Source organism: Streptomyces sp. NBC_00223 (assembly GCF_036199905.1).
GTDB lineage: Bacteria > Actinomycetota > Actinomycetes > Streptomycetales > Streptomycetaceae > Actinacidiphila.
The window spans coordinates 5,048,874-5,105,117 of record NZ_CP108109.1 but is presented as its reverse complement, the minus strand read 5'-3'; the positions used below and the strand labels follow the sequence as shown (position 1 = coordinate 5,105,117).

The 56,244-nt window shown below is 69.6% G+C and carries 55 protein-coding genes and 1 tRNA gene (1 of these 56 cut by a window edge); 28 read left to right on the top strand and 28 right to left on the bottom strand.

Annotation, left to right across the window (positions count from 1 at the left end; translation table 11 throughout):
- From fusA to OHA30_RS21650, 5 genes are all read right to left on the bottom strand, one after another.
- On the bottom strand, window positions 1-1,494 hold the 5' portion of the coding sequence (fusA, locus tag OHA30_RS21670; protein ID WP_328915517.1) for an elongation factor G. It extends 636 nt beyond the left edge of the window; only the first 1,494 of its 2,130 coding nucleotides appear in the window; it begins with the start codon at window positions 1,492-1,494; the stop codon falls past the left edge of the window.
- 38 nt (window positions 1,495-1,532) lie between these two features.
- Window positions 1,533-2,003, bottom strand: a complete 471-nt coding sequence (gene rpsG, locus OHA30_RS21665; protein WP_033177779.1) for a 30S ribosomal protein S7 — start codon at window positions 2,001-2,003, stop codon at window positions 1,533-1,535.
- Between the two features lie 2 nt (window positions 2,004-2,005).
- Window positions 2,006-2,377 (bottom strand): 30S ribosomal protein S12, encoded by a 372-nt coding sequence (gene rpsL, locus OHA30_RS21660; protein WP_014144289.1) that lies wholly within the window; start codon window positions 2,375-2,377, stop codon window positions 2,006-2,008.
- A gap of 257 nt (window positions 2,378-2,634) precedes the next feature.
- The gene (locus OHA30_RS21655) at window positions 2,635-3,111 is read right to left on the bottom strand and encodes a DUF1707 and DUF4190 domain-containing protein (RefSeq protein ID WP_328915516.1); all 477 of its coding nucleotides are present in this window, start codon (window positions 3,109-3,111) and stop codon (window positions 2,635-2,637) included.
- 277 nt (window positions 3,112-3,388) lie between these two features.
- Window positions 3,389-3,880, bottom strand: coding sequence for a helix-turn-helix domain-containing protein (locus tag OHA30_RS21650; protein ID WP_328915515.1), 492 nt, complete (start codon window positions 3,878-3,880; stop codon window positions 3,389-3,391).
- A gap of 658 nt (window positions 3,881-4,538) precedes the next feature.
- On the opposite strand from OHA30_RS21650, the gene OHA30_RS21645 reads away from it, so the two are divergent.
- The 3 genes from OHA30_RS21645 (at window position 4,539) to OHA30_RS21635 (ending at window position 7,236) form a co-directional block, all read left to right on the top strand.
- The gene (locus OHA30_RS21645; RefSeq protein WP_328915514.1) at window positions 4,539-5,267 is read left to right on the top strand and encodes a hypothetical protein; all 729 of its coding nucleotides are present in this window, start codon (window positions 4,539-4,541) and stop codon (window positions 5,265-5,267) included.
- A gap of 91 nt (window positions 5,268-5,358) precedes the next feature.
- Window positions 5,359-5,538, top strand: coding sequence for a hypothetical protein (locus OHA30_RS21640; RefSeq protein ID WP_328915513.1), 180 nt, complete (start codon window positions 5,359-5,361; stop codon window positions 5,536-5,538).
- A gap of 1,290 nt (window positions 5,539-6,828) precedes the next feature.
- Window positions 6,829-7,236: a hypothetical protein gene (locus OHA30_RS21635; RefSeq protein ID WP_328915512.1), complete on the top strand. Its 408-nt coding sequence runs from the start codon at window positions 6,829-6,831 to the stop codon at window positions 7,234-7,236.
- Window positions 7,237-7,338: 102 nt separating this feature from the next.
- Here OHA30_RS21635 and OHA30_RS21630 read toward each other — a convergent pair whose 3' ends face one another.
- Window positions 7,339-8,574 (bottom strand): IS30 family transposase, encoded by a 1,236-nt coding sequence (locus tag OHA30_RS21630; RefSeq protein ID WP_443045123.1) that lies wholly within the window; start codon window positions 8,572-8,574, stop codon window positions 7,339-7,341.
- Window positions 8,575-8,862: 288 nt separating this feature from the next.
- On the opposite strand from OHA30_RS21630, the gene OHA30_RS21625 reads away from it, so the two are divergent.
- From OHA30_RS21625 to OHA30_RS21615, 3 genes are all read left to right on the top strand, one after another.
- Window positions 8,863-9,441 carry a phage tail tube protein gene (locus OHA30_RS21625; RefSeq protein WP_328915511.1) on the top strand — a complete coding sequence of 193 codons (579 nt, stop codon included), beginning with the start codon at window positions 8,863-8,865 and terminating at the stop codon, window positions 9,439-9,441.
- A 216-nt stretch (window positions 9,442-9,657) separates the two neighbouring features.
- Window positions 9,658-9,948: a hypothetical protein gene (locus tag OHA30_RS21620; RefSeq protein ID WP_328915510.1), complete on the top strand. Its 291-nt coding sequence runs from the start codon at window positions 9,658-9,660 to the stop codon at window positions 9,946-9,948.
- 65 nt (window positions 9,949-10,013) lie between these two features.
- Window positions 10,014-10,382: a hypothetical protein gene (locus OHA30_RS21615; protein ID WP_328915509.1), complete on the top strand. Its 369-nt coding sequence runs from the start codon at window positions 10,014-10,016 to the stop codon at window positions 10,380-10,382.
- Window positions 10,383-10,447: 65 nt separating this feature from the next.
- Here the strand turns inward: OHA30_RS21615 and OHA30_RS21610 are convergent, their stop codons facing one another.
- The gene (locus OHA30_RS21610; RefSeq protein ID WP_328915508.1) at window positions 10,448-11,077 is read right to left on the bottom strand and encodes a hypothetical protein; all 630 of its coding nucleotides are present in this window, start codon (window positions 11,075-11,077) and stop codon (window positions 10,448-10,450) included.
- 1,190 nt (window positions 11,078-12,267) lie between these two features.
- Between OHA30_RS21610 and OHA30_RS21605 the strand changes: the two genes are divergently transcribed.
- The 10 genes from OHA30_RS21605 (at window position 12,268) to OHA30_RS21560 (ending at window position 21,055) form a co-directional block, all read left to right on the top strand.
- Entirely contained in the window at window positions 12,268-13,455 is a 1,188-nt protein-coding gene (locus OHA30_RS21605) for a phage tail protein (RefSeq protein WP_328917940.1), read from the top strand.
- Window positions 13,452-14,717 carry a phage tail protein gene (locus OHA30_RS21600; RefSeq protein WP_328915507.1) on the top strand — a complete coding sequence of 422 codons (1,266 nt, stop codon included), beginning with the start codon at window positions 13,452-13,454 and terminating at the stop codon, window positions 14,715-14,717. Before OHA30_RS21605 ends, OHA30_RS21600 begins: the two co-directional genes overlap by 4 nt.
- A 94-nt stretch (window positions 14,718-14,811) precedes the next feature.
- Window positions 14,812-15,747 carry a phage distal tail protein gene (locus tag OHA30_RS21595; RefSeq protein ID WP_328915506.1) on the top strand — a complete coding sequence of 312 codons (936 nt, stop codon included), beginning with the start codon at window positions 14,812-14,814 and terminating at the stop codon, window positions 15,745-15,747.
- Window positions 15,748-15,883: 136 nt separating this feature from the next.
- Window positions 15,884-16,975 (top strand): hypothetical protein, encoded by a 1,092-nt coding sequence (locus OHA30_RS21590; RefSeq protein WP_328915505.1) that lies wholly within the window; start codon window positions 15,884-15,886, stop codon window positions 16,973-16,975.
- Window positions 16,972-18,078: a hypothetical protein gene (locus OHA30_RS21585; protein ID WP_328915504.1), complete on the top strand. Its 1,107-nt coding sequence runs from the start codon at window positions 16,972-16,974 to the stop codon at window positions 18,076-18,078. The genes OHA30_RS21590 and OHA30_RS21585 overlap by 4 nt, the downstream gene beginning before the upstream one ends.
- Window positions 18,078-18,797, top strand: a complete 720-nt coding sequence (locus OHA30_RS21580) for a hypothetical protein (RefSeq protein WP_328915503.1) — start codon at window positions 18,078-18,080, stop codon at window positions 18,795-18,797. Before OHA30_RS21585 ends, OHA30_RS21580 begins: the two co-directional genes overlap by 1 nt.
- A 31-nt stretch (window positions 18,798-18,828) precedes the next feature.
- On the top strand, window positions 18,829-19,440 hold the full coding sequence (locus tag OHA30_RS21575; protein ID WP_328915502.1) for a hypothetical protein: 612 nt from the start codon (window positions 18,829-18,831) through the stop codon (window positions 19,438-19,440).
- A gap of 17 nt (window positions 19,441-19,457) precedes the next feature.
- Window positions 19,458-20,363, top strand: a complete 906-nt coding sequence (locus OHA30_RS21570) for a peptidoglycan-binding protein (protein ID WP_328915501.1) — start codon at window positions 19,458-19,460, stop codon at window positions 20,361-20,363.
- A gap of 33 nt (window positions 20,364-20,396) precedes the next feature.
- Window positions 20,397-20,795 carry a hypothetical protein gene (locus tag OHA30_RS21565; RefSeq protein WP_328915500.1) on the top strand — a complete coding sequence of 133 codons (399 nt, stop codon included), beginning with the start codon at window positions 20,397-20,399 and terminating at the stop codon, window positions 20,793-20,795.
- Window positions 20,792-21,055 carry a hypothetical protein gene (locus tag OHA30_RS21560; protein ID WP_328915499.1) on the top strand — a complete coding sequence of 88 codons (264 nt, stop codon included), beginning with the start codon at window positions 20,792-20,794 and terminating at the stop codon, window positions 21,053-21,055. Before OHA30_RS21565 ends, OHA30_RS21560 begins: the two co-directional genes overlap by 4 nt.
- 131 nt (window positions 21,056-21,186) lie before the next feature.
- Here OHA30_RS21560 and OHA30_RS21555 read toward each other — a convergent pair whose 3' ends face one another.
- From OHA30_RS21555 to OHA30_RS21525, 7 genes are all read right to left on the bottom strand, one after another.
- Window positions 21,187-25,086, bottom strand: coding sequence for a DNA-directed RNA polymerase subunit beta' (locus tag OHA30_RS21555; RefSeq protein ID WP_328915498.1), 3,900 nt, complete (start codon window positions 25,084-25,086; stop codon window positions 21,187-21,189).
- A gap of 124 nt (window positions 25,087-25,210) precedes the next feature.
- Window positions 25,211-28,696 (bottom strand): DNA-directed RNA polymerase subunit beta, encoded by a 3,486-nt coding sequence (rpoB, locus tag OHA30_RS21550; protein ID WP_328915497.1) that lies wholly within the window; start codon window positions 28,694-28,696, stop codon window positions 25,211-25,213.
- Between the two features lie 512 nt (window positions 28,697-29,208).
- Window positions 29,209-29,592, bottom strand: coding sequence for a 50S ribosomal protein L7/L12 (rplL, locus tag OHA30_RS21545; protein WP_328915496.1), 384 nt, complete (start codon window positions 29,590-29,592; stop codon window positions 29,209-29,211).
- A 93-nt stretch (window positions 29,593-29,685) separates the two neighbouring features.
- Window positions 29,686-30,252: a 50S ribosomal protein L10 gene (gene rplJ, locus OHA30_RS21540; RefSeq protein ID WP_328915495.1), complete on the bottom strand. Its 567-nt coding sequence runs from the start codon at window positions 30,250-30,252 to the stop codon at window positions 29,686-29,688.
- A gap of 456 nt (window positions 30,253-30,708) precedes the next feature.
- Complete coding sequence (gene rplA, locus OHA30_RS21535) at window positions 30,709-31,434, bottom strand: 50S ribosomal protein L1 (protein WP_328915494.1); 726 nt, start codon at window positions 31,432-31,434, stop codon at window positions 30,709-30,711.
- 130 nt (window positions 31,435-31,564) lie between these two features.
- On the bottom strand, window positions 31,565-31,999 hold the full coding sequence (rplK, locus tag OHA30_RS21530; RefSeq protein ID WP_328915493.1) for a 50S ribosomal protein L11: 435 nt from the start codon (window positions 31,997-31,999) through the stop codon (window positions 31,565-31,567).
- 164 nt (window positions 32,000-32,163) lie between these two features.
- The gene (locus tag OHA30_RS21525; protein ID WP_328915492.1) at window positions 32,164-32,454 is read right to left on the bottom strand and encodes a hypothetical protein; all 291 of its coding nucleotides are present in this window, start codon (window positions 32,452-32,454) and stop codon (window positions 32,164-32,166) included.
- A 180-nt stretch (window positions 32,455-32,634) separates the two neighbouring features.
- Between OHA30_RS21525 and OHA30_RS21520 the strand changes: the two genes are divergently transcribed.
- Entirely contained in the window at window positions 32,635-33,477 is an 843-nt protein-coding gene (locus OHA30_RS21520; RefSeq protein ID WP_328915491.1) for an aldo/keto reductase, read from the top strand.
- 74 nt (window positions 33,478-33,551) lie between these two features.
- On the opposite strand, the gene OHA30_RS21515 is transcribed toward OHA30_RS21520, so the two are convergent.
- The 5 genes from OHA30_RS21515 to OHA30_RS21495 form a co-directional block, all read right to left on the bottom strand.
- Window positions 33,552-34,436: a DNA-processing protein DprA gene (locus OHA30_RS21515; protein ID WP_328915490.1), complete on the bottom strand. Its 885-nt coding sequence runs from the start codon at window positions 34,434-34,436 to the stop codon at window positions 33,552-33,554.
- A 111-nt stretch (window positions 34,437-34,547) separates the two neighbouring features.
- Window positions 34,548-34,775 (bottom strand): hypothetical protein, encoded by a 228-nt coding sequence (locus OHA30_RS21510; RefSeq protein WP_328915489.1) that lies wholly within the window; start codon window positions 34,773-34,775, stop codon window positions 34,548-34,550.
- A complete protein-coding gene (locus OHA30_RS21505; RefSeq protein WP_328915488.1) occupies window positions 34,772-35,134 on the bottom strand; it encodes a hypothetical protein in 363 nt (120 codons plus the stop codon). Before OHA30_RS21505 ends, OHA30_RS21510 begins: the two co-directional genes overlap by 4 nt.
- A 107-nt stretch (window positions 35,135-35,241) precedes the next feature.
- A complete protein-coding gene (locus OHA30_RS21500; protein WP_328915487.1) occupies window positions 35,242-35,454 on the bottom strand; it encodes a DUF397 domain-containing protein in 213 nt (70 codons plus the stop codon).
- Window positions 35,455-35,471: 17 nt separating this feature from the next.
- Complete coding sequence (locus OHA30_RS21495; protein ID WP_328915486.1) at window positions 35,472-36,305, bottom strand: helix-turn-helix domain-containing protein; 834 nt, start codon at window positions 36,303-36,305, stop codon at window positions 35,472-35,474.
- Window positions 36,306-36,583: 278 nt separating this feature from the next.
- On the opposite strand from OHA30_RS21495, the gene OHA30_RS21490 reads away from it, so the two are divergent.
- The 3 genes from OHA30_RS21490 to OHA30_RS21480 are packed head-to-tail and all read left to right on the top strand — an operon-like array spanning window position 36,584 to window position 39,911.
- Window positions 36,584-37,015: an ATP-binding protein gene (locus OHA30_RS21490; RefSeq protein WP_328915485.1), complete on the top strand. Its 432-nt coding sequence runs from the start codon at window positions 36,584-36,586 to the stop codon at window positions 37,013-37,015.
- Between the two features lie 57 nt (window positions 37,016-37,072).
- Window positions 37,073-37,741 carry a hypothetical protein gene (locus OHA30_RS21485; RefSeq protein ID WP_328915484.1) on the top strand — a complete coding sequence of 223 codons (669 nt, stop codon included), beginning with the start codon at window positions 37,073-37,075 and terminating at the stop codon, window positions 37,739-37,741.
- Window positions 37,742-37,775: 34 nt separating this feature from the next.
- Window positions 37,776-39,911: a B12-binding domain-containing radical SAM protein gene (locus OHA30_RS21480; RefSeq protein ID WP_328915483.1), complete on the top strand. Its 2,136-nt coding sequence runs from the start codon at window positions 37,776-37,778 to the stop codon at window positions 39,909-39,911.
- A gap of 62 nt (window positions 39,912-39,973) precedes the next feature.
- Here the strand turns inward: OHA30_RS21480 and OHA30_RS21475 are convergent, their stop codons facing one another.
- Window positions 39,974-40,594 (bottom strand): hypothetical protein, encoded by a 621-nt coding sequence (locus tag OHA30_RS21475; protein WP_328915482.1) that lies wholly within the window; start codon window positions 40,592-40,594, stop codon window positions 39,974-39,976.
- A 74-nt stretch (window positions 40,595-40,668) separates the two neighbouring features.
- Here OHA30_RS21475 and OHA30_RS21470 point away from each other — a divergent pair, with 74 nt between their 5' ends.
- The 5 genes from OHA30_RS21470 (at window position 40,669) to OHA30_RS21450 (ending at window position 45,750) form a co-directional block, all read left to right on the top strand.
- The gene (locus tag OHA30_RS21470; RefSeq protein ID WP_328915481.1) at window positions 40,669-41,778 is read left to right on the top strand and encodes an aldo/keto reductase; all 1,110 of its coding nucleotides are present in this window, start codon (window positions 40,669-40,671) and stop codon (window positions 41,776-41,778) included.
- Window positions 41,775-42,653, top strand: a complete 879-nt coding sequence (locus tag OHA30_RS21465) for an endonuclease/exonuclease/phosphatase family protein (protein WP_328915480.1) — start codon at window positions 41,775-41,777, stop codon at window positions 42,651-42,653. Before OHA30_RS21470 ends, OHA30_RS21465 begins: the two co-directional genes overlap by 4 nt.
- A 49-nt stretch (window positions 42,654-42,702) precedes the next feature.
- Window positions 42,703-43,512: an aminoglycoside phosphotransferase gene (locus tag OHA30_RS21460; RefSeq protein ID WP_328917939.1), complete on the top strand. Its 810-nt coding sequence runs from the start codon at window positions 42,703-42,705 to the stop codon at window positions 43,510-43,512.
- Window positions 43,513-43,657: 145 nt separating this feature from the next.
- Window positions 43,658-44,569 (top strand): helix-turn-helix domain-containing protein, encoded by a 912-nt coding sequence (locus tag OHA30_RS21455; protein WP_328915479.1) that lies wholly within the window; start codon window positions 43,658-43,660, stop codon window positions 44,567-44,569.
- Between the two features lie 215 nt (window positions 44,570-44,784).
- Window positions 44,785-45,750 (top strand): hypothetical protein, encoded by a 966-nt coding sequence (locus OHA30_RS21450; RefSeq protein WP_328915478.1) that lies wholly within the window; start codon window positions 44,785-44,787, stop codon window positions 45,748-45,750.
- Window positions 45,751-45,923: 173 nt separating this feature from the next.
- Here OHA30_RS21450 and OHA30_RS21445 read toward each other — a convergent pair whose 3' ends face one another.
- Together OHA30_RS21445 and OHA30_RS21440 are read right to left on the bottom strand one after the other, a co-directional pair.
- Window positions 45,924-46,229: a cupin domain-containing protein gene (locus OHA30_RS21445; protein WP_328915477.1), complete on the bottom strand. Its 306-nt coding sequence runs from the start codon at window positions 46,227-46,229 to the stop codon at window positions 45,924-45,926.
- Between the two features lie 177 nt (window positions 46,230-46,406).
- Window positions 46,407-46,820: a hypothetical protein gene (locus OHA30_RS21440; RefSeq protein ID WP_328915476.1), complete on the bottom strand. Its 414-nt coding sequence runs from the start codon at window positions 46,818-46,820 to the stop codon at window positions 46,407-46,409.
- Window positions 46,821-47,223: 403 nt separating this feature from the next.
- On the opposite strand from OHA30_RS21440, the gene OHA30_RS21435 reads away from it, so the two are divergent.
- Window positions 47,224-47,571: a hypothetical protein gene (locus tag OHA30_RS21435; protein WP_328915475.1), complete on the top strand. Its 348-nt coding sequence runs from the start codon at window positions 47,224-47,226 to the stop codon at window positions 47,569-47,571.
- 1,786 nt (window positions 47,572-49,357) lie between these two features.
- Here OHA30_RS21435 and nusG read toward each other — a convergent pair.
- The 3 genes from nusG to OHA30_RS21420 form a co-directional block, all read right to left on the bottom strand.
- Window positions 49,358-50,251: a transcription termination/antitermination protein NusG gene (gene nusG, locus OHA30_RS21430; protein WP_328915474.1), complete on the bottom strand. Its 894-nt coding sequence runs from the start codon at window positions 50,249-50,251 to the stop codon at window positions 49,358-49,360.
- A gap of 76 nt (window positions 50,252-50,327) precedes the next feature.
- The gene (secE, locus tag OHA30_RS21425; protein ID WP_328915473.1) at window positions 50,328-50,621 is read right to left on the bottom strand and encodes a preprotein translocase subunit SecE; all 294 of its coding nucleotides are present in this window, start codon (window positions 50,619-50,621) and stop codon (window positions 50,328-50,330) included.
- A 95-nt stretch (window positions 50,622-50,716) separates the two neighbouring features.
- A tRNA-Trp gene (locus tag OHA30_RS21420) sits at window positions 50,717-50,789 on the bottom strand.
- Window positions 50,790-51,048: 259 nt separating this feature from the next.
- Here OHA30_RS21420 and OHA30_RS21415 point away from each other — a divergent pair.
- Together OHA30_RS21415 and OHA30_RS21410 are read left to right on the top strand one after the other, a co-directional pair.
- A complete protein-coding gene (locus OHA30_RS21415; RefSeq protein WP_328915472.1) occupies window positions 51,049-52,299 on the top strand; it encodes a pyridoxal phosphate-dependent aminotransferase in 1,251 nt (416 codons plus the stop codon).
- A 236-nt stretch (window positions 52,300-52,535) separates the two neighbouring features.
- On the top strand, window positions 52,536-53,606 hold the full coding sequence (locus tag OHA30_RS21410; protein WP_328915471.1) for an adenosine deaminase: 1,071 nt from the start codon (window positions 52,536-52,538) through the stop codon (window positions 53,604-53,606).
- Here the strand turns inward: OHA30_RS21410 and OHA30_RS21405 are convergent.
- The 3 genes from OHA30_RS21405 to OHA30_RS21395 form a co-directional block, all read right to left on the bottom strand.
- The gene (locus OHA30_RS21405) at window positions 53,596-54,651 is read right to left on the bottom strand and encodes a UDP-N-acetylmuramate dehydrogenase (protein WP_328915470.1); all 1,056 of its coding nucleotides are present in this window, start codon (window positions 54,649-54,651) and stop codon (window positions 53,596-53,598) included. The two genes, OHA30_RS21410 and OHA30_RS21405, sit on opposite strands and share 11 nt — an antisense overlap.
- A gap of 358 nt (window positions 54,652-55,009) precedes the next feature.
- A complete protein-coding gene (locus tag OHA30_RS21400; protein ID WP_328915469.1) occupies window positions 55,010-55,357 on the bottom strand; it encodes a hypothetical protein in 348 nt (115 codons plus the stop codon).
- Window positions 55,357-55,989 carry a DUF433 domain-containing protein gene (locus tag OHA30_RS21395; RefSeq protein ID WP_328915468.1) on the bottom strand — a complete coding sequence of 211 codons (633 nt, stop codon included), beginning with the start codon at window positions 55,987-55,989 and terminating at the stop codon, window positions 55,357-55,359. The genes OHA30_RS21400 and OHA30_RS21395 overlap by 1 nt, the downstream gene beginning before the upstream one ends.
- Window positions 55,990-56,244 lie beyond the last annotated feature (255 nt).

Sequence of the window (56,244 nt, the reverse complement as noted above, 5' to 3'; positions counted from 1 at the left end):
TTCGCGGTACGCGACCTGAGGCTTGCCGACGTTGGCCTCGACCTTGAACTCGCGCCGCATACGGTCGACCAGCACCTCCAGGTGCAGTTCGCCCATGCCGCCGATGATGGTCTGGCCGGTCTCCTCGTCCGAGTGGACCTGGAAGGAGGGGTCCTCCTCCGAGAGACGCTGGATGGCGACACCCAGCTTCTCCTGGTCGCCCTTGGACTTGGGCTCGATCGCGACCTGGATGACCGGAGCCGGGAAGTCCATGGACTCCAGGATCACCGGGTTCTTGTCGTCGCACAGCGTCTCACCGGTGGTGGTCTGCTTCAGGCCCATGACCGCGATGATGTCGCCCGCGCCCACCGACTCGATCTCCTCACGCTTGTTCGCGTGCATGCGGTAGATCTTGCCGATGCGCTCCTTCTTGCCCTTGACCGAGTTCAGCACTGCCGAACCCGAGTCCAGGCGGCCCGAGTAGACCCGGACGAAGGTGAGCTTGCCCAGGTGCGGGTCGCTCATGATCTTGAACGCCAGGCCGGAGAACGGCTCGTCGTCCGAGGGCCGGCGCGTGATGATCTCGTCGGCGTTGCCGACCGCGTGGCCCTCGATCGCCTCGACGTCCATCGGCGACGGGAGGTAGCGCACGACCGCGTCGAGCAGGGGCTGGACGCCCTTGTTCTTGAACGCGGTGCCGCAGAACACGGGGGTGACGGTGACGGAACCCGCGCCGCCCTTGGAGGCGAGGGTGATCCGGCGGATGGCCGCCATCAGCTGCTCCTGGGTGGGCTCCTGCCCCTCCAGATACAGCTCCATCATCGCGTCGTCGTGCTCCGCGACGGCCTCGAGCAGCTTGCCACGCCACTCGTCGGCCGCCTCGACGTGGGTGTCCGGGATGTCGACGACGTCGTACATCTCGCCCTTGGTCGCCTCGGCGGACCAGACCAGCGCCTTCATACGGACGAGGTCGACCACGCCCTTGAAGTCGCCTTCGGCACCGATCGGCAGCTGCATGACCAGCGGAACCGCACCGAGACGGTCCACGATCATGTCGACGCAGCGGTGGAACTCGGCGCCGGTACGGTCGAGCTTGTTGACGAAGCAGATGCGGGGCACGCCGTAGCGGTCGGCCTGACGCCAGACCGTCTCGGACTGCGGTTCCACACCGGCGACACCGTCGAACACCGTGACGGCACCGTCGAGGACGCGGAGCGAACGCTCCACCTCGACCGTGAAGTCGACGTGGCCCGGGGTGTCGATGATGTTGATGGTGTGGTCGACATCGTCGAGCGGCCAGTGACAGGTCGTCGCGGCGGACGTGATCGTGATACCGCGCTCCTGCTCCTGCTCCATCCAGTCCATGGTGGCTGCGCCGTCGTGGACTTCACCGATCTTGTAGGAGACACCGGTGTAGAACAGAATCCGCTCGGTGGTCGTCGTCTTGCCCGCGTCGATGTGGGCCATGATCCCGATGTTGCGGACCCTGGCCAGGTCAAGCGAAGTGGTGGCCATGTGGCTCAGTCTTCTCTCGGTTTCGATGGGGGTGGTGACTACCAGCGGTAGTGCGCGAAGGCCTTGTTGGACTCGGCCATCTTGTGCGTGTCCTCGCGGCGCTTCACAGAGGCGCCGAGGCCATTGCTGGCGTCGAGGATCTCGTTCATCAGGCGCTCGGTCATGGTCTTCTCACGACGGGCGCGGGAGTAACCGACGAGCCAGCGCAGCGCCAGCGTGTTCTGACGGCCCGGACGGACCTCGACCGGCACCTGGTAGGTCGCGCCGCCGACGCGGCGGGACTTGACCTCAAGGGTCGGCTTGATGTTCTCCAGCGCGCGCTTCAGCGTGATCACCGGGTCGGCGCCGGCCTTCTCACGAAGGCCCTCGAGCGCGCCGTACACGATGCGCTCGGCGGTGGAGCGCTTGCCGTGCAGGAGGATCTTGTTGACGAGAGACGTCACCAGCGGGGAGCCGTAAACCGGGTCGATGATGACCGGGCGCTTCGGGGCGGGGCCCTTACGAGGCATTCTTACTTCTCCTTCTTGGCGCCGTAGCGGCTGCGCGCCTGCTTACGGTTCTTGACGCCCTGCGTGTCGAGGGAACCACGGATGATCTTGTACCGAACACCCGGCAGGTCCTTCACACGACCGCCGCGCACGAGCACGATCGAGTGCTCCTGCAGGTTGTGACCCTCACCCGGGATGTAAGCGGTGACCTCGATGCCGCTGGTGAGACGCACACGCGCCACCTTGCGGAGCGCCGAGTTGGGCTTCTTCGGGGTGGTCGTGTAAACACGCGTGCACACGCCACGACGCTGGGGCGAGCCCTTCAGCGCGGGCGTCTTGTTCTTCTCGACCTTGTCCTGCCGGCCCTTTCGGACCAGCTGCTGGATCGTAGGCACCGTTTCTCCGGTTTCTGTGTGCCGATCTCGATACATCTAACCTGGGGACCGACCCACGCGGTCGGGTGTGTCGCGCACCCCGCACGTATCCGCGGGAACGGAAAGGTGCGTTTGGCGGGTGTCGCGGCCTCGGTGTCCCCGCACGGTCGCATGGCACGCGCAAGAACCCGGGCACACCCCAGGCACAAGGTCAGAGCGTACCTACCGCATCGGTCGCGGTCAAAACAAATGCAGACGGGCTGGACACGCCCGGCGTCTCACCCGCCGGACGAGGCCATGACCGCCGCGATCACACCGATCACCAGCAGCAGCATGCCCGCGCCGACCAGGTACCCGAGCACCAGTCCGGCCGTCGCCAGGCCCTCCCCCTCCTGGCCCGACTCGCGGATCTGCCGCCGGGCCACGTGCCCGAGCACGATCGCCGGGACCGCCGTGACCCCGGTCATGGTGCCGAGCAGTCCGCACACCAGGGAGGCGATCGCGTTGCTGTTGGTGCCGGGCGGCAGCGGGCGGCCGTACGGCGGCGGGTACGGCCGGAAGGTCGGCGGCACCTGGGGCCGGGCAGGCACCGGGTGCGGGATGTCGGCGGTGATCCGGTCCAGCTCGCCGTACGTACGGGCCAGGTAGGCATGGCCGACCCGCTCCTCGTACTCCTCCTGCTTGAGGCGGCCGTCCATGAAGGCGTCCTTGAGGACGTTCACCGCCCGCTCCCGATCCGCGTCCCCGGCCAGCATGTTCCCCATGGTGCCGTACGGCGGGCGCCGTGGCGCGGGGACGCGGCTGCTGTGACAGGGCTGGTACGGAAGGGGGGTGGCGGGGGCGGCGTACGGGGGCACGCGGGGGCGCGGGTCGGGGTACGGGCCGGGGTGCGGGTGCGCGCGGGTCGGGTGTGACGGGTGCGAAGGCCCGGCGTCCGGGCGCGGGGCCTTCGGGGCCTTCGCAACGTACGTACGCCCAGGTGCTCACCGAGCTGCCCGGCGTCCGGGTGCGAGGGGGCTTCGCGCGGGCCGCTCAGTCCGAGACGACCGGGGACGTGCCGCCCGAGGCCGCGCCCTCCGCCCCGGCCGGCAGCCCGTCGGCCTCGCCGGGCAGGAACTGCCCGACCACCTTGACGAACATGTCCCGCCGGTCGGCCGGCACGCCCAGCACCTCGGCCAGCTCCTCCAGGGTCGGGGGACTGTCGACGTCGAGTTCCGCGGCCACGGTCGCCGCGGCGGAACCCGCGGTCGCCACCGGTAGCGGAAGCTCTTCCGCGGTGAGCCGGCCGGAGCGGATGAGCATGTCGCGGACCGGCACGCCGAGTACCCGGGCCAGCCGTCTGGTCGTCTCCAGATCCGGCATGCTCTGCCGTTGCAGCAGCCGGGTCACGGCGGCCCGGTGCACACCGGCCTCGTCCGCGATCCGCGATTTTCCGCCGCCGCGCGGGCTGTCGATGTCGTAGCCACGCCGACGCATCAGGTCCTCGACCCAGCTCGCGAAGGCGTCCAGTTCATGAGTGGTCATGCGCCTGCTCCCTCCCAGGGGCATACAGCTTAGCGCGCTTGCGCGCACGGAATTACGTGCATCCGCGCACGCAACCGGAATCCGCGGCGGGCGCTCAACCCTCCTGTATTAGTTGCGCGCTCGCACGCATCATGCGAGCGTGTGGGGGCTCTCCTCCGTGCTTCATCGATCCGCGGACCTTCCGGAGGCTCCATGCCCCTGCCTTCTCCCTCTTCATCCGCTACGGCTTCCGCTGACGCGGACACGGACGCCGCCGCCCGCGCCGCCCCCGACACCGGGGCCGACGCCCGTTCCCGGGGTCGGGGGGCCGACGACGGCGACGGGCCCCGCGGGGCTTGGCGAACGGCCGCCGCGTGCGTGGGGCTGCCCGCGCAGGCGGTCTTCGCCCGGCGCGCGGCCGACGCGGCACCCGCCCTGCGGGCCTGCGCGGTGTGCACGGTACGGCGGCAGTGCGAGGAGACGGTCGCGCCGGCCGGCTCCTGGTTCGACGGCGTCTGCGCGGGGCGCCTTTGGCGCAACGGCCGGGCCGTGGCCGGGGTTTCCGCGGCTCCCGCGGGTGCGGACGCGGCCGTGGGGCCGGCCCCGGGGTTGGCGTCGAGGCCGGGCCCGACCTCGCCCTCCGCCCGCGCCTCCGCCGTATTCACCGGAAGGAACACCCGTGTCTGACACTCTCGTACGGGACGCAGCGCTGTGGATCGCGCTGCTCGTCCGCCAATTCCCCGAGCTTGGAGAGGAGTTGGCGCCCGGTCGCGGCGCACCCGTCGAACGTCCCGCCGGTCCGCGCGTACCCCCCGACGGCCTGGCGGAACGCCTCCGGCGGGAGCGGGATGACGCGCTGCTGGTCGAACAGCGGCACGGGCTCGCCGTTCCCGGCTGGAGCGCGGCCCCGATACGGCTGCACATCTCCGACACGATCCGCGACATCACCGACGGCGTCGTGGAACTGGAGGAGGCCGTGCACGCCAAGCTCGGCCTCCCGGCGCCGCGCAGGGCAGGCGTTCCCGAACGGCTCCGGCGGCTGGCCGCCCGGCTCGACGCGGTGGCCGCCGATCCCGTACTGGCTCGGCATGTCCGTGACGAGACCCGCCGGATGGCCCGCCGCTGCGGGCGTGAACTGGGCGATACGGAGCAGGTCGTACGGGTCTCCGGGCGGTGCCCCTGGTGCGACTCCGTGTCGTTGCGGGCGTTTCCCGCGCGGCGGGCGGTGCTGTGCGTCAACCCGGCGTGCAGGTGCGGGGATTCGGAGTGCGGGTGCCGGGACGATCCGGCGTATCGGCATGTGTGGGCGGAGGGGGAGTGGGACGCGGTGGCGCTGGGCGCCGGCCGCGCGGCGGAGTTCGCGTCCGCGCTGGACGCGGCCCCGCGGTCCGGGGCGGAGCCCCGGTGAGCGCGGGGGCCGTGACCGGCCCGGCGGTCGGCCGGTGCTGTGACGTCTTGTGCCCGGTGACGGCACCGGGCCCGCAGGAAGGCGAACGCCCATGAACGCGGGGAACCTGATACCCGGCCCGCTGGCCGCGCAGGAGGCCGGGGTGGCTCCGGCGACGATCCGCAAGTGGGTTCAGCTGGGCCACTTGGTTGCCTCCGGCAGGGCGGGGAGGGCTCAGCTCTTCCGCCTGGAAGACGTCTTCGCGGCGGAACGAGCAGCCCGCGGCCGCTAACGCCCTCCCCCCACCCACCCCAGCCCCGCAGCCTCCCCTGCGGGGCTCCCCCATTTCCGCGGCGGCAAGAAGAGGCCGATACGGCCCACCCACACCCCGGACCCCTGCCGGGCCAGGCCCATGCGACGGAAAGAAGGGGCCGCGCGCGGCCCACCCACACCCCAGGCCCCCGCCGGGCCGGCCAGCGCGGTGACGCCGCACACCTCTCCCCCGCCGCGACGGCGGGAAGCCACGCGGCGCGGACCGGCGGTGCCAACACCCCCGCAACCATGACCGGCACCGCCGGATCGCGGCGTCCCGCGTCCCGCCGCTGCGGCGGAAAGGAGGGGGCCAACCGCCCCCTCCAACCCCAACCCCTGCCGACGCAGACCCATGCGCCGCCAAAAAAAGGCCCAGCGCGGCCCACCCGCACCCAAGACCCTGCCGGGCCAGGCCCGTGCGACAACGCCGCACACCTCTCCCCCGCCGCAACGGCGGGAAGCCACACGGCGCGGACCAGCGATGGCGCGGCCCACCCGCGCCCCAGGCCCCCGCCGGGCCAGGCCCATGCGGCGGAAAGAAGGGGCCGTGCGCGGCCCACCCGCACCCAAGACCCTGCCGGGCCAGGCCCGTGCGACAACGCCGCACACCTCTCCCCCGCCGCGACGGCGGGAAGCCACGCGGCGCGGACCGGCGGTGCCAACACCCCCGCAACCACGCCCGGCACCGCCGAACCCCGACATCCCGCGTCCCACCGCCGCGGCGGAAAGGATGGGGCCAACCGCCCCCTCCAACCCCAACGCCTGCCGGCGCAGACCCATGCGGCAGCAAGAAAGGGCCAGCGCGGCCCGCCCGCACCCAAGGCCCCCGCCGGGCCAGGCCCATGCGACAACGCCGCACACCTCTCCCCCGCCGCAACGGCGGGAAGCCGCGCGGCGCAGACCGGCGGTGCCAACACCCCCGCAACCATGACCGGCACTGCCGAACCGCGACGTCCCGCGTCCCGCCGCTGCGGCGGAAAGGAGGGGGCGGCCTCATCGTGGCGGGCGGGTCAAGGCCGCGTGGGTGGGCCGCACGCAGGGGCGCGCGGGCGCCGGGCCGAGGGGGGTGCCGGGCCCGGTGAGGGCCCCGCGGGAGGCGGCGAGTTGCGTGCGCGCACGAAATCGTTCACAGTTGGCGCAGCGGCAGAACTGCGTCCAGACGCGGAACGCCGCCCAACCGGGCGCCCGGCCCCCGTCCGCTCCCTCCCAGCCCGCGGCGGCCGGCCGCCCGGCACCCCACCTGTCCCTCCAGCCATGAGGTGCAACTGTCATGACCACTCCCCCGAGTGCCTTTCCTGACGTCGAGGCGTTGGTCGTCGACATCCTCGAAGCCGACGCCGCCCTGTCCACGGCCATGGTCCGCGTCGACGCGCCCGCCGGTTTCGACGGGACGCAGAGCGCCGTACTGGTCAACCGCCGCGGCGGCGCCTGGATCGGCGACCTGCACGTGGACCAGCCGATGATCGAGCTGGAGGTCTACGGGCCCGACAAGGCCACCGCCTTCACCCTGGCCAACGCCGCCCGGCGTGCCCTGCTCGCCGCGATCGGCAACACGTACGGCGGCAACACGCTCAGCGACGTCGTCGAGGAGGACGGCCCTCGCTGGCTGCCCGACTATCTCTACCGCGGGGCCAACCGCTACGTCGGCGTCATCAAGGTCTCGCTGACCGTCTTCTGACGGACAGCCACCCACCGACAGCACACACCCCCGCGCCCCACCCCCACAGACAAGGCCCCGCCACCCCTTGGGTTCATGGGGTCGTCGCAACACCGCCTGGTTTCAGGTGGTGAGTAGATCACGTAGGCGCTCGGCTGGGGTATCCCAGTCGAGTGTCTTGCGTGGGCGGCCGTTGAGTTCCTGGGCGACGTGTTCGAGGTCTTCGGGGCTGTGGATGCTGAGGTCGGTTCCCTTCGGGAAGTACTGGCGGAGCAGGCCGTTGGTGTTTTCGTTGGAGCCGCGTTGCCAGGGTGAGGCGGGGTCGCAGAAGTAGACGGGCATGCCTGTGGCCATGGTGAACTGCTGGTGGCGTGCCATCTCGCTGCCCTGGTCCCAGGTGAGGGAGCCGCGCAGGTGGGCGGGCAGGGTCTGGATCGTGGCGACGAGGCCGTCGCGGACGGTTTCGGCGTCGTGGGCTGCGCCGGGCAGGTGGACCAGCATGGTGTAGCGGGTGGTCCGCTCGACCAGGGTGGCGATCGCGGAGCGCCCGCCCGCGCCGATGATCAGATCGCCTTCCCAGTGGCCGGGCACCGCCCGGTCCTCGATATCGGCGGGGCGGTCGCTGATCATCACCATCGGGTCGGTGAACCGTGGTGTGCGCCGCTGCGGGTCGCGGCGTGGTTTGCGGCGGGTCCGGCCGGAACGGACGGCGGCCTGCACTTCCCGCCTCAGGCCGCCACGGGCCTGGAAGTACAGTGCCTGGTAGATCGTTTCCACGCTCACCCGCATGCTCCGGTCGTCGGGATGCTCCTTGAACAGAGCGTGGCAGATCTGCTCCGGTGACCACCGCCTGCGCAGTCCGTCCTGGACGAAGCGGCGCAGCCGTCCCTCGCGCAGTAGTTTGCGGTCCTTGGGCCGGGGCCTGCGCGCGGCAGCGGCGCGGTGGGCGGCGTAGGGCTGGTAGCCCCCGGTGCCGGAGTTCGTGTCGATCTCCCGCTTGACCGTGCTCGCCGGCCGCCCCAGGGCACGCCCGATCGCCCGCAGCGACCAGCCCAGCGCACGCAGATCGCGGATCTGTTCGCGCTCGGCCAGTGTCAGAAATCGCGGATGCAGTTGCTTTTCCAGGGCTGGCAGGCCCACCGGTACTGTGGTCACACCGCCCATCGTGACGGTCCCGGTGGTGTAGTCGACACGGCGGCCGTCGGCATAGGTGCGTGTGGTGCCGCTCTTCTTGACGCCCCAGTCCCAGTCCTTGGCCGTGCGCTCGTTCACACCGACCTGCCGGGCCGCCACCCGGCGTGCGACACCGGCGGCCCGAAGCCGCTCGTACTCATCCCGCCCGGGATGCCGCCGCGGCAGGCGCACCGAGCCCTGTCCGGCCTTCCGGGCCCAGCCGAAAGCAGTGTTCCGGTTCACCCCCAGCTCACGGGCCACCACCGTCACGTTCCCCACAGCATCCAGCCGCGCAAGGAAACGCTCCCGCAACCCCACACGATCCCCACGCTCAACGCCCACAGTCCCCGCAACTCCCACAGATCGCAGGTGTTGCGAGGACCGTTAGAACCCAAGCCCCGGCGGGGCCTTCGCCGTTCCGGGCACCTGGCCGGAACGGCAACCGCACCCACCCACACCCACAGGAGAACCACCATGGCAGGCAACAGCTCGTCCGAGATCCGTATCGCCGGCAGCGGCCGCATCCTCGTCGCCGAGGCCGGGTCGTCCGCGCCCACCGACTTCTCCACCGACTGGGACAGCACGATCTGGACCGACCTCGGCTTCACCTCCTCCGACGGCGTGACCTTCAGCAAGAAGGACAAGCTGGACCCGGTCGACACCTGGCAGGCCGTCAGCCCGGTGCGCTTCATCTACTCCGACCGGGACCTGTCGCTGAAGTTCGCGCTGCTCCAGTTCAACGAGGACACGTTCCCGCTCTTCATGGGCGGCGGCGACGTCACCCCCGTGGACGTCACCACCAACCCCGGCGTCTACACCTACTCGTTGGGCGACGGCCCGCAGAAGGACGAGCGGGCGCTCGGCCTGGAGTTCAACGACGGTACGGACGTCACGTACCGCTTCGTCATCCCGCGCGGCCAGGTCACCGCGAGCGACGACATCAAGCTGGCCCGCAAGGCCGCGGCCCAGCTCGGCATCACCTTCACCGCGCTGTCCAACGGGACCGACCCGCTGGCCACCTTCGTGATGAAGGACTCGGTGTACGCCTCCTGATCCGCGGGCGCACCCACGGGACGGCGGGCGACCCCCGCCGTCCCGTCCCCTTTCCGCAATACGCCCGTACGCCCGCACGCCGACGCCGGCCGCAAAGCCCACGCACGGCCGCGCGGCCCCGCCGGCGCCCGAGGCGCACAGCACCGAACACGCGCCCAACCCCCATGGGAAGCAGCGCACTTCACCCCGTTCCCCCGTCATTCCCGAGAGGAAGCCATGTCCGGTTTCAACGTCAACGCCGCCCGCGCCCAGCGCCAGGAGGCCCTGGGCCGCGCCTGGACCTTCGAGTTGGACGACGAGTCCTTCGAGCTCCCCACCGAGCTGCCCCGCGCCACCGCCAGGGCGCTGCGCGCGCTCGACGACAACGACGTGGACGGGCTGCTGCGACTCCTCCTGGGCGAGGGGCAGTTCACCCGCTTCGAGCAGCACGACCTCACCATGCAGGACATCGCGGCGATCCTGGACGCGTACGGCAAGGAGACCGGGCTCGGCCTGGGGGAAGACTGAGCCTCGACGAGTTCACGGAAGAACACGCCGAGGCCCTCGAAGCCGACCTGCTCCGCTATTACGGCGTGGACCTGCTCGACCGGTACCGCGGCCGGCTCTCAAGCCGCCGGCTCGCGGTGCTGGTCAAGCATCTGCCGAGGGACAGCGCCGTCAACCACGACCTGCACGGCGAGTCCGCCGAGTGGTCCGTCAGCGACTATCTGCTGGCCGCCGCGGTGGACCATCTCGCGTCGGCCAACTGGATGTTCGCCATGGTGAACAGCGGTGACGACGCCGACCCGCCGGACCCGCCCGTGCCCGTACCCCGCCCCGGCGACGAGCCGGAGGGTACGGACAGTACGGGGCAGGCCGCGGCCGGTACGGCGTCCGGCGGCGGCGGGTCGGGCACGGCGGAGGCGCCGTCCTCGTCCGAACTGGTCCGCTTCTTCAGCTGACCCCGCCGCCCTCAAGGCACACCCCCAACCGCGCACGTCCCAACGCCCGCCCCGGAAGCCCCCGTTCACTCCCCCGCGTCGTCCGTCGCGTCCCCGGCGATCCGCGGCCGGCGGCGCTCGGACGGCGGCAGCCGGGGAATCGTCGGCGACTTCGACCGGCGGTTCTTCGGCGAGAGCCGCGGCCGGGGCACAGGCGTACCGGAGCCGGAGCCGGAACCCGTACGCACCCCCGTACGCCGCTGCGTCCCCTCCGCCGGGGCCGTGCCGCGCGGGCCGTCCCCCACAGCCGGCCCGTGCTGCTCCTCCTCGGCGGCCGGCTCGCCCGTCCCCGCGGGGCCCCCGCGCCCCGCGGGGAAGGCGATGACCTCGCCCGGCCCCTCCATCACCCGCAGCGGCCGCCACCGGCCGAGCCATCCCTCCCAGCGGGCCGCGGCGATCCTCGGCCGGTACTCCTCGGCCGCGTCCTGCCACCCGGCGGCGTACGTGGCCAACTTCGCCCGCTCGTACTCCTCCTGGGACATGACCACGACGTTCTCCGGTCCGAGACGTTCCAGCAGCCGTCCCAACCGGGCCATCAGCCGGGGCAGTCCGCCGCCGGCCGGTGGTTCACCCCCGGTGTGCTCCTGCGGTACGGCCCCGCCGTCCGGCTGTTCGACGCGCCCCCCAGCGCCTTCATGGCTCTCATCCCCACCCACCGAATTCTCCCTGGCCCCGGTCGTCCCCAGCCACCAGTACACCTCACGGCTACCAACCTCCGGCCGGAGGTTCACTCTCCATTCGGTGACCGCCCGGCCGCCGCCGGCTGCCGCTGACTGGAATGTCCCTTCGAATAGGGACTTGACCTGCACGTTCACCGGTAGGCAAACCGCCCAAGCATACCGCCCGGCGCTGAGCGTCCTCCGGGGCCCAGCCCACCGCCGGCCGACCGGCGGCGCCTCCGCGCACCGCGCGTCGCACCGTCCCCGCGCGCATCCCGCTCTTCACGGACCCGCCGCGCACCCCGTCAGGGGCGCCGCGGCCGATCCGTCAAGGTCATAGGAGGCACCACATGACCGCTGCACCCCCTGAACAGGTCGTGACCGACTTCCGAGCCGGGGTGGCGACCACCACCGCGCAGCTCCAGGACTCGCTGGGCAAGGTGGAGAAGTCCATCACCGATGTGGGCAAGGCCGTCACATCCGTGACCAAGGCCGTCGGCGGCCTCGACCGCGCCATCGCCCACCTGGCGGCCTCTACGGGCGCCCTGGCCAGGTCGGTCGCCGCCATCGCCGCGTCGCTCGCGGCGAACATCGAGAAGCCGCTCGCGACGATCGGCAAGGCTGTCACCGCCCAGTTGGGCAAGATCGCGGCCGATGTCGGCCGGGCGATCACGGCCGAGGTGAACAAGACCCTGACGAACGTCGGGAAGTCCGTTCAGCGGCTGGGCGCCTCCCTCGGCAGCGCCGTCACCAAACCCATCGCGACCATCACCCGGGCCATCGCCGAGGCGGGCCGGTCCATCGGACTGGTGGCCAAGTCGCTCGCCACCGACATCGCCGGCTCCCTCGGCAAGATCGGCCGGTCCATCGAGGGCCTCGGCAGCTCCGTCGGCAACGCCATCGCCAAACCGATCACCACTGTCGCCAGGGCCATCGGCAGCGTCGGTGACGCCATCGAGAAGATCGCCACGTCGATCAAGGACGTGGTCGACTCCATCACCGGAGTCGGCGACGCCATCGCCGGCATCGGCCAGGCCATCCGCGACGTGGGCACAGCCGTCAGCGGGCTGGCCAAGTCGATCAGGAGCGTCGGCACCTCCATCAGCGGCGCGGGCAAGTCCGTCGGCGGGCTGAGCAAGGCCCTGACCGGCCTGGGCAAGTCGCTGGTGCAACTGGGCCGGGACGTGGTGACGTTCGCCAAGTCGCTGAAGGAGGCGGTCACCCAGCTGAAAGACCTCGGCACCCGGGCCGACGCGGCCGCGAAGGCCGCGAAGGGCATCGGGGACAACGCCGGGAAGGCGGACGGCGAGCTCAAGAAGCTCAAGACCGCCGCCCAGGGCTCGGCCGGCGACCTGAAATCGATGAAGACCGCGGCGGACGAGGCGGAGAAGTCGATGACCAAGGCCGGGAAAACCGGCCAGACCGGCGGAAAGAGCCTCGGTGGGTTCGAGACCGGGGCCAAGCAGGCCGGCAAGGGAATGGACGGCCTCAACAAGTCGATGAAGGGCAATCTGCTCGGCCTGCTGATGCAGCTGCTCGCGCCGCTCATTCAGAAGGTCGTCGACATGGCCATGCAGTCCCAGACCATGCAGAAGGTCATGCAGAAGGCCTTCAGCGTGATCCAGTCGGTGATCAGCACCGTCATGAAGGTCGTCGGCCCGATCATGCAGAAGGCCGCGGCCTTGATCAAGCAGGTCTGGAACGGCATCAAGACCGCGATCACCGCGGTGGTGAAGGCCGTGGCCACGATCGTGAAGACCTACTTCGACCTGTGGAAGGCCGTGATCACCACGGCGCTCAAGGCGATCAAGACCATCGTCTCCAGCGTCTGGAACGGCATCAAGGCCGTCATCACCCCGGTGGTCAACTGGATCAAGTCGGCGATCCCCGGCGCCTTCACCACCGTCAAGAACAAGCTGTCCAGCATCTGGGGCGGCCTCAAGGACATCGCCAAGCACGCCTTCGACTCGGTCAAAAGCGCGGTCAAGACCCCGATCAATGCCGTGATCGACCTGATCAACGAGGCGATCGGCCGGCTCAACGGCATCCACGTCTCGATCCCCGGCTGGGTGCCGATGGTCGGCGGCAAGACCTTCGGCGTCAACCTGCCGACGATCCCCCGGCTGGCCGACGGCGGTCTGGTGATGCCCCGCTCCGGCGGTGTGCCCGCGATCCTGGCGGAGGCGGGCGAGGCCGAGGCCGTACTGCCGCTGAGCAAGCTCAACCGACTGCTGAACCGTACGGCCGCGCAGGGCGGGCTCATCGACGGCGGCGCGGGGGCCGGGTTCCACATCGAGAACTACTACGCGGCCTCGTCCCGTGACCCGCAGGACACCGCCGACGCCCTGATGTTCCTGGCCAAGGCGCGCGGATGAGTGCGGCCATGGCGGGCGCCGGTCTCAACGGCTTCAACGGCGTGCTGGACAGTCTGGTCGGCACGCTGGACCAGGCCGCGTCCGCCCTCGGGAAGGCGGCCGGCGGGATCAGGCAGGCCGCGGACGCCGTCGGCCGTATCCGCGGCTCGGCGGAGGCGGGCGGCAGCGCGCTCAAACAGGTCAAGTCCAACGCCGAGGCCGGAGCCCGCAGTCTGACGAAGACCGGGCAGGGCGCGTCCGGCGGCGTGACCGGCGTCAAGTCCTTCGGCAGCCGGGCCAAGAGCGTCAAGGGCGTGCTCGGAAGCCTCAAGTCCGGCCTGGGCGGGGTGCTTTCGCTGCTCGACGGGCTGGCATCGGTGAGCCCGCCGCTGGCCCGGCTGCTGGACACCTTCGGCAAGGTGGCGGCCGTCGTGTCCGGCGTCATGACGGCGATCAACCTGCTGACGAAGGCCACCCCGCTCGGATTCGTCACCGGGCTGCTCGTCCCGCTGGCCGCCCAGCTGATCGACCTCGCGGTCAACTCCGAGGCCGGGCAGCGGATCATCGAGCAGGTCTTCGCCCAGGTCGAGCAGTTCCTCCAGGGCCTGCTCCCTGTCATCGCCCCCGTCCTGGAGGTGATGGCCACGGTCGTCGCCGTCTACTTCACCGGCTACCTCACCATCATCGTCGGTGTGCTGACCGTGGTCAGCGCGCTGCTCACCAAGGGCTTCCCGGCGGTACGGACGGCCGCCACCTCCGCAGTGAAGGCGCTGCACGGGATCGTCTCCTCGGCGTGGGACGGGCTCAAGAAGGGCGTCAAGCCGGTCCTGACCTTCCTCACCGGCGATCTGCCCAAGGCGTTCCAGCGGGTCGAGGACGCGATGACCCGGACCCTGAACGGCATCGGCGAGTTCATCACCACCGGCGTCCAGACGGTCGTCAACGTCATGAAGGCGCCGCTCAACGGCCTGATCGGCTTCGCCAACTGGGTCATCGACGGCCTCAACTCGATCGGGTTCTCCATCCTCGGCAAGAAGTTCGGCGTCCATCTGACCAAGATCCCGCTGCTCGCCGAGGGCGGCGTCGTGCTGCCCGCCGGCGCCCGCGGGGCCGCCCGGGTGCTGCCGCTCAGCGATCTCGACCGGCTGCGGCGGCTGTCGGGCACCCGGCGGTCCAAGGCCGCCGACAGCCGGTACCGGCTCGGCGACTTCCACGAGTCCCCGACCGCCGGCGCCCGCGGCACCGCGGAGGACCTGCTCTTCCTGGCCGCCGCCCGCGCCTGAGCGGCACCGCAGCGCGCGAAGCCCTCGCAGCCCCGCCTCCGCAAGCCCCCCGCAGCCCCGCCCCGCACACCAAGGAGAGTGAGGTGACGGCCAGATGGCCGACATCGACAACCCGCCGAGCAGCCAGACCCCCGGCTGGACCGACGACATGGCCCCCGGCTCGCTCATCACCCGCGACGGGCAGATGCAGTGGGCCGGGCTCGTCATGGGCCCCGGCACCGCGTACGAGATCGACAGCAGCGGCCTGACCGGCTGGGAGGACATCCCCGAGTTCGACACCAGCGACGCCGACCGGCCCACCGCGCACGGCACCTGGCCCGGCGCCCGTTACGCCAAGCCCCGCAAGATCGCCGGGCAGCTGTGGCTGCTGCCCTCGGCCTCCGGCGCGGCCGCTCTCGCGGCGATCCGCGCGCTGCGTCAGGCGCTCTCGCTCAGCGACGACGCCCGCTGGCTCGCCGTACGGCTGCACGGCGAGACGCTGACCGTCCGCGCCCGGGTCAGCCAGCGGGTGCTGCCCGCCGACCGCACCTACGCCCTCCAGGGTGTGGCCAAGGCGTCGGTGCAGTGGCAGGCCGACGACCCGCGCCGCTACACCGTCGAGGAGGAGGCCCGCAGGACCGAGCCACCGCGGCCCGAGAGCGGGCTGACCTGGCCGCTGGCCTGGCCGCTGGACTTCGGCCAGGCCGCGAGCACCGGCGACATCACCGCCGTGAACATGGGCTCGGCCCCCACCCACCCGGTGATCTCCTTCAACGGCCCGTGCGTCAACCCCACGGTGACCGACCGCACCAACGGCCGGCGGCTGCGGTACGAGATCACGCTCACCACCGACGACCAACTGGTCATCGACACGATGGCCGGCACGGTCACCCTCAACGGCACCGCCTCCCGCCGCTACACCGCGGCCGCGGACAGCAGCCCCGAGGAGCTGTTCGCCTTCCAGCCGGGCGCGGACGAGCTGTCCTTCCGCCCGGATTCCTCGGACGCCGGCGCCGAGATGGCGGTGACCTGGCGCAGCGCCGAGTGGTAACGGCCCGCCTCACGTAGCGCCCGTACGGACCCTGCCGCCGACCACCACCTGTCCGTGTCCACCCGGTTCGACAACGTCTGTCCGCGCGTCGAGCCGCTGCATCAACGCCCCCGGCCCCGCCACCCCAGGAGTCATCATGAACGCACGGTCCGCCTGGCTGCTCGAAACCGGCCAGACCCGCGAGGACACCCGCGTCTCCCCCCTCGGCACCTTCACCCCCTCCTCACCGCTGGCCAGCCGCTCGGGCGTCCTCCCCGGCTCGCCCGGCGGTCAGTTCCGCATCTCCGGCTTCACCGTCACCGGCACCTCCACGATGACAGTCAGCGTCTCCCCCGGCCGGGCGATCGTCCAGGGCACCGAGTCCCAGGGCGCGTACCCGGTCGCGCTCACCGAGTACGCGACCCTGACCTTCTCCGACGGCGACGCCCAGTACCCGCGGATCGACCTCGTCGCGATCCGGGTCTACGACGACCTCTACGACGGCTCGGGCCGTACCGAGGCGACCGTCGAGATCGTCGAGGGCGTGCCCGCGGCCAGCCCCTCCGTCCGGACGGTGACCGGCCTGATTCTGCCGCTGTACCAGGTGGTCGTCCCGGCCCGCGCCAGCGCGGGCACCGGCGGCATCACCTGGGACACGGCGCTGACCGGGCAGCGTACGGCCACCGTCGCCATCGGCGGCATCCTGCCGGTCACCACCGACACCGCGCCCGGCGCCTACCCCGGCCACTACCGGGACAACAGCGGCAGCCTGGAACGCTGGGACGGCACCGCCTGGCGGCCGTACCCGCCGGCTCCCGTGTGGCAGAGCTGGACGCCGAAGTGGACCACCGCCACCGGGGCCGCGCTGCCCTCCTTCGGCAACGCCGCCCTCCAGTGCCGCTACATCCAGTACGGCCCGCTCGTGCATCTCGTCTTCGACATCGGCTTCGGCACCACCACGCAGTTCGGGACCGGCGCCACCACCAACGACAACTGGTGGTTCACCCTGCCGGTGCCCGCGGCCAACTCCCCCCAGTGCTTCGGCTTCGCCGCACTGAACCTCTCCACCCCGCTGCGCGCGGTCGCGCAGATACGCTGCGTGTCGAGCACCCAGTTCGAGCTGGAGGTCACCACCGCACCGCCCAACGGGACCACGCTGGTCACCGGGCTTGTCGACGCCATCACCCCCTGGGTCTGGAACACGAGCAGCAACATCCGCGGCACCGCCACCTACGAGGCAGCCGTATGACCACACCCGCGCTGACCACCCCGTACCGGGCGATCTTCTGCGATCTGCGCACCGACCGGGTCTTCGACATCCTGCCGCTGAGGGACGTCTCGCTCGACGACTACATCGGCAAGCCCGGTTCGCTCACCGGGACCGTGCCGGTGCCCGACCGGGCCATCGCGGCCCGCGCCCGGCGGATCGCCGAGGGCCGTACCTCGGTCTATCTGGAACGCGGCGGCGACCTGTGGTGGGGCGGGGTGATCTGGACCAGCACCCTGGAGAGCACCGACCGGGGGGTGCTCACCCTGGGCATCCAGGCCGCCACCTTCGACTCGTACGCCAACCGCCGGATCATCCGCACCGATCTGACCTACACCGGCAAGGAGCAACTGGAGCTGGCCCGCGAGCTGTGGCGGCACCTCCAGGCGACCGCCGGCGGCGACATCGGCGTCAGCTACGGTACCGAGACCTCCGACGTGCTGCGGGACGTCTCCTGGCGGGACGGCGACGAGACCGTCTACTACGACGCGCTGGACCAACTCGCGGCGCTCGACGGCGGCTTCGAGCACCACATCTCCGTCTTCCGCTCCCCCGCCGGCGAGCGGGTGCGCCAACTGCGCCTGGGCAGCCCGAAGATCACCACCGGCACCACCGATCTGGTGCTCGACATGCCGGGTTCGATCCTGGCGTACTCCTTCCCGCGCGACGCGACCCGCGGCGGCACCACCGCCCGGGCCCGCGGCGACTCGGTCAACGAGAACCAGGCCGAGGAGTCCAGGCCGCTGTACTCCTCGGAGCACGTGGCCCAGCCGCTGATCGACGCCGGCTTCCCCCGGGTCGACCTGACCGCGGACTACAGCTCGATCACCGACATCCCCTCGCTGGAGTCGCTGGCCGCCGCCGAACTGGCCACCGCCCAGGGCGCGGTGGTGATCCCGGAGATCACCATCCGGCTCGACGACCTGGTGCCGCCCGCGCTGCTCGGCAGGACCGTACGGCTGCGGATCACCGACGACTGGTACGTGGAAGGGCTCGACACCCGCTACCGGATCATCGGCGCCAAGGTCACCCCGCCGCAGCGCGGCCGCCCCGACACCGCGGACCTGTATCTGGAGGAGGTCTGATGGCGCAGCTGCCCGAGGACATCATCGACCGGCTCACCGCCATGGAACGCCGTATCCAGCAGCTGTCCACGGCGGTCAACACCCGGCCGGCCCTCAACAAGATCTCCGGCGGCGGGGTGGACATCACCGACGGCGGCTGGATCCAGGTGCACGCCCCCAACGGCACCCCGGTCTTCGCGGTCGGCGCCTGGGAGGGCGCCGAGTACGGCCTCGCGCTCAACCGCCAGACCGGGGAGCACGCCCTGACCCTCTTCAACGGCGACGGGACCGCCACCGGCAAGCAGCCGGTGCGGATCTACGACATCGGCGGCCACGAGATCATCTCCGACGATGTGAAGACCGGTGGTCTGGCCCGCCCGTGGCTGGCGCTGCTGCCGCCGCAGGATCTCGGCGTGACCCGCTGGCCGCAGACCAACTCCGCGTCCTGGACGCCGATCGCCCGCTCCCGCAACCCGGTGTGGCAGCCGCAGTTGCGGCTGTACATGCCGACCGCGGCGGGCTCGGGCACCCAGGGCCAGATCAAGGTGCTGGTCAATGGCGCCGATTTCGGCAGCGCCGTCAGCGCGGGCAGCGTCTTCGACCACACCGGCCCGGTCTCGGCGAACTTCGACGCCGACTTCGCGGGCCTGTTCACCGTCGAGGTGCAGGCGCAGGTCACCAGCGGCACGGGATCGGTCTACGCCCAGCCGCAAATGATGTTCGGCATCCAGAGCACCTGACCGCCGGCCGATTCCCGGAAGGACACCCCTCGTGGACATCGACACCACCCAGCCCTGGGGCATCGCCCTCGACTACTTCGGCCGCGCCACGATCACCGAGAGCGGCCACACCGTCCGGATCCGCGTCTACGACCAGACGATGGGCGAGCCGCTGGCCCCCGACCCGCTCACCGGCACCTACCCGCAGGTGTACGTCTCCGCGCAGGTCACCGAGACCGGCGCCAATTTCAGCCAGCTGCGCGGCTACGGCGAGGTGGTCGTCCGGGGGGAGGGCGCCGCGCCGATCGTCCCCGACCAGAGCGCCGTGGCAAACGCGGTGGCCGCGGCGCTGAGCGACTTCGCGGCCGGTACGGCGGCGTACGCGGAGCTGTGCGCGACCTGGGGCACCCCGGCGGACGGCGGCACCACGGGTACGGACCCGGGCGACGGCGGCGGCTCCGACTCCGGCTCCGGCTCCGGTACGGACCCCGACCCCGGCGAGGGCGACGGCTCCGGGGACCCCGACTCCGAAGCCGGTTCCGGCCCTGACTCCGACTCCGGCGCCGACCCGGGCGACCCGGAGGCGGGCACGGCGGGCGACCCGCAGACCGGTACGGAGACCAGCACGGCGGTCGGCACGGACGAGAGCCTGCCGACCGCCTGACGACCAAGGGAAGACCCATGGCGAACCCCCTCTCCGCCGACGCCCTCGTCACCGCACTGGAGGACGAGGGCGTCACCGTCGTCGAGCACGACGGCTGGCGCACCCACAACCGCAACCACAAGGGCCCGTGGGGGCCGGTCAACGGTGTGATGATCCATCACACCGTCACCACCGGCACCGACGGCTCCGTGACCCTCTGCTACAACGGCCGCTCCGATCTGCCGGGCCCGCTGTGCCACGGCGTGATCGCCAAGGACGGCAGCGTCCACCTCGTCGGCAACGGCCGGGCCAACCACGCGGGCGCGGGCGACCCCGATGTCCTGGCGGCCGTGATCGCCGAACGCGCCACGCTGCCCGCGCCGAATCAGCGCACGGCCGACGGCAACACCCACTTCTACGGCTTCGAGTGCGTCAACCTCGGTGACGGCAAGGACCCCTGGCCCGCCGCCCAGCTCGACGCCATCGAGCGGGTCTCGGCCGCGATCTGCCGGGCGCACGGCTGGCACGCCGCCTCCGTCATCGGCCACAAGGAGTGGACCAGCGCCAAGATCGACCCGCTCGGCTTCACCATGGCCGGTCTGCGGGCCTCGATCGCCGCCCGGCTGGCGCAGCCCGCCTCCCACGCCCCGAAGCCGCCCGCCACCCCGCCCGCCACCCCGCCCGCCAAGCCGGCGTACCAGCCCTACCCGGGCGCCGCGTGGTTCACGGCGCAGCCCAAGTCTGCGATCGTCACCGCGATGGGCAAGCGGCTGGTGGCCGAGGGCTGCTCGGCGTACAGGGTGGGGCCGGGCCCGCAGTGGACCCAGGCCGACCGCGACAGCTACGCCAAGTGGCAGCGCAAGCTCGGCTACACCGGCACCGACGCGGACGGCCGGCCCGGCCCGGCGTCCTGGGCGGCCCTGAAGGTCCCGTACTCCGGCTGACCGCACTCCTATGTCTGCGAAAGGTGGATTCCCATGTCAGAGGCCGCGAAGCACACCCTGCGCACTGTCGTGCAGACGGCGGTCGGCCTGTGCGTCCTGCTGCCCACGGTCATCGGTGACGGCGACACCGCGGACACGCTGCCGTGGGCCGCCGGGGCGGTTGCCGTGGCCGGCGGGCTGGCCCGGCTGATGGCGCTGCCCGCCGTCCAGTCGGCGCTGCCGTCCTGGCTGCGTACGGCGGTCCCGGTCAACAGCGACCAGGCCCTCCGGCAGCTCCCCGCCCCGGCCGCGCCCGCCGCCGAGTCCGCGCCCGCCTTCGGCTTCAACTCCGGCGCGAGCGCGGGTACGGGCACGGACGCGGGTACGGACGCGGGCCCGAGCACCGGACCCGGCTCCGGCTCCGGCTCCGGTGAGGAAGGCAGCGGTGCATGAGCGAACCCAGCCTGTCCGACCCGGCCGCCGTCGCCCTGGAACTGGAGCGGCTGCGCGGCACCGTCGAGGCCGGTTTCGCCCGGGTCGACGGCGCGCTCGCCCTGGTCGTCCAGCGCAATGACCAGACCGACCGGCAGCTCGCCGACCACGAGGCCCGGCTGGACTCCCTGGAGCGCGCCCGCTGGCCGCTCGCCAGCATCGGCGCGCTCGCGGCGGTGGCGACCGTACTGGTCACCGTCTGGGAGCTGACCGCGCGCTGAGGGCGGCCGGACGGGCGGGCAGGAGCCCGTACGAAGCAGGACACGCGAAAGGGCGGCCACCCCGTGATGGGGTGGCCGCCCTTTCGGCGTTTCAGCCGCCGCTCGCCTGCTCAGCGGCGCGAGGCGACGACTCAGCCGTTGTACGGGCCGTAGTCGTAGTCCTCCAGCGGCACCGCCTGGCCGGAGCCGGTGCCGAACGGGCTGTAGTCGATGTCGTCGTAGCCGACGGCCGAGTACATCGCGGCCTTGGCCTCCTCGGTCGGCTCCACCCGGATGTTGCGGTAGCGGGCCAGGCCCGTACCCGCCGGGATGAGCTTGCCGATGATGACGTTCTCCTTGAGGCCCAGCAGCGAGTCGGACTTCGCGTGGATCGCCGCGTCCGTCAGCACCCGGGTCGTCTCCTGGAAGGAGGCGGCCGACAGCCAGGACTCGGTGGCCAGCGAGGCCTTGGTGATACCCATCAGCTGCGGACGACCCGAGGCCGGGTGACCGCCCTCGGAGACCACACGGCGGTTCTCGGTCTCGAACCGGCCGCGCTCGACCAGCTCGCCCGGCAGCAGCTCCGCGTCGCCGGACTCGATGATCGTGACCCGGCGGAGCATCTGCCGGATGATGATCTCGATGTGCTTGTCGTGGATCGACACGCCCTGCGAGTTGTAGACCTTCTGCACTTCCTGCACCAGGTGGATCTGCACCTGACGCTGGCCCAGGATGCGCAGCACGTCGTGCGGGTTGGTGGCACCGTAGGTGAGCTTCTGACCGACCTCGACGTGGTCGCCCTCGGACACCTGGAGCTTGACGCGCTTGGAGATCGGGTAGGCGATCTCCTCCGCGCCGTCGTCCGGGGTGACCACGAGCTTCTTGGTCTTCTCGGTCTCCTCGATCCGGACCCGGCCGGCCGCCTCGGAGATCGGGGCGACACCCTTCGGGACACGGGCCTCGAACAGCTCGACGACACGCGGCAGACCCTGCGTGATGTCGTCACCGGCCACACCACCGGTGTGGAAGGTACGCATCGTCAGCTGGGTGCCGGGCTCACCGATCGACTGGGCCGCGATGATGCCGACGGCCTCGCCGATGTCCACCAGCTTGCCGGTGGCCAGCGAGCGGCCGTAGCAGTAGGCACAGGTGCCCACGGCCGACTCGCAGGTGAGGATCGAGCGGGTCTTGACCTCTTCGACGCCGTGCCGCACGAGCTGGTCGATGAGCACGTCGCCCAGGTCGACATTGGCGGGGGCGATGACCTTGCCGTCCACCACGACGTCCTCGGCGAGCATCCGCGCGTACACGCTGGTCTCGACGTCGTCCGTCTTGCGCAGGTTGCCGTCGGCGCCGCGCTCGGCGATCCGCAGCTTGAGACCGCGCTCGGTGCCGCAGTCCTCCTCACGGATGATCACGTCCTGCGAGACGTCCACCAGACGACGGGTCAGGTAACCCGAGTCGGCGGTACGCAGCGCGGTGTCGGCCAGACCCTTACGGGCACCGTGGGTGGAGATGAAGTACTCCAGCACGGACAGGCCCTCACGGAAGGACGCCTTGATCGGACGCGGGATGGTCTCGTTCTTGGCGTTCGAGACCAGGCCGCGCATACCCGCGATCTGACGCATCTGCATCATGTTTCCGCGGGCGCCCGAGTCGACCATCATGAAGATCGGGTTGGTCTTCGGGAAGTTGGCGTTCATCGCGGTGGCGACCTCGTTGGTCGCCTTGGTCCAGATGCTGATCAGCTCGTCCGAGCGCTCCTGCTTGGTGATCAGACCGCGCTCGTACTGCTTCTGGACCTTCTCGTCCTGTGCCTCGTAGGACGAGATGATCGCCTTCTTGGCCTCCGGCACCACGATGTCGGAGATGGCCACGGTGACTCCGGACCGGGTCGCCCAGTGGAAGCCCGCCGCCTTCAGGTTGTCGAGCGTCGCCGCCACGATGACCTTGGGGTAGCGCTCGGCGAGGTCGTTGACGATCTCGGAGAGCTGCTTCTTGCCGACCGGGTAGTCGACGAACGGGTAGTCCTCGGGCAGCAGCTCGTTGAAGAGCGCGCGGCCCAGGGTGGTCCGCAGCCGGAAGGTGTCGCCCAGCTGGTACGGCTGCTCGCCCTCGGTCGGCTCCGGCGGGGTCCAGCCGCGCGGCGGGACGGTGCCCACCGGGAAGCGGATGTCGACCAGCGCCTGCATCGACAGCTCGCGGTTGTCGAACGCCATGATCGCCTCGGCCGTGGAGCCGAACGCCCGGCCCTCTCCCGTGACCACGCGCTCCTCGGAGTCCGTGGTCAGGAAGAACAGGCCGAGCACCATGTCCTGGGTCGGCATGGTGACCGGGCGGCCGTCGGCCGGCTTGAGGATGTTGTTCGAGGACAGCATCAGGATGCGGGCCTCGGCCTGCGCCTCCGCGGACAGCGGAAGGTGCACGGCCATCTGGTCGCCGTCGAAGTCCGCGTTGAAGGCGGTGCAGACCAGCGGGTGGATCTGGATGGCCTTGCCCTCGACGAGCTGCGGCTCGAACGCCTGGATGCCGAGGCGGTGCAGGGTCGGTGCGCGGTTGAGCAGCACCGGGTGCTCGGCGATGACCTCTTCCAGCACGTCGTACACGACCGTGCGGCCGCGCTCGACCATGCGCTTGGCCGACTTGATGTTCTGCGCGTGGTTGAGGTCCACCAGGCGCTTCATCACGAACGGCTTGAAGAGCTCCAGCGCCATGGCCTTGGGCAGGCCGCACTGGTGCAGCTTGAGCTGCGGGCCGACGACGATCACCGAACGGGCGGAGTAGTCGACGCGCTTGCCGAGCAGGTTCTGACGGAAGCGGCCCTGCTTGCCCTTGAGCATGTCGGAGAGCGACTTCAGCGGACGGTTGCCGGGGCCCGTGACCGGGCGGCCGCGGCGGCCGTTGTCGAAGAGCGCGTCCACGGCCTCCTGGAGCATGCGCTTCTCGTTGTTCACGATGATCTCGGGCGCGCCGAGGTCGAGCAGCCGCTTCAGACGGTTGTTGCGGTTGATCACGCGGCGGTACAGGTCGTTCAGGTCGGAGGTCGCGAAGCGGCCACCGTCCAGCTGCACCATCGGACGCAGGTCCGGCGGGATCACCGGGACGCAGTCCAGCACCATGCCGTTGGGCTTGTTGGTGGTCTGAAGGAACGCGGAGACGACCTTGAGGCGCTTGAGCGCGCGGGTCTTCTTCTGTCCCTTGCCGGTACGGATGATCTCGCGGAGGCGCTCGGCCTCCTCGTCCAGGTCGAAGGACTCCAGGCGCTTCTGCAGCGCCGCGGCACCCATCGAGCCCTGGAAGTACGTGCCGAAGCGGTCGCGCAGCTCGCGGTAGAGCAGCTCGTCGCCCTCCAGGTCCTGGACCTTGAGGTTCTTGAAGCGGGCCCACACCTCGTCCAGCCGGTCCAGCTCGCGCTGGGCGCGGTCGCGCAGCTGCTTCATCTCGCGCTCGGCGCCTTCACGCACCTTGCGGCGGACGTCGGCCTTCGCGCCCTCGTTCTCCAGCTCGCCGAGGTCGGCTTCCAGCTTCTTCTGCCGGCCCTCGACATCGGCGTCACGGCGCTGCTCGACCTGCTGGCGCTCGACGGAGACCTGGGCCTCCAGCGAGGGCAGGTCGCGCGTACGGCGCTCGTCGTCCACCCAGGTGATCATGTACGCCGCGAAGTAGATGACCTTCTCCAGGTCCTTCGGGGCGAGGTCGAGCAGGTATCCCAGACGGGACGGGACGCCCTTGAAGTACCAGATGTGCGTGACGGGAGCGGCCAGCTCGATGTGGCCCATCCGCTCACGGCGCACCTTGGCGCGAGTGACCTCGACGCCGCAGCGCTCACAGATGATGCCCTTGAAGCGGACCCGCTTGTACTTCCCGCAGTAGCACTCCCAGTCCCGGGTCGGACCGAAGATCTTCTCGCAGAAGAGCCCGTCCTTTTCCGGCTTGAGCGTGCGGTAGTTGATGGTCTCCGGCTTCTTCACTTCGCCGTGCGACCAGGTACGAATGTCGTCCGCGGTGGCAAGGCCGATCCGCAGCTCGTCGAAGAAGTTGACGTCGAGCACTTGTCGTCAATCCCGCCTTCGGGTTCTACCCGACCAGAAACGCTGCCGGGGTCGATTGTCAAACATGGTCTGAACGGTCCTGGGAGAGGCCGCCCGGCTCGCGAGGAGCCGGGCGACCGGCCCGTCAGACCTCTTCGACGCTGCTCGGCTCGCGCCGGGACAGGTCGATACCGAGTTCCTCCGCGGCGCGGAAGACATCCTCGTCGGTGTCACGCATCTCGATGGACATACCGTCCGAGGACAGCACTTCCACGTTGAGGCAGAGCGACTGCATTTCCTTGATGAGCACCTTGAAGGACTCGGGAATACCGGGCTCGGGGATGTTCTCGCCCTTGACGATGGCCTCGTAGACCTTCACGCGGCCGAGCACGTCGTCGGACTTGATGGTCAGCAGCTCCTGGAGGGCGTACGCGGCACCGTATGCCTCCAGCGCCCACACCTCCATCTCGCCGAATCGCTGCCCGCCGAACTGCGCCTTACCACCGAGCGGCTGCTGGGTGATCATCGAGTACGGGCCGGTGGAACGGGCGTGCAGCTTGTCGTCCACCAGGTGGTGCAGCTTGAGGATGTACATGTAGCCGATGGAGATCGGCTCGGGGAACGGCTCGCCGGAGCGGCCGTCGTAGAGCCGGGCCTTGCCGGAGGGCATGACCAGGCGGTCGCCGTCGCGGTTGGGGATCGTGGACTCGAAGAGGCCGGTGATCTCGTCCTCGCGGGCGCCGTCGAAGACCGGGGTGGCGACGTTGGTGTTCGCCGCGACCTGGTCGGCGTCGATCGCCTGGAGGCGGCGCGCCCACTCCTCGGCGACCCCGGAGACGTCCCAGCCCTGCTTGGCCAGCCAGCCGAGGTGGATCTCCAGCACCTGTCCCGGGTTCATTCGGGACGGCACGCCGAGCGGGTTGAGGATGATGTCGACCGGGCTGCCGTCCTCCAGGAACGGCATGTCCTCGACCGGCAGGATCTTGGAGATGACGCCCTTGTTGCCGTGGCGTCCGGCCAGCTTGTCGCCGTCGGTGATCTTGCGCTTCTGCGCCACGTACACGCGCACCAGCTGGTTCACACCGGGGGGAAGCTCGTCGCCCTCCTCGCGGTCGAAGACGCGCACACCGATGACCTTGCCGGTCTCGCCGTGCGGCACCTTCAGCGAGGTGTCGCGGACCTCACGGGCCTTCTCGCCGAAGATCGCGCGCAGCAGCCGCTCCTCCGGGGTCAGCTCGGTCTCGCCCTTCGGGGTGACCTTGCCGACCAGGATGTCGCCGGCCACCACGTCGGCGCCGATCCGGATGATGCCGCGCTCGTCGAGGTCGGCGAGGACCTCCTCGGAGACGTTCGGGATGTCCCGGGTGATCTCCTCCGGGCCGAGCTTGGTGTCACGGGCGTCGACCTCGTGCTCCTCGATGTGGATCGAGGACAGGACGTCGTCCTGCACGAGGCGCTGCGACAGGATGATCGCGTCCTCGTAGTTGTGGCCCTCCCACGGCATGAACGCGACCAGCAGGTTCTTGCCGAGCGCCATCTCACCGGCTTCGGTGGACGGACCGTCGGCGAGGACCTGGCCCGCGACCACGCGGGCGCCCTCGTCCACGAGCACCTTCTGGTTGAAGGAGGTGCCCTGGTTGGAGCGGGAGAACTTGGCGACCCGGTACGTGGTGTACGTGCCGTCGTCGTTGGTGACCGTGACGTAGTCGGCGGAGACCTCCTGGACCACACCGTCCTTGTCGGCCTTGATCACGTCGCCGGCGTCGACCGCGCAGCGGTACTCCATACCGGTGCCGACCAGCGGCGCCTCGGCCTTGATCAGCGGTACGGCCTGGCGCATCATGTTCGATCCCATGAGCGCGCGGTTGGCGTCGTCGTGCTCAAGGAACGGGATCATCGCGGTGGCGACCGACACCATCTGGCGCGGCGAGACGTCCATGTAGTCGACGTCGTCGCCGGGGATGTAGTCGATCTCGCCGCCGCGGCGGCGGACCAGCACGCGGGACTCGGCGAACCGCAGGTCCTCGGTCAGCGGCGCGTTGGCCTGCGCGATGACGAAGCGGTCCTCCTCGTCGGCGGTCAGGTAGTCCACGTCGTCGGTGACGACGCCCTCGACGACCTTGCGGTACGGGGTCTCGACGAAACCGAACGCGTTGACCCGGCCGTACGACGCGAGCGAGCCGATCAGACCGATGTTCGGGCCTTCGGGGGTCTCGATCGGACACATGCGGCCGTAGTGCGACGGGTGCACGTCACGGACCTCGAAGCCGGCCCGCTCACGGGACAGACCACCGGGGCCCAGCGCCGACAGCCGGCGCTTGTGGGTCAGGCCGGACAGCGGGTTCGTCTGGTCCATGAACTGGGAGAGCTGGCTGGTGCCGAAGAACTCCTTGATGGAGGCGACGACCGGCCGGATGTTGATCAGGGTCTGCGGCGTGATCGCCTCGACGTCCTGGGTCGTCATCCGCTCGCGGACCACGCGCTCCATACGGGCCAGGCCGGTACGGACCTGGTTCTGGATCAGCTCGCCGACGTTGCGCAGGCGGCGGTTGCCGAAGTGGTCGATGTCGTCGACCTCGACCACCATCGTGGCGCCGTTGTCGCCCGAGGTCTCGGTCTCACCGGCGTGCAGCTTCACCAGGTACTTGATGGTGGCGATGATGTCGTCGGTGGTGAGCACGCCGGCGTCCAGCGGCGCGTCGCTGCCGAGCTTCTTGTTGACCTTGTAGCGGCCGACCTTCGCGAGGTCGTAGCGCTTGGGGTTGAAGTAGAGGTTCTCCAGCAGGGTCTGGGCGGCCTCCTTGGTCGGCGGCTCGCCCGGACGCAGCTTGCGGTAGATGTCGAGCAGCGCGTCGTCCTGGCCCTGGGTGTGGTCCTTCTCCAGGGTGGCGCGCATCGACTCGTACTCGCCGAACTCCTCGAGGATCTGCTCGGTGGTCCAGCCCAGCGCCTTGAGCAGCACGGTGACCGACTGCTTGCGCTTGCGGTCGATACGGACGCCGACCATGTCGCGCTTGTCGATCTCCATCTCCAGCCAGGCACCCCGGGACGGGATGATCTTGGCGGAGAAGATGTCCTTGTCGGACGTCTTGTCGATCTGGCTGTCGAAGTAGACACCCGGCGAGCGGACCAGCTGCGAGACGACGACACGCTCGGTGCCGTTGATGCAGAAGGTGCCCTTGTTGGTCATCAGGGGGAAGTCACCCATGAAGACCGTCTGGGACTTGATCTCGCCGGTCTCGTTGTTGGTGAACTCTGCGGTGACGAAGAGCGGGGCGCCGTACGTGAAGTCGCGCTCCTTGCACTCGTCCAGCGAGTTCTTCGGCGGCTCGAAGCGGTGGTCGCGGAAAGTGAGCGACATCGACCCGGAGAAGTCCTCGATCGGCGAGATCTCCTCGAAGATCTCCTCCAGACCGGACTTCCTGGGGACGTCCTGCCCACTGTCCAGGGCCGCCTCGACCCGAGCCTTCCACGCGGCATTGCCGAGCAGCCAGTCAAAGCTCTCGGTCTGGAGCGCGAGGAGGTTCGGAACTTCGAGCGGTTCACGGATCTTCGCGAAAGAGATGCGCAGCGGTGCGGTGCTGGCGCCGTTGTTCGAATTGGCAGTCGAGGCGTTGCGCGAGGCGGCCAAGAGGGGGTCCTTCCGAGGGCTCGGACTCACTACGCGCGTACCGGTCCGCCCCTGAGCTGATGAGGAAGTCCCTGATGACGGGCTTCTTCACAGATGCTCAGACGTGGGCATGCTCCTGGTGACGGGCCAGGCAGCAGCTAACAGGCAGCGCAAAGGGTCAGTGTAGCCACTTGGCCCACTGATGTCCAGGCTGAGATTCGGTGTACCGAATCGTCGCCCCCTCGCCCGTCTGTCGGGACCCGGCCTCGGCACCGGATCCGCTCTCATCACGCCGCATTGCCATGCATTCCCGCATCGCCACCGATCCATGCATCCGACCTCCCACGAAGTGTGGGTCGGAGCCCGAACAAGGCCCGGACACAGCCCTGCCGACGCGCGGACCTCGGTGGTGGCGCGTCCCTGAGAATTGCGCGATGCGTGCCATCCGTCAAGGCCCAGACCTTGCGGAGATCCAAAACGACCGAGGGCGGCCACCCTTTCGGGTGACCGCCCTACGGCGTGTGGAGCAGGTGTTACTTGACCTCGACCGAGGCACCGGCGGCCTCCAGGGCCTCCTTCGCCTTCTCCGCGGCTTCCTTCGCGACCTTCTCGACGACGGCCTTCGGCGCGCCGTCCACGAGGTCCTTGGCTTCCTTCAGACCCAGGGAGGTCAGCTCACGCACGACCTTGATGACCTGGATCTTCTTCTCGCCGGCACCCTTGAGGATGACGTCGAACTCGTCCTGCTCCTCGACGGCCTCGGCGACGGCGGCAGCGCCACCACCGGCGGCAACGGCGACCGGGGCCGCGGCGGTGACGTCGAACTTCTCCTCGAACGCCTTCACGAACCCGGAGAGCTCGATGAGGGTCATGTCCTCGAACTGCGCGAGCAGGTCGTCCTGGCTGAGCTTCGCCATGATGGCGGTCCTTCCACTAAATCGGCTGGTGCCGGATGTACATGTCGGCGGGCGTACTCGGGGCCCGCTGGGCAGCTGAGCGCGTCGGAACGACTACTCGGCGGCCTCGGCGGGAGCCGGCGTACCGGCACCGCCCTGCTCGCTCTGCTCGGCCTGCTTGGCACGAAGCGCCTCCGCGGTGCGGACGAACTTCGAGGGAAGCGCCTGGAAGAGCGCGGCAGCCTGGGACTGCTTGCCCTTCATGGCGCCCGCCAGCTTGGCGAGCAGAACCTCGCGGGACTCGAGGTCCGCGAGCTTCTTGATCTCGTCCGCGGACACCGCCTGGCCGTCCAGGACACCGCCCTTGATGACGAGAGCGGGGTTGTCCTTGGCGAAGTCGCGCAGACCCTTCGCCGCTTCGACCGGGTCACCGGTGACGAAGGCGACGGCCGACGGACCCGTGAACAGGTCGTCGAGCGTGCTGATCCCGGCCTCGTTGGCCGCGATCTTGGTCAGCGTGTTCTTCACCACGGAGTAAGTGGCGTTCTCACCGAGCGAACGGCGCAGCGTCTTGAGCTGCGCCACGGTGAGACCGCGGTACTCGGTCAGCATTGCAGCGTTCGAGGAGCGGAACTTGTCCGTCAACTCGGCAACCGCGGCAGCCTTGTCGGGCCTCGCCATGAGTCTCGGCCTCCTTCCGGGTGATTGCGGACCGCCCGGCAGTGGAGGAGACCTGAGAAAGAACGAACGCCCCGGGCGCAGGCGCCAGGGGCGAGACTCGACGGGGGCGTATACGTCCCCGGAGATCATCCACGGTCACCTACGCGGGTCGTCCGCACTCAGCGGCTCCTTCGATCACCTCGTCCCCGTCGGGGACATGGTGACAACCAGCGGTCTATGGCTTCTCGGGAAGCCTACGGGACCGCCCCCCGCCCGGGCAAATCGCCTCGGGCGGGGGCGGTCCGATGGGGCGCGGCTCCCCCGCGCCTTCCCGGTGTCTTCCCCTCCGGTCCCGCCCGGAAAGCACCGCGCCCCGCCCCCGGGTCGACCGGGAGCGGGGCGCGGGTGGAGACGTGGTGCGGGTGGAGACGTGGTGCGGCGCGGGCGGACCGGCGGTGAACCGGTCCGCCCCCGGCGTCAGATCGACGCCGGGTCCTCCTCGACGAGGAGGTTGCGCGTGCGGTTGGGGTCGACCGGAATGCCGGGGCCCATCGTGGTGGAGACGGCGGCCTTCCTGACGTAACGGCCCTTCGCGGCGGACGGCTTGAGACGAAGGATCTCGTCGAGCGCGGCCGCGTAGTTCTCCACCAGCAGGGTCTCGTCGAAGGAGACCTTGCCGATGATGAAGTGCAGGTTCGAGTGCTTGTCGACGCGGAACTCGATCTTGCCGCCCTTGATGTCCGTGACAGCCTTCGCCACGTCCGGCGTCACGGTGCCGGTCTTCGGGTTCGGCATCAGGCCACGCGGGCCGAGCACGCGGCCGAGGCGGCCGACCTTGCCCATGAGGTCCGGGGTGGCGACGACGGCGTCGAAGTCCAGCCGGCCCTTCGCCACCTCGTCGATCAGTTCGTCGGAGCCGACGATGTCGGCTCCCGCGGCTTCCGCGGCCGCAGCACGGTCACCGGTCGCGAAGACCAGGACCCGGGCGGTCTTGCCGGTGCCGTGCGGAAGGTTCACGGTGCCACGGACCATCTGGTCGGCCTTGCGCGGGTCGACACCCAGGCGGAAGGCGACCTCGACGGTCGAGTCGAACTTGGTGGTCGCGGTCTCCTTGGCGAGACGGACGGCCTCCAGGGGCGCGTACAGGCGCTCCTGGTCGATCTTGCCGTCCGCAGCGCGGAGAGACTTGCTGCGCTTGCTCACTTGCTGCTCCTGAATGTGGGTGGGAGTCGTGGTACGGGCCGAGCAGGCCCTGCCACAGAGGTGGGAGGCGGTCAGACCTCCCGGAGGTGCCGGGATCGGGCGTCAGCCCTCCCCCTTTGTCGCTCGGGCGTCAGCCCTCGACCGTGACGCCCATCGAACGGGCCGTACCCGCGATGATCTTCTCCGCGGCGTCCAGGTCGTTCGCGTTCAGGTCGGGGAGCTTCGTCGTCGCGATCTCCCGCACCTGGTCGCGGGTGAGCTTCGCGACCTTCTTGACGTGCGGCTCGCCGGAGCCCTTGTCCACGCCCGCGGCCTTGAGGATCAGCTTCGCGGCCGGCGGGGTCTTGGTGATGAACGTGAAGCTACGGTCGTCGTAGACCGTGATCTCCACCGGGATCACCATGCCGCGCTGCGACTCGGTGGCCGCGTTGTAGGCCTTGCAGAACTCCATGATGTTCACGCCGTGCTGGCCCAGCGCGGGGCCGACCGGCGGGGCCGGGTTGGCCGCACCGGCGTTGATCTGGAGCTTGATCAGCCCCGTGATCTTCTTCTTCTTGGGAGGCATTGCTCTCTCCGGGTCCTGTTGAGAGTATTCGTGCCTGCGAGCAGGCATACCGCACCACGATAACGGGTACCGCCCTCGGCCCCGAAATCGTGAGGTCACAAAGGGGGCCGGGCCCCCGCGCGCGGAGGCCCGTCCTTGGTCGGGGTGGTGCGGGTGGAGCGGGTTCAGTCGATTTCGACGCTCCCGCCGAACTCGGAGACCACGTGGTCCCCGGGGGCGACGAAGTCGATGGGGTCTCCCTGACAGCCGCGTCCTTCGTAGATACGTGCTTCCTCATCCGTGTCGTTCTGGACGGTGAGCGGCCAGCGGTCGCTGTTGTAGCAGCCGTGGGGGTTGTGGTGGGGCTTGCCGTTGATGATCAGATCCCCGTTCGCGGCGAACGCGGACTGCGAGACGCTGAGCGAGAGCATCGCGGCTACGGCGAGCGTGCCGAGCACGGTGGCGATACGACGCATGAAGGTGCCTCCGACGATTCGGGGGATCGCACTGCACGACCCTCACTTCATGTAACGTAACGTGATCATTTGGATACGCATAGTCACCTATGGAGTGAGTCCGGCCCCTGAGCAGTCGGCCGCCGACGTGGCCGTCAGCCCGACTCGCCGGGTCTCACGGCGGCGGACACGATGGGCCTCATGACGACCACGACGTTCTCCCTCGGCGGGGACCTGACCATCAACCGGCTCGGCTTCGGCGCGATGCGTCTGCCGATGAGCACGTTCGACGGCCCGACGCGCGCGCCCGAGACCGGCATCGCGGTGCTCCGGCGGGCGGTGGAGCTGGGCGTGAACCACATCGACACGGCCGGCTTCTACAACAGGGGGGACGTGCGGGCCAACGAGCTGATCCGTACGGCGTTGGCCCCGTACCCCGACGACCTGGTGATCGCGACGAAGGTCGGGCCGCTGCCCGGTCCTGACGGCGTACCGAGCGGGCAGGCGACACCCGATCAGCTGCGCGGCCTGGTCGAAGCGGACTTGCGTTCCCTCGGGCTCGACCGGCTCGACCTGGTCTATCTGCGGGTGGGCGGGGTCACCGGGACGGGTGGCGAGTCGATCGCCGAACGGTTCGAGGCGCTGGCGGAGCTGCGGGCGGAGGGGCTGATCCGGCACCTGGGCGTCAGCAACATCGATGCCGCGCAGCTCGCCGAGGCCCGGAAGGTCGCACCCGTCGTGGCGGTGCAGAACGAGGCCACCGGTGAGGCCGATCTCCTGGCGGAGTGCGAGGCCGCGGATATCGCGTACGTGCCGTACTTCCCGCTCGGCGGTGGTGTCCGCCCGCTCGACGCGGAACGGCTCGGCGAGGTCGCGGCCGGCCTGGGCGCGACCATGGCGCAGGTCGCGATCGCCGCGCTGCTGGCAACGTCCCCCTGCACGCTCGCGATCCCGGGCACGGGCTCCCTCCCCCACCTGGAAGAAAACGTAGCGGCCGCGACCCTCCCCCTCCCCCCGGAAACCCTCGCCACCCTCCACCTCTAACCACGCCTCGACGCCCCCGAGGCCCGAACCCCGCCAGGGGCGGTCGCAGGATCGGTACGACGTGGGTCCACCGGCTACGCCCAGGTGAGATCTCCTGCCACGGGGACGAGGGAGTTCAACTCTCGGACGACGTCGGCGGGACCGTCGATGACCGTGGTGTTCGGCCTCGTGGCGTACTCCCGTGCCCACTCGTGGATCATCAGCGACCGCATGAGGAACACTCGGCGGCCGTGTTCGAGAGCAAGGCGCGCCTGCATCCGGGCGCCGCTGCGGTACGCGGCCTCAACCACCACCGTTGCGAGGCTGTAGCCGCTCATCACCGCGTTGCGCATGGGAAATGACGTCTTCGATGGTGGAGCGTCCGGCCAGAACTGGGAGAGCAGCAGACCGCGCTCAGCGATCTCCTGCTGGAGCCGCGCGTTCTGCGTCGGATAGCTGCGACGCAGGCCCGTACCGACGACGGCGACCGTACGGCCCCCAACAGCGAGCGCGGAGCCGTGCGCGGCGGTGTCGATCCCGGCAGCCAGGCCGCTGACCACGGTGATGCCCCGCTCGGCAAGACCGCCCGCGATCGCGCGTGCGTGACCGACGCCTTCCGGTGTGGGACGGCGAGTCCCGACCACGGCGACCCGCAGGTCGCCCTCCATCAAGTCTCCACGCATGAAGAGGAACGGCGGCCTCTGGTGCACCAGCCGCAGATAGAGCGGGTAGTCGTCGTCGAGGATCGTGACCAGGCGCATCCCCTCACGTCGCCAGGCTGCGATCTCCGCTACAACGGCTTCGAGATCGACCTCCGATGCGGTGTCGAACAACATGCCCTGCCCGGCGGCGTCGAGCGCGTTTTCCAGTACGCCACGAGCGCTGCCAACGGCCTCGACCTGATCGGTGAGCTCTGACCAGGACCGGTCGCCACGCCGCAGCAGCGCGACAAGCGCGGCCTGCTCAAGCTCCTGGTCCACGCGGCTCAGCGCCGAGAGCGGCTTGGTGCCGACGTACGGGAATCGCGAAGCCGGCGCGCCCTCGCGGGGGCGCTTCACCTCATCCGACGACGGGCACATTGCCCACGAGAATCAGATGGACCGCGATCCTGTCGCCGTCGATCTCGTACGTCGCCCGATATTTGCCGACCCGCAGGCGCCGTACGCGCGAACCCCGAGCTTGCTGCTTTCCGGCGGCTCGGGATTGGTCGCTAAGCCATTGATCGCCCGGATGAAGGGCTTCACCGCGTCGCCGTCGCGCTGCCGCAGCCGCTTCATCCCGTCCGTGGCCGCTTGCTCCCAGACGATGGTGAACCTCACCGCGCCTCCGCCGTGCCGAACGGGCCGATCATGGCCTCGACGTCCGCCATGGAAACGGTGGGTCGTCCCACGCTCAGGATGCGAAGCGACACCGCCAGATCGGCGAAGTCCAGCGCGGACTCCCTGCCGTCGTCGTCAGAAGCCGCGTCCACCACGACCTGCGTCCACCAGTGGTCGAGGAACACCTCGAACGGGCCACCGTCGGAGAGCGCCCCCAACTCGGCAAGGAACTCGTCGCGCAGTTCGGGCCGCAACACGTCCCGGATGCCCGCGACGGTCCGAGGGATACCGGGATCGCGGTAGCCGATCTCTTCCTGCGCCTGCCGTAGAGCGTCCTGCCAGGGGTCCGTTTCCGGCATGTCGCCTTCCTCCTCGTATTGGCCGCATCGACAGTCTCGGGCAAAGCGGACGGCACCGGCAAGGCCGTGGCCCTGCCGGTGCCGAGCCTTCCGGCGCGTCTGTACGGTCAGACGCCGAAGTGGCCCGCCCGCGCCGCCACAACGAACGCGGCGAAGGCGTGTGACGGGAAGACCAGTGCGGGACCGGCGGGGTCTTTCGAGTCCCGGATGGCGACCTGGCGCGAGCTGCTGAGGTCGGCGACCTCCACGCAGTTGTTGCCGGTCTCGCCGCTGAACGACGACTTGAACCAGGCGCCCTCGGGAGCGACGTCAGGTGCCATGCGGTACGTCATGTGGATCAGTTCTCTCCGGCTAGTCGGTGCAGAAAGGTCGGGGTCTCACCGGGGGCGAGAGCCCCCGCCCGCAGGGCGTCGAACCTGCGGGTGAACGCCCAGATCGTGGTGTCTTTGTCGCTGACGTTCGAGCCGCCCTCGGGCACATCGGTCTGGACGACGGTGAGCAGCGGGGCTTCGAATTCCAGCAACGTGAAGTTGGTGCTGGACCGGTAGGTGGCACTGGCCAGCGGCAGCACCTGGATCGTCACATTGTCGAGCTTCGACAGCCGGATGATCTCCTCGTACTGCTCGCGCATGACGTCTGGGCTGCCGACCACCTTGCGCAGAGCGGCCTCGTCGAGGATGGCCCAGAGTTCCAACCCGTTGTCCCGCCGAGTGAGGTGCTCCTTGCGTTCCATCCGGAGTTGGATCGTGCGCTCGATGAACTCCGTGGTGTGCTCCTCAATCGGCTTTGCCGACTGGAGCATTTCCCGCACGTACCCCTCGGTCTGCAGGAGCGAGAAGACCACGTTCGGGTGCCACGCGCGGATCGTACGCGCGCCGCTCTCCAGCCCCACGTACATCGCCATGCCGGACGGCATCGTGCTGCGGTACTGCGACCACCAGCCGCGATTCAGTGAGTCGCGGTGGATCTCGACGAGGAAGTCGATGTCCTCCTCGTTCGTCACGCCGTAGCGTTCGAGCAGAACGCGCAGCTCAGCGGCGGACTTGAGGGCGGTCTGCCCGTTCTCGACGCGGTAGAGCTTGGTGATCGAGAGGGTCAGCCCGTCGACCGCCTCCGCGAGAGTGAATCCGACCTTTTCCCGCAACCGGCGGAGTTCCGCGCCGAGTTGCATCCGTCGAACCGTGGGTCCGGTGGGTGCCGCCATGAGTGTGCCCTCCCGTTGGTCGAGTGTACGGATCCTCGGCCCGAGTGCCGAGAGAACCGCCCGTAGTCCCCTGAATGCGTTCCGTAGCCTACGTCATCGCATATGTCATTCGGTGCGTAATTTTCGTTTCCGATTGCACACCGAGCTTTGTCCCCTTCAAGCTAGTTGTGCGCAGCTGCGTGACGCAAAACCCACACTGCGCCACGAACTGCCGCGTACCCAAATCCGGCCTGGAGGCGAGGCATATGCCAGTGACCACGTACACGACAACGACGGCCAGCCCGATCGGGCACCCCGCGTACTCCCAGACGCTGCGGCGCACGCCGTCGTGCGCGGCGGGGGCGCGGGGGCTCGTACGGGCGGCGCTGGACGCGTGGGGGCTCGGCGAACTCGCCGACGACGGCGCCCTGGTGGTCTCGGAGCTGGTCGGCAACGCCGTACGGCACGCGCGGTGCCGGAACGTACGGGTCACGGTCACCCGTATCGCGCCGGACACCGTACGGATCGCCGTCGTGGACCGGTGCCACGCGCGGCCCGTACGGCGGTCGGCCGGCGACGGGGAGGTGTGCGGGCGCGGGCTGTTGGTCGTGGAGGCGCTGACCGTGCGGTGGGGGACGGACCAACTGGCGTACGGCAAGAGGGTTTGGGCCGAACTGCGCGGTACGGACACCGGCTGAGCACCGCCGCGCGCGTCAACCGCCCTCCGCCCGCCCGTACATGAAGGAACCCGAACGATGCACGCCCAGACCGTCACCACCCCGCCGCCCGGACCCCTGTCATGGGGGCCGCGGAACGTCCCCGTCCCCTACGCCGCCGCGTGGAGCGGCGAAAAGGCCACCGTCGGGGGCGCGTTGACCGTACGTCCCGACGGCTCGGGGCTGGCGTACCGCGACGAGACCCCGGCCGACCGCGACCGCAACGGCGTGCTGTGGGCCCGGATGACCGACTCCCCGGGCGCGGGCCGCCCCAACTACCGCATGATGCACGCCCACCGCCAACGGCACGCGATGCTGCACCTGTTGTGCCAGGTCTGCGGCGGGCCGGCCGACCGTACGTCCCGGGGTGTGCTCTTCCTGCTGCCCCGCCCGGACCCGGCCGAGCAGGCACAACCTGACTGGCCCGAGGGCGGGTTGTGCTCCAAGCCGCCGGTCTGCCGCCCGTGCGCGGCGCTCGCCCTACGCCACTGCCCGCACCTCACAGACCCCCTCTTTGTCCGCTCGCGCAAGCCGCGGGTGTGGGGCGCGTTCGGCGGCTTCTACGTCCCGGGGCCCGGCGGCAGCCTCACCCCGACCCCCGACGACCACCTCCCGTACGGCCACCCCGGCACCCCCTGGTTCCTCGCGTCCCAACTCCTCCTCCAACTCACCCGCTGCACCCCGGCCCCCGAGGACTTCACGCCGTGATCAACACGGCAAGGCCCGATGGAAGGAGCATCGAATGCCCAACCCGACGACCGTCAAATTGCTGGAAGCACTTCGGCTGAGCGGCGTGCCCAACTCCCGTCTGCCGTCAGCTCACACCCTGGACCAGTTGTCGATCAGTCCAGAAGAGCTGCGGACGGCCTTGCAGACCTGCTGCCCCGGACGCGTTCACGTCACCGGAACGCTGGACCGGCGCCTGGTGCTCCTCGAACGCCTCGACAGCCGCTGGGTGGTTGCGGATCTCTCCGGCCGGCCGCACATCACGCGGAAGTGGCCCGGGTGGCTGGACGGCCATCTCCATCTGGACGATTCCGAAGGATGGCTCTCCCTGGCCGATCTGGACGCGTACGCGTCGACTCGGCTGAGCCGTCCCGTGGTACTGCTGGCGGCCTTGTACCACCCCGAGCACTTCCCACTCCCCCGTTTCCCCCTCGGTATCAGCGATGTGGCCCGCGCCGCCCGTTCCACCCTGATGGGGACGGTGAGTCTGGCCGATATGCAACTCGGTTTGACGCTGGACGACTTGATCGCCCGTATCAGCACCACGAGGCCCGATATCCTCGGCGTCTCCGCGACCTTCGGCCAACACGACTTACTGACCGAGTTACTCGACTCGGCCTTCTCCCTGGCCGATCCTCCGGTGGTAGTGGTCGGCGGGTCGTTGACGGCACGGAACGAGAAACTGCTGCTGGATCGGTATTCCGACCTCCTGGTGGCCCGGGCCGGAGGCGAGGCCACCATCGCGGGGCTGCTCGCCCACTGGCACGGCGACATCGAGCTCAACGGAGTTCCGGCGCTGGGCTACAACGGAGCCGCGCGAGGCGGCGCCCTCTCGATCACTCGGCGCCGTACGGCCAAGCCGCCAGCCCGGGACAGCGCGAAGGACATCTTCCCCGAGCTGGACCTGCTCCCGGCGACGTTCGAGCACCATGGCGTGGCCCAATTGGAGACCAGCCGGGGGTGCACGAACTTCTGCTCGTTCTGTCCGCGTGGGCACAAGGGAACCTGGTCCGGTGCCGTTCCGGATGGGCTGCCGTGGATGCTGGCCGAAATGCGGCAGGTCTACGAGCGCTACCCCGAGATCTCCAAGACCCTGTACCTCGTGGACGAGGAGTTCATCGGCCGGGAGCCGGGCGCCGTCACACGCGCGTTGGAGGTAGGTCGGACGCTCGAAGAGGCCGGGTTCGCCTGGGAATCGAGTTGCCGGGTGGATCAGGTGGTGGACCCCGGACATGGGGAAGCGTGGCATGTCGAGCGTGCCCGCATGTGGCGCCTGCTCGTGGACCGGGGAATGCGGAGGATGCTGTTCGGGGTGGAGTCCGGAGTCGACACGGTTCTGGAGCAATTCAACAAGGAGACCACCGGCGAGCAGAACGCGCTCGCGATCCGCTCCTTGTCGGCGCTGGGCATCCCGACCCGGTTCACCTACATCACCTTCGACCACTTGATGAGCCTGGAGGAGCTGAAGGCCACTCATGCCTTCCAGGGCCGCACCGATCTGTTGCTGCACCCGCAGCCGGGGATGTCCGCTGAAGAGATCGTGCGCGGGGTCAGAGATGAGGCGTTCGTAGCTCAGCACGCCGTGGGCCGCGCTCTCCGCACCGGTATCTCCTACATGCTCGTCAGCATGGAGTGCCTGATCGGCGCGGCGTACACCCGCAAGGTCGAGGAAGCCGGGCTGGCGGGGGCGACAAGGCCGTCCATGGGACGGGTCGACGCGCGGTTCGCGGACTGGCGCATCGGTGTCGCGAGCGGCTGGGCACAGCGATGGGTGGACCGGAACTTCTCGTTGGACTACACGCTCAAGTCACTGGAGAAGATCCTGGACGGTAGTCCGCGCCGGGCAGTACGGGCGGCCAGGGTGGTGCTCAAGGACGCCGCTTACACCGTCCTCGGCGCAATGATCACGGCCATCGAGGCACAACCGCCAACGGCGGGGGACCCCCGTGAGGAGATGGCGCTTTCCCAGCACATTGAAGCCATACTCACCGCGGAAATCGACCGCTTGCGCGGACGCATGGCCGACACCGTGAGTGACGTCGCAGGCGTGTTGGTCTCCGACCATGCCCGGATGCTGGTCCGAGAGCACAGCCGCTGGGAATCGGCCACGGGATGGCGGTTGATCAACGCGGCGGATCCCTGTGGCACGTAGACCGGCGGCGTTCGCACAGTGGCCCGGCACGCTGACCGCACCGGGCCGGGCCGCTACTGCCTTCACGCGCCGGCTTTCTCCGGGATGGGCACCCAGTTGAACTCCGGGCAGAACCGCCGGTATGTCACCAGCTTCCACGCCGCGTACTCCTCCAACCTGCCCGAGGCGCGGAACAGGTGCTTGATCCAGGTGTGGCAGACCCGCTCCTCAAGGCTCATCGACTCGGCGATCTGGTCGAGCATCCGGCAGGCGACGGAGAAATCCTCCACCGTCAGGGCACTGACATCGATCTCAATGCCCTCCAGGGCGAAGGAGAACACCAGACGAGTGGTGGAGAACCGGGTACCGCGCTCCCCGAGGAAGCGGGTGTGTTCGGCGAGGGCCTTCGTCAGAACCTCGCGCCGTTCAACTGGACAGCCGATCCCCAAGTCGAGATCGGAGGTCTCCAGATTCAGCCGGGTACCGAAGGAGCCGACATCGCGCGGGGTCTGCCCGGTCCACTCCTCGATCAAGGCGGAGGCGTCCGCTCGGACACGGGTGAGGCGGTCGTCCTGGACACGCATGGCCGCGTAGAACTGCTCCGCCCGCCCGAACTCGGAGTCCGAGAAGTCTCCGCGCTCGGCCCAGCCCTTGGCCGTAAGTGCGGTCAGATTCAGCTCAGTGGTGAGGTGTGGATTCGTCACGCTGAAAGACCTTAGCCTCACCCACCGTCACTTCAGACCGCTCTGCCGGGAGAGCGAAGAAGAGAGGAAGACCCATGGACAAGGCACCAGCGACAACACCTCCGCGCCGCACACTGGCCTCAGGGCTCAACGTTCACCCCATCGGGATCGGCGGCTGGGCCATTGGCGGCCCCGACACAAATCTCGGCCTTCCCATGGGCTGGTCCACGGCTGACGACTCGGCGTCCCGGCGAGGCCTGGAAACCGCGTACGAACTCGGAGCGAACCTCTTCGACACTGCCGACGTGTACGGGCATGGCCACTCCGAACGCCTCATTGGACACCTGGTGGCGGCTGTTCCACGCGACAGCGTGGTCCTGTCGTCCAAGGTCGGATACTTCTCCGGCACGGCCGACCACGCCTACCGGCCGTCACATATGCGCCGCCAGTTGGAGACCACGCTGGAGAACCTGCGGACGGACAGGCTGGACATCTACTTCCTGCACAACTCCAACTTCGGCATCGAAGATCACTATCTGGAGGGTGCGATTGAGCAGATGCGCTCCTTCCAGCGAGAAGGACTGATCACAGCCGTGGGAATGCGCGGGCCCCACCGGTTCGCCACCGAGCGTCTGGGCGTGCCCAAGGAACAACGCGAGGACAAACACGCTCGCTTCCGGCACCTCTTCAAGCGTGTACGGCCCGACTACCTGGCCGTGCGTCACAACGCCCTGACCCCGCCCGCGCCTGTCGGGCAGCAGGATCTCTTCTCTTTCGCCGCCGACCACGGAACCTCCGTCCTGATCAACAAGCCCCTCGCGCAGGGCCTGCTTACAGGCAAGTACGGACCAAGCACCGCGCCGACGTTTGCCGAGGGCGACCACCGACTGCGCAAGCGCTGGTTCACGTCCGCGGCGCTGCGGACCGTTCACGAAGGCCTGGCACCGCTGCGTGAACGGTTCGGGGCAACCACGCGTGACCTGGCCGGTGTCGCGCTTCGGTACTGTCTCCAGCACGCCGGGAACACCGCCGTCCTGGTCGGCTTCACCACGCCCAAGCAAGTGACCCAGAATCTGACCGCCGTCGGTACGCCCCTCACCGACGAAGAGTTGGACTTCATTCGCAGTGCTCTCGGGCGGCTCCAACGTCGTCTGGACGCCATCGGTGAGGTCTTCCTCGACGAGAAGGGGACGCTTCTTCCATGACCTCCGACCAACTCTCCCTGCTCGACCCGGACCCCGCGGTGGAAGCACCCCGCCATCAGGCCGCCACCGACGCCGCGCGGCTCGTCGTGTTCAACGCGCAGCACGCCTCGCCCGCGCGGGCCCGGCGGCAGGCGGCGTGGCTCGCCGACCAGGAAACCGCGGACCTGGTGATCATCACCGAGGTCGGGCCCGGCCCCGGCGGCGACGCTCTGGTCGCCGCGCTGGCCGACCGTGGTTACGCCCATGTACAGGCACCCGAACCGCGCAGGCGCGACTACCGAACCGTGCTCGCCTCCCGTACGGCTCCCCTGAAGCCGGTACTCAGCGGCGTGTCCGTACTGCCGCATCGCGCTCCGTGCGCGGAGGTACTGATCGGTGGGCAGCGCATGGTCCTGCTGGGCCTGTACGTCCCGTCGCGAGGCCCCCGGGAACGCCGCAACGAGGACAAGCGCGCCTTTCAGGAGTCGGTGACCGCCGCACTGCAAGGCTTGGTGGCCCACTGCGGGCCGCGGCCCCTCATCGTCGCCGGGGACCTCAACGTCCTGGAACCCGGTCACATCCCGCACTACCGGCTCTTCGGTGAGTGGGAGTACGACTTCTACCGCTCCTTCACCGCCGCCGGCCTCACCGACGCATTCCGCCACGTCGCTCCCGACGCGCGGGAACACTCATGGTTCGGCCGGGGAGGCAACGGCTACCGCTTCGACCACGCCTTCGTGACGACGCCCCACCGCTCCCACGTACTGACCTGTGGCTATCTGGACGAGCCCCGTCGCTTGGGCCTGACCGACCACTCCGCCCTCACCCTGGAAGTCGCCCGCGTACGCTCTGGCCCGACCGCGAGCACACCCCCAGGGCGCGAAGGTCGGCTCTAGGGTCGGGGCGGACCCCCTTGCCGGCCGATGAGGATCAGGAAACGTGTCGATGCTCCGCGTCCGCTGGGACGACCTTCCGCTCGCCGCGCGGGCTGCCGTCGAGGCGCGGACGGGGCTGGTCCGGGGAACCGTCACCGCGTCGGGCGGGGTGAACTCCGGCATCGCCGCGACCGTGCACGCCGAAGGCGGCTCCGTGTTCGTCAAGGGCGTGCCCGCCGACCACCCCCAGGTCCGTACGCAGCAGCGGGAAGCCGACGTCAACCCGTACCTTCCGGCCGCATGCCCCCGGATGCTGTGGCACCTGCGGGCCGGCGGCTGGGATCTCATCGGGTACGAGCGGCTGGACGGTCGGCACGCGGACTACGCGCCCGGGTCGCCGGATCTGCCGCTGGTCGCCGACGCGCTCGCCGAGCTCCAGGCCACCGCGTGCCCGGACCTCGCCGTGCTGCGCTCGGCCACGCAGCGGTGGGCCGCCCATGCCGGGGGAGCCGCCGAACAGTTCGCGGGCGACGCTCTGCTGCACACCGACCTCGCCCCCGACAACCTGCTGATCAACGACCGCGCGCACCTCGTGGACTGGGCCTGGCCCACCCGGGGCGCGGCCTGGATCGACCCGGCCGTACTGGTCCTGCGGCTGATGGCGGCCGGACACACCGCGCCGGAGGCCGACGACTGGGCCCGTCGCTTCCCGTCCTGGGCCGACGCGCCCCGCGCCGCCGTCACCGCGTTCTCCCTGGCCAACGCCCAACTGTGGGACGAGATCGCCCGCGCGGACCCGCGGTCCTGGAAGAAGGACATGGCCCGCTGCGCCCACGACTGGGTGACGTACTGGACCGCACCGACGCGGCCGAAGCGCTGACCCTTGGGGGACGCGTCCCAAAGCTCCCCGAACGTACGAGGCCGGCGGCCGGGGGGGCGGCCGACGCACGGGCGACGTGACCCTGCTGGGGGGGTACCCCGACAGGGTGAGGCGCCGGGCGGGCGCGGTGCGCATACTCGGAGACATGAACAAGCAGGGACCACTCGCCGACTTCCTCCAGGCCCGCCGGGGGCAGCTCAAGCCCGAGGACATCGGTCTTGAGACCTACGGCGAGCGGCGCCGCGTGCCGGGGCTGCGCCGGGAGGAGCTGGCGATGCTCGCCGGTATCAGCGCGCCCTACTACAGCCGCCTCGAACAGGGGCAGTCGCACAACGCCTCGCCCGAAGTGCTCGACGCCCTCGCACGCGCCCTGCGGCTTGACGAGTCCGAACGTGCCCATCTGCACGCCCTGGCCCACGCACCGAGAGGAGGCCGGCGCGCGGTCCGGCCGCGGCCCGAACGCGTACCCCCGGCGACCGGCGCACTGCTGGCGGCCATCGAGGGCACGCCCGCCATCGTGCTCGGCCGCCGCAGCGACGTCCTGGCCTGGAACCGGCAGGGTCACGCCCTGTTCGCCGGCCATCTCGACCCGGACGGCCCCGACGATCCGGCCCGGCGGCCCAACATGGCGCGGCTGGTCTTCCTCGACGAGCACTGCCGTGATCTCTACGCCGACTGGCCCGCCAAGGCCAGGGCCGTGGTGGGGAATCTGCGCCTGACGGCCGGGCGTCACCCGGACGACCCGCTGCTGGCCGCGCTGATCGGCGAACTGACCATGCGCAGCCCGGAGTTCTCGGCGATGTGGGCCGATCACCGGGTCGTCGCCTGCGATGTGGCCGACTACGAGATGCGGCATCCCCTCGTCGGCACGCTGACGGTCACTCAGCAGACCTTGCAGAGCCCGCAGAACGCGCAGGGTCCGCAGGTGAGCGGACCCTTCCTGGTGGTGGCCACGGCGACACCGGGCTCCCCCTCGGCGACCGCACTGGCCCTGCTCGCGCACGCCACCACGCCGAAGCGGGCTCCTGAGCCGCACCTCGGCGCCCGTACCGCCTGACCGGCCGTACCGCCCGTACCGCCTGAACCGAGCCCTCACCCACCGGCTGAGACCCACCGGCTGACGCGGCCACCGCCACCAAGCGCCCGTACCAAAACCGAGCGCCCGTACCAAAAACCGGACGCCACCCCGCCGTGGCCCTCTGCCCGCATGCCCTCATACCCCTCCGGGCGCCGCCCCGCGGCTCCCGCCTGCCCGAAAACAGTGAAGGAACCATGTCCAAGCGCCTGTTCAAGATCACCGTCTCGGCCGCCCTGCTGGCCGCCACCGCGCTCACCGCCACGGGCCCGGCCCACGCGACGACCGGCGCCAGGAAGCCGCTGACCGACGTACGGATCACCGCCCACTTCGACCTGACCGCGAACCAGATGCCGGAGAACATCGTCGTGCTGCCCGACGGCACGGCGGACGTCACCTTCGCGGCCAGCCGCCAGGTGGCCCAGGTCTCCCCCAACGGCCGGACGCGCGTCCTGGCCACCCTGCCCGCACCCGCCGACGGCGGAATCCACACGCCCGCGCTCGGCTTCCCCCTCGCCACCGGCCTGGTCCGCACCTCGGACGGCACGCTGTACGTGCTGTACGCGACCGGCACCGCCGATCTGACCGGGCTGTGGCGGGTGCGCCCCGGGCAAGCGCCGCGACGTATCGCCGCGCTGCCGGCCGACGGTCTGCCCAACGGCCTGGCCCTCGACGCGAGCAGCCGCCGGCTCTACATCACCGACTCGGTGCTCGGCACGGTGTGGACCGTCCCCCTCAGCGGCGGCACCCCGACCGCCTGGTCCACCGACCCGGCGCTCGCCTCGACCGGCTTCCTCGGCGCCAACGGCGCGAAGGTGCACGGCGGCGCGCTCTGGGTGACCAACCTGGACAAGGGCACCCTGCTGCGTATCCCGATCGGCTCCGGAAACCGCGCGGGGACGCCGCGGGTCACGGCCTCCGGCATGGTCGGCCTCGACGACTTCGCCTTCACCGGCCACGGCGACGACGTACTCGCCGCGGTCAACGCCGGCAACACCGTCCGACTCATCCGCTCCAACGGGACCAGCACCACCGTGCTCGACGCGCGTGACGGGCTCCAGAACCCCACGTCCGTGGCGCTGCGCGGCGCCGATGTGTACGTGACCAGCGCCGCGTACACCACGGCGACGGACCCCAACCTCCTGCGCGCGCGCCTGCGGTGACACCGGGCGCGACCACTCACCCGGAACGCGGGGAACCACCGCACGTACGGGTGGACCGAGCACGCGGGACTGAGCGGAGGGCGGACTGAGTACGCGGCGGACGCGGCCCGGGGTTCCGGGCCGCGTCCGCCGTCGCGTTGTCGGCCCCGGCCTCGACCGGGGCTCAGGGGGGGTCAGTCCTCGGGGAGTTCGACGATGACGAGGGTGCCGCTGCTGCCGGGGCCGACGCGGTGGGGGGTGCCGGCCGCGACCATGTACAGCTCACCCGCCCGTACGGACACCACCCGGCCGTCCACGTCCAGTTCCAGCCGACCGTCGAGCACGAGCAGCGCCTCGGCGGCCCCGTGGCTCTCCTCCTCGACCGGCATCTCGTCCATGCGCAGCACCTTCACGCATGCCGCGCCCACCTGCCCCAGGCTGCGGGAACTCCACGCCTCCGGCAGCCCGGCGGCGGTCTCGACCAGGTTGATCACACTCATGGCACACCCCCAACGCGCCCGGCCGTACCTGCCGACCGGCTCCGCGCATCAAGCTCAAAACGGACACTTCGCAAGCTACCCGGCCCGGCGGGGGAAGTGGTCGACCGAATAGCAAAGCCTGCGACCCGATGCGGGCACTGCCCCCCTGGAACCGATCCCCCTGTCCGCTCCGGTCAGTCAGCAGCGCACGGTCGCCAGCGGGACCGGGCTCGGGGTGGACGGACCGAGGGTCACCCGATAGCAGACGAGGACGGAGGATCCATAAGGATTCCCCGGCGTGGAGTAACGCTCGTCGCCCTCGAAGTTGACCACGGTGTCGTCGCCCCTCGTGGTGACCTCCACCATGCCCAACCTGCCGCCTCCCGCGCTCCGGGCGAGCGCCTTCAACTCGTCGGCCCCCGTCTCTCCTCTGGCGTAGGACTCGCCGAGCGCGTCCGCGTAAGAGCGGGCGCGCTGGTCGACGTGCTTGCGCGCGGTGTGTTGGTGAGAGGAGCCGACGACACGGCTGATCCCCACCACGGCCACGACGACAACCAGGACAACGCCGACCCCGACGGAAAAGCACCCGCATCCGAACCTGACCGTTTTCATCGCGTCTCCTCACCTTCCCGGCTACGTGCGGTTCGCCCCGGCAGTGGCATCCGCCGGGCTGGAGCCCAACCCGTCGGACCTGCCCTGTCCTGGCGGCCAACTCCCCACACCCCCAAAGCAATCAGCAGCGTCCACATGAGCGGAAGGTACCGACCCCCGGACGCGTCCGAGCCCGGCGTCCGTGAGGAAGCCGGGCTCTGAAGACGGAAGGACGACGAGGACTACTGCTTCTGGAAGTGACGCGGGACCCCACTGATCCGAAGGCAGCCAGCGTCGTGAACTGCAGCGGAGCGCTCAACGATTGTCAGCGCCGGTCATCATTGTGCAGCCCTGGACAGCCCGGAGACGGCCCAACCTCGACGGACCGGAGACACGTAGACCCGCTCCACCTATGGTCCTGGCCATGAGAATCTTTCTGACCGTCCTCGCTCTGGCAGGCGGCGTTCTTCCTGTCACTGCTGTCATGTGGGGCTGGCTCAACATTCGCGCGGAATACCGCAGCCTGGTCCATGACTTGGAGGCTATCGATGAGATAATTGCGGCTCCAGATGGGTTGACGGATTCGAAGGATACGGCGATGCTCGCCATTCGTCGTCCCAAATTCAATGTTGGGCGTCTCACGTACACCCACGAGTGGGCACGCAGGCTGATTTTGGAACAAGCCATGGATGACCTTCGTGGTCCGGCCTGGCTAGCTGGAACTGGCGTGGTTCTGGCATCGATCTCGAGCATGTGGTCTCTCTGGCTGTAGCCAACCCCAGCCGCTTGGCCGACCCCGACTGCCACGTGATCACCCGCCGCGCTTCCATCCCGTCTGCTGTCGGCCCGCACTCTTGTGGAACGGTCGGCGCAATTCCCAACGGGCTCGATCCATTCCGGAGCCGGCGCACCCTGCCGGAGGCACTGTCTTGACCCGGGGGCTGTGGCTGTCGGATTCTCCTCTCATGCCGCCAGCCAACCATCGGGGGACGCGCGCGGCGCGGGCCGTGCCGAGTAGCGCCTGGCCAACGGGCTGGTTTGCTGTCGGCCTCCACTGCATGAAAGAGCCCCCACCCAACGGAAACCGCTGATCGGGGGCTCTTTCAAAAGCTGCGAGGACCAGTCCTTCTGGAAGTGGTGCGGTGATCTGCTGGCCTGGGGCCCTTGCCTCGCCGTACGCCGTGACCTGCGGTCGAGCTGTCGACGGTTGTCTGCGTTGGTCGCCGTTGGCCGTCCCCGGGCGGCCCCGAGACGGCCCGAGTAGGTGCCTTAACTCCAGAAGCCGTGTGCGTCCATGAGCTGGATCAGGTGCGACATGCCGCGTTGCTCCATGAAGCGGCGCATGATGTCTCGTGGTGGCCAAATGCTCGTGTAAGGGTTGGCACAAGGTCCTGCATACAGACCTCCGCCAGGACCGCTGTACATGCCTCCGCCGGGACCTGTGTACAGACCGCCACCGGGACCCGTGTAGAGACCACCGCCTACACCGGTGTACATGCCGCCGCCGACACCGGTGTATAGCCCACCGCCTATACCGGTATACGCGCCACCGCCGATACCGCTGTACGCCCCTCCACCGATGCCCGCGTACGCGCCGCCTCCGATGCCCGCGTACATACCTCCACCGATGCCGGTGTACAGGCCACCGCCAACGCCTCTGTACCTGTCTCTAAGCCACATGACGCAATCCTGACAGGCGGGTCGGACAATCGAAGCGACTCGACCGGGACAGTGTAATAACCCTCATACCAGGCATCTCACCTGCACCACCACCTTCCCCAGCTCCCATTCCGTCTGCCATCGGTCCGTACTCCTGTGGAGCGGGCGTGATTCGGGGCGTTAAGTGGAGTGCACCACTGTACGAACGACCTTGACCTCCTAGGCCGCGACTGCTCGGCTTTGCCCAGGTCGGGGGTAGGGGCGGAATGGGAGCTTCCTCGCTCGCCACGTCGAACGCGGGACACCAACGAGTTGGGCCACCAAGTGAAGCTGGTCAACGAGCACCTGTTGTTCGCCGGTGGGAAGGCGGTCAGGTGCTCGTCCAAGACGAAGGCCACCAAGTCGGGCACCGGCACGTCGCGGAGCCTGTTGTTCTTTCGGGGACGCGGAGGTGACTTTGCCGTGGCTTCGGCCGAATGGTCCGCCAGTCACCCGGCATCTGTACTTCACGGGGACCGAGCTGGGACCGCTGCGGCGGAACGACTTCAACACTCACGTGTGGAAGCCGACCCTCGATGCTGCTGGGGGTGATCCCGACCCCTGGACCTGGCGAGGCGATACAAGGAAGCTCGCAAAGACGGCATGCACGCGTTGCGGCACTTCTCGCCCCTGTGCTGCTCGACGCCGGGTAAGCATCAAGGCGTGAGCACGTACCTCGGTCACGCTGACCCGGGGTTCACGCTTCGGACCTACACCCACCTGATGCCGACCAGCGAGACCCGGGCCCGGAAGGCGGTCGATAGGGTCCTCCGAAGGCCCGGGGACGGCCCCCGACACATGAAAAAGCCCCCGCCCAACGGGAAACCGCTGGTCGAGGGCTATTTCAGAAGCTGTGAGAACTAGTTCTTCTGGATCTGGTCGAAGCTCAGCTCGACCGGGGTCTCGCGGCCGAAGATCTCGACCAGGCCCTTGACCTTCTTGGAGTCCGCGTTGATCTCGTTGATCGTCGCCTGGAGTGTCGCGAAGGGACCGTCCGTGACGGTGACCGAGTCGCCGACCTCGAAGTCCAGCACCTGGACCTCAACCTTGCGCGGCAGCGCCGTACCCTCGGCGATCGCGGCGGCCTCGGCCGCGGCCTCCACCTCGGGGGCGAGCATCTTGACGATCTCGTCCAGCGTCAGCGGGTACGGGTCGTACGCGTTGCCCACGAAGCCGGTGACACCGGGAGTGTTCCGGACGACGCCCCACGACTCGTTCGTCAGATCCATGCGCACCAGCACGTAGCCGGGGAGCTTGTTCTGCCGAATGGTCTTGCGGTCGCCGTTCTTGATCTGGACGACCTCTTCCTGGGGCACTTCCGCCTGGTAGATGTACTCCTCGACGTTCAGCGAGACCGCGCGCTGCTCCAGGTTGGACTTCACCCGGTTCTCGTAACCCGCGTAGGTGTGAATGACGTACCACTCACCGGGCAGCGTACGCAGCTCCTCGCGGAACACGGCCACCGCGTCGACGGGCTCGGTGGCGGCTTCAGCGGCGGCGGCGACCTCGGCGGAGTCGTCGTCCTCGGAACCGTCCTCGGAGTCCTCCGCGTCAGCGTCGTCGGACGCCTCTTCGGAGTCGGCCACGTCCTCGTCGCCCTCGGCGTGCACGGCCTCGTCCTCGGCGGACTCCCCCGCGGCCCGGTCGGCAGCCTCTGCCTGGTCGATGTCGCCGTCGGCGGCCTCGATGATGTCGAGCGCGGTGTCCTCGCCCTCCACGGAGTCGTCGGCGTCGTACACGTTCGGGTCAGACACGGTGACTGCTTCTTCCTGACTTCAAGGGGTGGAACATGCGGGCAGGCGCCCGTGACTCGACGCCTTCCGCTGTGGATCAGCCGAAAACGTAGCCGATGAGCTTCCCGAAGCCATAGTCAACCACGCTCACGAACGCGATCATGACGACAACGAACATGATCACCACAGTGGTGTACGTCGTGAGGTCATTTCGGTTCGGCCAGACGACCTTGCGCAGTTCCGCGATGATCTGGCGGTAGAAGAGAGCAAGGCGACCGAACGGTCCCTTCTTGCCGCGCTTGCCACCGCGGCGGGACTTCTTCTCGGTCTCCGAGTCGTCCTGAGTCGCGCCAGGCTCAGGAACCTCAATGGAGTCCGTGATCTCAGTCACTTGTCCTCACCTGACTCCGGGTCGTGGCCATGCCGCGCCCGTCGCGCGGTACGGCGAGTGCTTACCTGCCCACGCCCATCGTTGGACGTGTGGAGCAGGGCCGGAGGGACTTGAACCCCCAACCGCTGGTTTTGGAGACCAGTGCTCTACCAATTGAGCTACGACCCTACGCTGACTCCCCCAACGTACCGCAAGCGTGCCGCTGGGAGGGCCACCGACGGTTGAGTGTACGGGTTCGGAGGCTCCCCGTCGAACGTCTTGTGCATGATCCGCTTCGACAAGCTTCATGATCGGGTCCGAGTACCGTCGCAAACCGTCCCACCGCCTCCGTAAACCTCCAACAGGCCCCTTTTGGCTCCCCAGAACCGTCCAACGGGCTCCGCAAACCCTGATGCCTGCCCCCTACCCGGTCTGGGACCATGCAGTCATGAGCGCAGCTACCCCCGCAGCCACCCCGTCCGTACCCTCCGCCCCCGAACGGCGGGTGTCCGCCCGCGTCGGGTCGATCTCCGAGTCAGCGACGCTGGCCGTGGACGCCAAGGCCAAGGCCCTCAAGGCCGCCGGGCGCCCCGTGATCGGCTTCGGCGCCGGGGAGCCCGACTTCCCGACGCCCGACTACATCGTCGAGGCCGCCGTCGAGGCCTGTCGCAACCCGAAGTACCACCGCTACACCCCGGCCGGCGGTCTGCCGGAGCTGAAGGCCGCGATCGCCGCCAAGACGCTCCGCGACTCCGGCTACGAGGTCGACGCCTCGCAGGTCCTGGTGACCAACGGCGGCAAGCAGGCCATCTACGAGGCCTTCGCCGCCATCCTCGACCCGGGCGACGAGGTCATCGTCCCCGCGCCGTACTGGACCACCTACCCCGAGTCGATCCGCCTCGCGGGCGGCGTGCCGGTCGAGGTCGTCGCCGACGAGACCACCGGCTACCGGGTGTCGGTCGAGCAGCTGGAGGCGGCCCGCACCGAGCGGACCAAGGTCGTGCTCTTCGTCTCGCCGTCCAACCCGACGGGCGCGGTCTACAGCGAGGCCGAGACCGAGGCGATCGGCCGCTGGGCCGTCGAGCACGGCCTGTGGGTGCTCACCGACGAGATCTACGAGCACCTGGTCTACGGCGACGCGACCTTCACCTCGCTCCCGGCGATCGTCCCCGAGCTGCGCGACAAGTGCATCGTGGTGAACGGTGTCGCGAAGACCTACGCCATGACCGGCTGGCGGGTCGGGTGGATCATCGGCCCGAAGGACGTCGTGAAGGCCGCGACCAACCTCCAGTCGCACGCCACCTCCAACGTCAACAACGTGGCTCAGGCCGCCGCGCTGACCGCCGTGACCGGTGACCTGGAGGCGGTCGCCGAGATGCGCGCCGCCTTCGACCGCCGCCGCCAGACCATCGTGCGGATGCTCAACGAGATCGACGGCGTGGTCTGCCCGGTCCCCGAGGGCGCCTTCTACGCCTATCCGTCGGTGAAGGGCCTGCTCGGCAAGGAGATCCGCGGCAAGCGCCCGGCCGACTCGGTCGAGCTGGCCGCGCTGATCCTGGACGAGGTCGAGGTCGCGGTCGTCCCCGGCGAGGCCTTCGGCACCCCCGGTTACCTGCGGCTTTCCTACGCGCTCGGCGACGACGACCTGGTCGAGGGCGTCTCGCGGCTCCAGAAGCTGCTCGGCGAGGCGACGGACTGAGGACGGGCCTCCCGCCTCGGGCGGCGGGGTCGTTCGCGTCCTCGCGGGTTCGTTCGCGTCCTAGGTGACGGACGCCGTTCGCGCCCTGGGTGACGATCGTGTTCGCGTCCTAGGCTGCGAATCTCGTCACACCGCACGCCCGCCGGCCCCCGCCCAGGCCCGCTCACACATTCGAGCAAGCCCCCGTTCGGAGAAAGTGGTTCCGGGCGGGGGCTGTCGTATAGCAGGATCTGGGAATGGCACGCGAGGTACGAACGGCACGCGAGATCCGCGCGCTCCCCAAAGCACATCTGCATCTGCACTTCACCGGTTCCATGCGGCCCACCACCCTGCTGGAGCTGGCCGACAAACACGGCGTCCATCTGCCCGAGGCCCTGACCTCCGGGGAACCGCCCGAACTGCGGGCCACCGACGAACGCGGCTGGTTCCGCTTCCAGCGGCTCTACGACATCGCCCGTTCCTGTCTGCGCACGCCCGAGGACATCCAGCGACTGGTCCGCGAGGCCGCCGAGGAGGACGCCGCCGACGGCTCGGGCTGGCTGGAGATACAGGTCGACCCGACCTCGTACGCCCCCCGACTGGGCGGGCTGATCCCCACGATGGAGATCATCCTCGACGCCGTACAGGCCGCCTCGCGCGACACCGGGGTGGGGATGGCCGTGGTCGTCGCCGCGAACCGGATGAAGCACCCGCTCGACGCCCGTACGCTGGCCCGCCTCGCCGTGCGCTACGCCGACCGCGGGGTGGTCGGCTTCGGCCTCTCCAACGACGAACGCCGGGGCCTGGCACGGGACTTCGACCGCGCCTTCGCCATCGCCCGCGAGGGCGGCCTGCTCGCGGCCCCGCACGGCGGCGAACTGTCCGGTCCCGCCAGCGTCCGCGACTGCCTCGACGACCTGCACGCGCAGCGCGTCGGCCACGGCGTGCGCGCCGCCGAGGACCCGTATCTGCTGCGCCGGCTGGCCGACTCGGGTGTCACCTGCGAGGTCTGCCCGGCCTCCAACGTGGCCCTCGGCGTCTACGACAAGCCCGAGGACGTACCGCTGCGGACCCTCTACGAGGCCGGGGTGCCGATGGCGCTCGGCGCGGACGACCCGCTGCTGTTCGGCTCGCGGCTGGCCGCGCAGTACGAGATCGCCCGGGACGTGCACGCCTTCACCGACGAGGAACTGGCGGAGCTGGCCCGGCAGTCGATAAGGGCGTCGCGGGCACCGGAAGAGGTACGGACGCGGATGCTGGCTGACGTGGACACGTGGGTGGGCGCGCCGGCCCAGGCGGGCGCCCACGTAGGTACGGCTAGAGGCTGACGCCGACCATCACCGGCTCGTTGACCAGCGTCACGCCGAACGCCGCATGAACGCCGTCCCGCACCTCGCGGGCCAGGGTCAGCAGGTCCTCGGTGGTGGCGGCGCCGCGGTTGGTCAGGGCGAGGGTGTGCTTGGTGGAGATACGGGCCGGGCCAGCGCCGTAGCCCTTGGTGAAGCCCGCCTTGTCGATCAGCCAGGCCGCCGAGGTCTTCGTACGGCCCTCCCCCGCCGGGTACGCGGGCGGCGCCACCTCCGGGCCCAGCTTCTCCTGGACCTTCGCGAGGAACTTCTCGTACTCGGCGGCGGTCAGCACCGGGTTGGTGAAGAACGAACCCGCCGACCACGTGTCGTGATCCCGGTCGTCCAGCACCATGCCCTTGCTCGCGCGCAGCGCCAGTACGGTCGCGCGGGCCTTCGCAAGCGGGACCCGTTCGCCGGGCTCCACGCCCAGCGCCCTCGCGGTCTCCGCGTACGCGATCGGGCCGGACAGCCCACCCGCGTCCTCCAGCGCGAACCGCACGCGCAGGACGACGTAACGGCTCGGCTCCTCCTTGAAACGGCTGCTCCGGTACGCGAAGCCGCAGGCGGCGGCGGGGAGCGTGACCGTCTCGTCCGCCGTGCGGTCGTAGGCGACCACTTCCGTGATCGTGGCTGAGACGTCCTGGCCGTAGGCGCCGACGTTCTGGATCGGGGTCGCCCCCGCGGAGCCCGGGACGCCGGCCAGGCACTCGATTCCGGCCAAACCGGCCCGGACGGTCGCGGCGACCGCGTCGGACCAGTTCTCGCCGGCGGCCAGCTCAAGGGTGCTGCCGTGCAGTTCGACGCCCTGGGTGGCGATGCGGATCGCCGTGCCGTCGAAGCCGTCGTCGGCGATGAGGAGGTTGCTGCCGCCGGCGATCAGAAGCGTCGGGACGCCCTTTCGGTCCGCCGCCCGTACGGCTTCGACGAGGGCGGCGTCGGTACGCGCCGTCACGAGCCGGGCGGCCGGGCCGCCGAGCCGGAGGGTCGTGAGGGGGGCGAGGGGGGCGTTCTTTGTTGCGTCCACGCGCTCAGCTTATTCTCGGTTGTCTTTCCCACCCCTCCCCCAGAGCTCCGCCTGGGGGTACCCCCATCTCGCTTCGCTCGCCCGTGCGAGTGCGTCTCCGTCTGCGGGTGCAACCTGTGGCCGGGTCGGGGCCAGTCCGGACACGTCTCTCCCCCAGCTACCGCTGGGAGGTGCCCCCACGAACTGCGCAAGCGACGTTCTTTGAGGTTGGTGCCCGGGAGTCTGCGCATTTCTGCGGTGACACCTCCTCCCCGTCCCCTCCGCTCCGGTTGGCGGCTGACGGTCGCGGGGTGGTTGAGGGGGGCTACCCCTACGTCCCCCGCAACGTGCCCGTCCGTGGTGAGGCTGGGGGCCGGGTCTATCGGGGCCAGTAGCTCGGTGTGGACTTCGCCGGGTCGATCAGGTCGAAACGATGCCTGCTGGCGGGATTCAGACCCTTGATGTGCACCAACTGCTGCGATTCCGCCTGATCCAACTCTCGGACGATCAGCGGCATCGCGGCGATCTCCGACGGGACCTCCAGTTGGCGCCCGTCCTTGGTGAGGAAGGCATGGAAGCCCTTGCGTGCGGCGTCGGGGAGCAGTGCGAGATCTTTCTTGCCGGCCCATTTGATCTCGCTGACGTGCCGGATCTCGTGCTTGGGGAGGACTCGCCTGAGCATTTCGAGCATCGGCACCGGGACGTTCTCGTCGATGAGAATGTGCATCAGGCGGCGCGTGGTCCTGGGCTGTAGCTGTCCACGTAAAGGGCGAACGACACGGCGTCGCGAGCTGCTTCCGCCGTCACTCCCGGATAGTAATCGCCGATCCTTTCAAGAGGGACGCCGTCCTCCACCAGTTCCGCCACGGCGTCGAAGGGAACCCGGGTTCCGGTGATCACCGGCTGCCCGCCCTGCGTTTCGGGGTCGACGCTGACGTTCTGCTTGGGCTGCAGAAGGTGCGGCACCACCACCCCGGGCCGGGGGGCGAACTCCTGAAGAATGTCGGCCATGGTGGCGATAACCCGCTGGCCAGGACGTTTGACGAGGTCCGTCGCGTGATCGTCGCCGACGAGAAGGATCGTGTCCCCCTCGGCCACAAGGGAGTAACTCGACAGGTGCTCGACCTCGCCGAAGCTCTTCAGCGTGACCAGAGCTTTGCGAATTCTCTGCAGAGACACATCCGAGCGAAGGTGAGCGAAGGCACGCAGCGCCAGCACATCACGGAATGAGTAGAGGGCCGGCTGGGAAGTCAGCTCCGGGCGGAGAATCGGCCCGCTCCCGCGGTCCTGGCGCCAGGACCGAAGCTGGCCCATGGTCGCACCGGACAGGGCAGCAGCCATACGCGTCGAATAGGCCACGACCGGTGCCTCCCTCCGGTTCTCTCTGCTTCCGCCCGGTTCCATACGGTTCCGTGTGCCCAAGCATCCCAGCTCCGCGATCGACGGCGCCACCAGGTGGTCGAAACAGCCCCTTGGTACGCCTTCACGGGTGAATCAGGTGTGCGGAGAGCGCGGAGGGGCACGTTGCCCCGACGTTCCCCCGCAAGGTGCGCGTCCGTGGCGGGAGTGTTCCCCACCCTCCCCCAGAGCTCCGCCTGGGGGTACCCCCATCTC

Excerpts from the sequence above, each read along its gene's own strand:
- rpsG (WP_033177779.1), bottom strand. The coding sequence starts at position 2,003 with ATGCCTCGTAAGGGCCCCGCCCCGAAGCGCCCGGTCATCATCGACCCG.
- OHA30_RS21655 (WP_328915516.1), bottom strand. The coding sequence starts at position 3,111 with ATGCTGGCCGGGGACGCGGATCGGGAGCGGGCGGTGAACGTCCTCAAG.
- OHA30_RS21650 (WP_328915515.1), bottom strand. The coding sequence starts at position 3,880 with ATGACCACTCATGAACTGGACGCCTTCGCGAGCTGGGTCGAGGACCTG.
- OHA30_RS21640 (WP_328915513.1), top strand. The coding sequence starts at position 5,359 with ATGAACGCGGGGAACCTGATACCCGGCCCGCTGGCCGCGCAGGAGGCC.
- OHA30_RS21635 (WP_328915512.1), top strand. The coding sequence starts at position 6,829 with ATGACCACTCCCCCGAGTGCCTTTCCTGACGTCGAGGCGTTGGTCGTC.
- OHA30_RS21625 (WP_328915511.1), top strand. The coding sequence starts at position 8,863 with ATGGCAGGCAACAGCTCGTCCGAGATCCGTATCGCCGGCAGCGGCCGC.
- OHA30_RS21620 (WP_328915510.1), top strand. The coding sequence starts at position 9,658 with ATGTCCGGTTTCAACGTCAACGCCGCCCGCGCCCAGCGCCAGGAGGCC.
- OHA30_RS21600 (WP_328915507.1), top strand. The coding sequence starts at position 13,452 with ATGAGTGCGGCCATGGCGGGCGCCGGTCTCAACGGCTTCAACGGCGTG.
- OHA30_RS21595 (WP_328915506.1), top strand. The coding sequence starts at position 14,812 with ATGGCCGACATCGACAACCCGCCGAGCAGCCAGACCCCCGGCTGGACC.
- OHA30_RS21590 (WP_328915505.1), top strand. The coding sequence starts at position 15,884 with ATGAACGCACGGTCCGCCTGGCTGCTCGAAACCGGCCAGACCCGCGAG.
- OHA30_RS21585 (WP_328915504.1), top strand. The coding sequence starts at position 16,972 with ATGACCACACCCGCGCTGACCACCCCGTACCGGGCGATCTTCTGCGAT.
- OHA30_RS21580 (WP_328915503.1), top strand. The coding sequence starts at position 18,078 with ATGGCGCAGCTGCCCGAGGACATCATCGACCGGCTCACCGCCATGGAA.
- OHA30_RS21570 (WP_328915501.1), top strand. The coding sequence starts at position 19,458 with ATGGCGAACCCCCTCTCCGCCGACGCCCTCGTCACCGCACTGGAGGAC.
- OHA30_RS21565 (WP_328915500.1), top strand. The coding sequence starts at position 20,397 with ATGTCAGAGGCCGCGAAGCACACCCTGCGCACTGTCGTGCAGACGGCG.
- OHA30_RS21560 (WP_328915499.1), top strand. The coding sequence starts at position 20,792 with ATGAGCGAACCCAGCCTGTCCGACCCGGCCGCCGTCGCCCTGGAACTG.
- rplL (WP_328915496.1), bottom strand. The coding sequence starts at position 29,592 with ATGGCGAAGCTCAGCCAGGACGACCTGCTCGCGCAGTTCGAGGACATG.
- rplJ (WP_328915495.1), bottom strand. The coding sequence starts at position 30,252 with ATGGCGAGGCCCGACAAGGCTGCCGCGGTTGCCGAGTTGACGGACAAG.
- rplK (WP_328915493.1), bottom strand. The coding sequence starts at position 31,999 with ATGCCTCCCAAGAAGAAGAAGATCACGGGGCTGATCAAGCTCCAGATC.
- OHA30_RS21525 (WP_328915492.1), bottom strand. The coding sequence starts at position 32,454 with ATGCGTCGTATCGCCACCGTGCTCGGCACGCTCGCCGTAGCCGCGATG.
- OHA30_RS21520 (WP_328915491.1), top strand. The coding sequence starts at position 32,635 with ATGACGACCACGACGTTCTCCCTCGGCGGGGACCTGACCATCAACCGG.
- OHA30_RS21505 (WP_328915488.1), bottom strand. The coding sequence starts at position 35,134 with ATGCCGGAAACGGACCCCTGGCAGGACGCTCTACGGCAGGCGCAGGAA.
- OHA30_RS21500 (WP_328915487.1), bottom strand. The coding sequence starts at position 35,454 with ATGGCACCTGACGTCGCTCCCGAGGGCGCCTGGTTCAAGTCGTCGTTC.
- OHA30_RS21495 (WP_328915486.1), bottom strand. The coding sequence starts at position 36,305 with ATGCAACTCGGCGCGGAACTCCGCCGGTTGCGGGAAAAGGTCGGATTC.
- OHA30_RS21490 (WP_328915485.1), top strand. The coding sequence starts at position 36,584 with ATGCCAGTGACCACGTACACGACAACGACGGCCAGCCCGATCGGGCAC.
- OHA30_RS21485 (WP_328915484.1), top strand. The coding sequence starts at position 37,073 with ATGCACGCCCAGACCGTCACCACCCCGCCGCCCGGACCCCTGTCATGG.
- OHA30_RS21480 (WP_328915483.1), top strand. The coding sequence starts at position 37,776 with ATGCCCAACCCGACGACCGTCAAATTGCTGGAAGCACTTCGGCTGAGC.
- OHA30_RS21470 (WP_328915481.1), top strand. The coding sequence starts at position 40,669 with ATGGACAAGGCACCAGCGACAACACCTCCGCGCCGCACACTGGCCTCA.
- OHA30_RS21465 (WP_328915480.1), top strand. The coding sequence starts at position 41,775 with ATGACCTCCGACCAACTCTCCCTGCTCGACCCGGACCCCGCGGTGGAA.
- OHA30_RS21460 (WP_328917939.1), top strand. The coding sequence starts at position 42,703 with ATGCTCCGCGTCCGCTGGGACGACCTTCCGCTCGCCGCGCGGGCTGCC.
- OHA30_RS21455 (WP_328915479.1), top strand. The coding sequence starts at position 43,658 with ATGAACAAGCAGGGACCACTCGCCGACTTCCTCCAGGCCCGCCGGGGG.
- OHA30_RS21450 (WP_328915478.1), top strand. The coding sequence starts at position 44,785 with ATGTCCAAGCGCCTGTTCAAGATCACCGTCTCGGCCGCCCTGCTGGCC.
- OHA30_RS21445 (WP_328915477.1), bottom strand. The coding sequence starts at position 46,229 with ATGAGTGTGATCAACCTGGTCGAGACCGCCGCCGGGCTGCCGGAGGCG.
- OHA30_RS21440 (WP_328915476.1), bottom strand. The coding sequence starts at position 46,820 with ATGAAAACGGTCAGGTTCGGATGCGGGTGCTTTTCCGTCGGGGTCGGC.
- OHA30_RS21435 (WP_328915475.1), top strand. The coding sequence starts at position 47,224 with ATGAGAATCTTTCTGACCGTCCTCGCTCTGGCAGGCGGCGTTCTTCCT.
- OHA30_RS21415 (WP_328915472.1), top strand. The coding sequence starts at position 51,049 with ATGAGCGCAGCTACCCCCGCAGCCACCCCGTCCGTACCCTCCGCCCCC.
- OHA30_RS21410 (WP_328915471.1), top strand. The coding sequence starts at position 52,536 with ATGGCACGCGAGGTACGAACGGCACGCGAGATCCGCGCGCTCCCCAAA.
- OHA30_RS21400 (WP_328915469.1), bottom strand. The coding sequence starts at position 55,357 with ATGCACATTCTCATCGACGAGAACGTCCCGGTGCCGATGCTCGAAATG.